General features: G+C 53.9%; 52 protein-coding genes, 1 pseudogene and 1 other annotated feature (1 of these 54 running past the window's edge). Of the genes and pseudogenes, 25 read left to right on the top strand and 28 right to left on the bottom strand.

Annotated elements, in window-relative coordinates:
* The first annotated feature begins 15 nt into the window (after positions 1-15).
* The 6 genes from K7B04_RS15990 to osmB all read left to right on the top strand — a co-directional run bounded on the left by K7B04_RS15990 (position 16) and on the right by osmB (position 6,890).
* Positions 16-1,173: a CMD domain-containing protein gene (locus K7B04_RS15990; RefSeq protein WP_223802477.1), complete on the top strand. Its 1,158-nt coding sequence runs from the start codon at positions 16-18 to the stop codon at positions 1,171-1,173.
* 80 nt (positions 1,174-1,253) lie between these two features.
* Positions 1,254-3,188, top strand: coding sequence for an exoribonuclease II (locus K7B04_RS15985; protein WP_223802476.1), 1,935 nt, complete (start codon positions 1,254-1,256; stop codon positions 3,186-3,188).
* Positions 3,189-3,323: 135 nt separating this feature from the next.
* Positions 3,324-5,309 carry a cyclic di-GMP phosphodiesterase gene (gene pdeR, locus K7B04_RS15980; protein ID WP_223802475.1) on the top strand — a complete coding sequence of 662 codons (1,986 nt, stop codon included), beginning with the start codon at positions 3,324-3,326 and terminating at the stop codon, positions 5,307-5,309.
* Between the two features lie 81 nt (positions 5,310-5,390).
* Complete coding sequence (locus K7B04_RS15975; protein WP_163448928.1) at positions 5,391-5,573, top strand: hypothetical protein; 183 nt, start codon at positions 5,391-5,393, stop codon at positions 5,571-5,573.
* A gap of 72 nt (positions 5,574-5,645) precedes the next feature.
* Entirely contained in the window at positions 5,646-6,395 is a 750-nt protein-coding gene (locus tag K7B04_RS15970) for a DNA-binding transcriptional regulator YciT (protein ID WP_163448927.1), read from the top strand.
* Between the two features lie 276 nt (positions 6,396-6,671).
* Positions 6,672-6,890: an osmotically-inducible lipoprotein OsmB gene (gene osmB / locus K7B04_RS15965; protein ID WP_064545993.1), complete on the top strand. Its 219-nt coding sequence runs from the start codon at positions 6,672-6,674 to the stop codon at positions 6,888-6,890.
* 84 nt (positions 6,891-6,974) lie between these two features.
* On the opposite strand, the gene yciH is transcribed toward osmB, so the two are convergent.
* The 5 genes from yciH to pgpB all read right to left on the bottom strand — a co-directional run bounded on the left by yciH (position 6,975) and on the right by pgpB (position 10,565).
* Entirely contained in the window at positions 6,975-7,301 is a 327-nt protein-coding gene (gene yciH / locus K7B04_RS15960) for a stress response translation initiation inhibitor YciH (protein ID WP_163448926.1), read from the bottom strand.
* Complete coding sequence (pyrF, locus tag K7B04_RS15955) at positions 7,301-8,035, bottom strand: orotidine-5'-phosphate decarboxylase (protein WP_223802474.1); 735 nt, start codon at positions 8,033-8,035, stop codon at positions 7,301-7,303. Before pyrF ends, yciH begins: the two co-directional genes overlap by 1 nt.
* Before the next feature lie 150 nt (positions 8,036-8,185).
* Positions 8,186-9,355, bottom strand: a complete 1,170-nt coding sequence (gene lapB / locus K7B04_RS15950) for a lipopolysaccharide assembly protein LapB (RefSeq protein ID WP_163448924.1) — start codon at positions 9,353-9,355, stop codon at positions 8,186-8,188.
* A 6-nt stretch (positions 9,356-9,361) separates the two neighbouring features.
* On the bottom strand, positions 9,362-9,670 hold the full coding sequence (locus K7B04_RS15945) for a LapA family protein (RefSeq protein WP_163448923.1): 309 nt from the start codon (positions 9,668-9,670) through the stop codon (positions 9,362-9,364).
* Positions 9,671-9,839: 169 nt separating this feature from the next.
* Positions 9,840-10,565, bottom strand: a complete 726-nt coding sequence (pgpB, locus tag K7B04_RS15940) for a phosphatidylglycerophosphatase B (protein WP_167576051.1) — start codon at positions 10,563-10,565, stop codon at positions 9,840-9,842.
* Between the two features lie 167 nt (positions 10,566-10,732).
* Between pgpB and ribA the strand changes: the two genes are divergently transcribed.
* Entirely contained in the window at positions 10,733-11,323 is a 591-nt protein-coding gene (gene ribA / locus K7B04_RS15935) for a GTP cyclohydrolase II (protein WP_035896308.1), read from the top strand.
* Between the two features lie 44 nt (positions 11,324-11,367).
* On the opposite strand, the gene K7B04_RS15930 is transcribed toward ribA, so the two are convergent.
* Genes K7B04_RS15930 through K7B04_RS15920 form a run of 3 tightly spaced genes read right to left on the bottom strand, consistent with a single transcriptional unit; the run spans position 11,368 to position 14,292 of the window.
* Entirely contained in the window at positions 11,368-12,495 is a 1,128-nt protein-coding gene (locus tag K7B04_RS15930; RefSeq protein ID WP_163448921.1) for an ABC transporter ATP-binding protein, read from the bottom strand.
* A gap of 11 nt (positions 12,496-12,506) precedes the next feature.
* On the bottom strand, positions 12,507-13,409 hold the full coding sequence (locus K7B04_RS15925; RefSeq protein WP_163448920.1) for a carbohydrate ABC transporter permease: 903 nt from the start codon (positions 13,407-13,409) through the stop codon (positions 12,507-12,509).
* Positions 13,402-14,292 carry a sugar ABC transporter permease gene (locus K7B04_RS15920; RefSeq protein ID WP_163448919.1) on the bottom strand — a complete coding sequence of 297 codons (891 nt, stop codon included), beginning with the start codon at positions 14,290-14,292 and terminating at the stop codon, positions 13,402-13,404. The genes K7B04_RS15925 and K7B04_RS15920 overlap by 8 nt, the downstream gene beginning before the upstream one ends.
* A gap of 196 nt (positions 14,293-14,488) precedes the next feature.
* On the opposite strand from K7B04_RS15920, the gene K7B04_RS15915 reads away from it, so the two are divergent.
* On the top strand, positions 14,489-15,337 hold the full coding sequence (locus K7B04_RS15915) for a helix-turn-helix domain-containing protein (protein WP_167576052.1): 849 nt from the start codon (positions 14,489-14,491) through the stop codon (positions 15,335-15,337).
* A 20-nt stretch (positions 15,338-15,357) separates the two neighbouring features.
* Here K7B04_RS15915 and K7B04_RS15910 read toward each other — a convergent pair whose 3' ends face one another.
* From K7B04_RS15910 to K7B04_RS15900, 3 genes are read right to left on the bottom strand one after another with little or no spacing between them, the layout of a single operon-like run.
* The gene (locus K7B04_RS15910) at positions 15,358-16,467 is read right to left on the bottom strand and encodes a glycoside hydrolase family 88 protein (protein ID WP_223802473.1); all 1,110 of its coding nucleotides are present in this window, start codon (positions 16,465-16,467) and stop codon (positions 15,358-15,360) included.
* Between the two features lie 9 nt (positions 16,468-16,476).
* Positions 16,477-17,769: an ABC transporter substrate-binding protein gene (locus K7B04_RS15905; protein WP_223804179.1), complete on the bottom strand. Its 1,293-nt coding sequence runs from the start codon at positions 17,767-17,769 to the stop codon at positions 16,477-16,479.
* Positions 17,769-18,938 carry an oligogalacturonate lyase family protein gene (locus K7B04_RS15900; protein WP_223802472.1) on the bottom strand — a complete coding sequence of 390 codons (1,170 nt, stop codon included), beginning with the start codon at positions 18,936-18,938 and terminating at the stop codon, positions 17,769-17,771. The genes K7B04_RS15905 and K7B04_RS15900 overlap by 1 nt, the downstream gene beginning before the upstream one ends.
* Before the next feature lie 332 nt (positions 18,939-19,270).
* Between K7B04_RS15900 and K7B04_RS15895 the strand changes: the two genes are divergently transcribed.
* Both K7B04_RS15895 and K7B04_RS15890 read left to right on the top strand, forming a co-directional pair.
* Entirely contained in the window at positions 19,271-20,983 is a 1,713-nt protein-coding gene (locus tag K7B04_RS15895) for a polysaccharide lyase family protein (RefSeq protein ID WP_223802471.1), read from the top strand.
* A 10-nt stretch (positions 20,984-20,993) separates the two neighbouring features.
* Positions 20,994-21,749 carry an oligogalacturonate-specific porin KdgM family protein gene (locus tag K7B04_RS15890; RefSeq protein WP_223802470.1) on the top strand — a complete coding sequence of 252 codons (756 nt, stop codon included), beginning with the start codon at positions 20,994-20,996 and terminating at the stop codon, positions 21,747-21,749.
* A gap of 114 nt (positions 21,750-21,863) precedes the next feature.
* Here K7B04_RS15890 and acnA read toward each other — a convergent pair whose 3' ends face one another.
* From acnA to topA, 5 genes are all read right to left on the bottom strand, one after another.
* Positions 21,864-24,539, bottom strand: a complete 2,676-nt coding sequence (gene acnA / locus K7B04_RS15885) for an aconitate hydratase AcnA (RefSeq protein ID WP_163448914.1) — start codon at positions 24,537-24,539, stop codon at positions 21,864-21,866.
* Between the two features lie 202 nt (positions 24,540-24,741).
* Positions 24,742-24,906, bottom strand: a complete 165-nt coding sequence (locus K7B04_RS15880; RefSeq protein WP_163448896.1) for a hypothetical protein — start codon at positions 24,904-24,906, stop codon at positions 24,742-24,744.
* A 2-nt stretch (positions 24,907-24,908) separates the two neighbouring features.
* Positions 24,909-25,025 (bottom strand): YmiA family putative membrane protein, encoded by a 117-nt coding sequence (locus K7B04_RS15875; protein WP_163448913.1) that lies wholly within the window; start codon positions 25,023-25,025, stop codon positions 24,909-24,911.
* Between the two features lie 338 nt (positions 25,026-25,363).
* Complete coding sequence (cysB, locus tag K7B04_RS15870) at positions 25,364-26,338, bottom strand: HTH-type transcriptional regulator CysB (RefSeq protein ID WP_035892921.1); 975 nt, start codon at positions 26,336-26,338, stop codon at positions 25,364-25,366.
* Between the two features lie 180 nt (positions 26,339-26,518).
* A complete protein-coding gene (gene topA, locus K7B04_RS15865) occupies positions 26,519-29,116 on the bottom strand; it encodes a type I DNA topoisomerase (protein ID WP_163448912.1) in 2,598 nt (865 codons plus the stop codon).
* 395 nt (positions 29,117-29,511) lie between these two features.
* Between topA and K7B04_RS15860 the strand changes: the two genes are divergently transcribed.
* Positions 29,512-29,763 (top strand): YciN family protein, encoded by a 252-nt coding sequence (locus tag K7B04_RS15860; protein ID WP_064546024.1) that lies wholly within the window; start codon positions 29,512-29,514, stop codon positions 29,761-29,763.
* 80 nt (positions 29,764-29,843) lie between these two features.
* On the opposite strand, the gene sohB is transcribed toward K7B04_RS15860, so the two are convergent.
* Complete coding sequence (gene sohB, locus K7B04_RS15855) at positions 29,844-30,890, bottom strand: protease SohB (RefSeq protein ID WP_223802469.1); 1,047 nt, start codon at positions 30,888-30,890, stop codon at positions 29,844-29,846.
* Positions 30,891-31,143: 253 nt separating this feature from the next.
* On the opposite strand from sohB, the gene K7B04_RS15850 reads away from it, so the two are divergent.
* Positions 31,144-31,902: a YciK family oxidoreductase gene (locus K7B04_RS15850; protein ID WP_163448910.1), complete on the top strand. Its 759-nt coding sequence runs from the start codon at positions 31,144-31,146 to the stop codon at positions 31,900-31,902.
* Positions 31,899-32,489 carry a cob(I)yrinic acid a,c-diamide adenosyltransferase gene (gene cobO / locus K7B04_RS15845; protein WP_065357586.1) on the top strand — a complete coding sequence of 197 codons (591 nt, stop codon included), beginning with the start codon at positions 31,899-31,901 and terminating at the stop codon, positions 32,487-32,489. The genes K7B04_RS15850 and cobO overlap by 4 nt, the downstream gene beginning before the upstream one ends.
* On the opposite strand, the gene K7B04_RS15840 is transcribed toward cobO, so the two are convergent.
* The 6 genes from K7B04_RS15840 to rnm form a co-directional block, all read right to left on the bottom strand.
* Complete coding sequence (locus K7B04_RS15840; protein ID WP_163448909.1) at positions 32,461-33,435, bottom strand: AraC family transcriptional regulator; 975 nt, start codon at positions 33,433-33,435, stop codon at positions 32,461-32,463. The two genes, cobO and K7B04_RS15840, sit on opposite strands and share 29 nt — an antisense overlap.
* 23 nt (positions 33,436-33,458) lie before the next feature.
* Positions 33,459-35,810 (bottom strand): glycoside hydrolase family 3 C-terminal domain-containing protein, encoded by a 2,352-nt coding sequence (locus tag K7B04_RS15835; RefSeq protein WP_223802468.1) that lies wholly within the window; start codon positions 35,808-35,810, stop codon positions 33,459-33,461.
* 17 nt (positions 35,811-35,827) lie between these two features.
* Positions 35,828-37,189, bottom strand: coding sequence for an MFS transporter (locus K7B04_RS15830; protein WP_223802467.1), 1,362 nt, complete (start codon positions 37,187-37,189; stop codon positions 35,828-35,830).
* A gap of 181 nt (positions 37,190-37,370) precedes the next feature.
* A complete protein-coding gene (gene rluB, locus K7B04_RS15825) occupies positions 37,371-38,273 on the bottom strand; it encodes a 23S rRNA pseudouridine(2605) synthase RluB (protein ID WP_065357590.1) in 903 nt (300 codons plus the stop codon).
* A 251-nt stretch (positions 38,274-38,524) separates the two neighbouring features.
* Positions 38,525-39,145 (bottom strand): L-threonylcarbamoyladenylate synthase, encoded by a 621-nt coding sequence (locus K7B04_RS15820; protein ID WP_163448906.1) that lies wholly within the window; start codon positions 39,143-39,145, stop codon positions 38,525-38,527.
* Positions 39,142-40,023, bottom strand: a complete 882-nt coding sequence (gene rnm, locus K7B04_RS15815; RefSeq protein WP_223802466.1) for an RNase AM — start codon at positions 40,021-40,023, stop codon at positions 39,142-39,144. The genes K7B04_RS15820 and rnm overlap by 4 nt, the downstream gene beginning before the upstream one ends.
* Before the next feature lie 165 nt (positions 40,024-40,188).
* Positions 40,189-40,281 (top strand) — a sequence feature (Trp leader region).
* Between the two features lie 34 nt (positions 40,282-40,315).
* On the opposite strand from rnm, the gene K7B04_RS15810 reads away from it, so the two are divergent.
* The 6 genes from K7B04_RS15810 to K7B04_RS15785 all read left to right on the top strand — a co-directional run bounded on the left by K7B04_RS15810 (position 40,316) and on the right by K7B04_RS15785 (position 47,834).
* Positions 40,316-41,878, top strand: a complete 1,563-nt coding sequence (locus K7B04_RS15810; protein ID WP_223802465.1) for an anthranilate synthase component 1 — start codon at positions 40,316-40,318, stop codon at positions 41,876-41,878.
* Entirely contained in the window at positions 41,878-43,473 is a 1,596-nt protein-coding gene (gene trpD / locus K7B04_RS15805) for a bifunctional anthranilate synthase glutamate amidotransferase component TrpG/anthranilate phosphoribosyltransferase TrpD (protein WP_163448903.1), read from the top strand. Before K7B04_RS15810 ends, trpD begins: the two co-directional genes overlap by 1 nt.
* 3 nt (positions 43,474-43,476) lie before the next feature.
* A complete protein-coding gene (gene trpCF, locus K7B04_RS15800) occupies positions 43,477-44,835 on the top strand; it encodes a bifunctional indole-3-glycerol-phosphate synthase TrpC/phosphoribosylanthranilate isomerase TrpF (protein ID WP_223802464.1) in 1,359 nt (452 codons plus the stop codon).
* 9 nt (positions 44,836-44,844) lie between these two features.
* Complete coding sequence (gene trpB / locus K7B04_RS15795; RefSeq protein WP_163448901.1) at positions 44,845-46,038, top strand: tryptophan synthase subunit beta; 1,194 nt, start codon at positions 44,845-44,847, stop codon at positions 46,036-46,038.
* Positions 46,038-46,847 carry a tryptophan synthase subunit alpha gene (gene trpA / locus K7B04_RS15790; protein ID WP_163448900.1) on the top strand — a complete coding sequence of 270 codons (810 nt, stop codon included), beginning with the start codon at positions 46,038-46,040 and terminating at the stop codon, positions 46,845-46,847. Before trpB ends, trpA begins: the two co-directional genes overlap by 1 nt.
* Before the next feature lie 351 nt (positions 46,848-47,198).
* The gene (locus K7B04_RS15785) at positions 47,199-47,834 is read left to right on the top strand and encodes a LysE family translocator (protein WP_163448899.1); all 636 of its coding nucleotides are present in this window, start codon (positions 47,199-47,201) and stop codon (positions 47,832-47,834) included.
* Positions 47,835-47,851: 17 nt separating this feature from the next.
* On the opposite strand, the gene K7B04_RS15780 is transcribed toward K7B04_RS15785, so the two are convergent.
* On the bottom strand, positions 47,852-48,751 hold the full coding sequence (locus K7B04_RS15780) for a LysR substrate-binding domain-containing protein (protein WP_223802463.1): 900 nt from the start codon (positions 48,749-48,751) through the stop codon (positions 47,852-47,854).
* 113 nt (positions 48,752-48,864) lie between these two features.
* Here K7B04_RS15780 and K7B04_RS15775 point away from each other — a divergent pair, with 113 nt between their 5' ends.
* Together K7B04_RS15775 and K7B04_RS15770 are read left to right on the top strand one after the other, a co-directional pair.
* A complete protein-coding gene (locus tag K7B04_RS15775) occupies positions 48,865-50,346 on the top strand; it encodes a UbiD family decarboxylase (RefSeq protein ID WP_223802462.1) in 1,482 nt (493 codons plus the stop codon).
* Between the two features lie 975 nt (positions 50,347-51,321).
* Positions 51,322-52,440: a phosphoethanolamine transferase gene (locus K7B04_RS15770; RefSeq protein ID WP_163445632.1), complete on the top strand. Its 1,119-nt coding sequence runs from the start codon at positions 51,322-51,324 to the stop codon at positions 52,438-52,440.
* 398 nt (positions 52,441-52,838) lie between these two features.
* On the opposite strand, the pseudogene K7B04_RS15760 reads toward K7B04_RS15770, so the two are convergent.
* From K7B04_RS15760 to K7B04_RS15750, 3 genes and pseudogenes are all read right to left on the bottom strand, one after another.
* Positions 52,839-53,048 (bottom strand): annotated as a pseudogene (locus K7B04_RS15760) (phage terminase large subunit family protein); the annotation flags it as partial.
* A gap of 239 nt (positions 53,049-53,287) precedes the next feature.
* Positions 53,288-53,467 carry a hypothetical protein gene (locus K7B04_RS15755; protein WP_163445631.1) on the bottom strand — a complete coding sequence of 60 codons (180 nt, stop codon included), beginning with the start codon at positions 53,465-53,467 and terminating at the stop codon, positions 53,288-53,290.
* 176 nt (positions 53,468-53,643) lie between these two features.
* A complete protein-coding gene (locus tag K7B04_RS15750; protein WP_223802461.1) occupies positions 53,644-54,363 on the bottom strand; it encodes a hypothetical protein in 720 nt (239 codons plus the stop codon).
* Between the two features lie 210 nt (positions 54,364-54,573).
* On the opposite strand from K7B04_RS15750, the gene K7B04_RS15745 reads away from it, so the two are divergent.
* Both K7B04_RS15745 and K7B04_RS15740 read left to right on the top strand, forming a co-directional pair.
* The gene (locus tag K7B04_RS15745; protein WP_163445636.1) at positions 54,574-55,296 is read left to right on the top strand and encodes a helix-turn-helix domain-containing protein; all 723 of its coding nucleotides are present in this window, start codon (positions 54,574-54,576) and stop codon (positions 55,294-55,296) included.
* Complete coding sequence (locus K7B04_RS15740; RefSeq protein WP_163445638.1) at positions 55,296-55,772, top strand: hypothetical protein; 477 nt, start codon at positions 55,296-55,298, stop codon at positions 55,770-55,772. The genes K7B04_RS15745 and K7B04_RS15740 overlap by 1 nt, the downstream gene beginning before the upstream one ends.
* Before the next feature lie 214 nt (positions 55,773-55,986).
* On the opposite strand, the gene ompW is transcribed toward K7B04_RS15740, so the two are convergent.
* The gene (ompW, locus tag K7B04_RS15735; protein ID WP_163445640.1) at positions 55,987-56,622 is read right to left on the bottom strand and encodes an outer membrane protein OmpW; all 636 of its coding nucleotides are present in this window, start codon (positions 56,620-56,622) and stop codon (positions 55,987-55,989) included.
* Between the two features lie 268 nt (positions 56,623-56,890).
* Between ompW and K7B04_RS15730 the strand changes: the two genes are divergently transcribed.
* Positions 56,891-57,304 carry a YkgJ family cysteine cluster protein gene (locus K7B04_RS15730; protein WP_163445642.1) on the top strand — a complete coding sequence of 138 codons (414 nt, stop codon included), beginning with the start codon at positions 56,891-56,893 and terminating at the stop codon, positions 57,302-57,304.
* A 25-nt stretch (positions 57,305-57,329) separates the two neighbouring features.
* Positions 57,330-57,671, top strand: partial view of a YciC family protein gene (locus K7B04_RS15725; protein WP_163445644.1) — the 5' portion only. It continues 402 nt past the right edge of the window; only the first 342 of its 744 coding nucleotides appear in the window; it begins with the start codon at positions 57,330-57,332; its stop codon lies off the right edge, out of view.

Raw genomic sequence — 57,671 nt, 5'->3', positions numbered from 1 at the left:
GATCAAGGAACTCCCATGGAGCCACGCCGCGTTTCCGGCAAAAACCACTGGTATCACGAAACCCAGTCGAGAACCCAACACAGCGACGTGATGCCGCTGGTTCCTGAAGCTGCGCACGTTGACGACCGTTTTTTACTCGACCTCGTCCTGCCTGATGCGCTACTTAATGCCAATCAGCGCTGGCTGAACGCTGGCCGTAAGCTGGCTAATTTACTGTTCCCGGATACCGTTCCGGTGAATCGTCTGCGCACGTTCAGCGATTACGACCGCCTGAGTACCGCCCTGACCGTGGCGCAGGTTTCCGGCGTTCAGCGGCTGTGTAACCACTATGCCGCGCGTCTCGCCCCTCTACAGGGGCCTGACTCATCGCGAGAAAGTAACCGTAGGCTGGCGCAAATGACCGAATACGCACGTCAGCTTGCCAGCTCGCCGTCCATCATCACTCCGCGTGCGCGCCAGCAACTGGACGGCGTAGGGCTCACGCTGCACGACATCATTCTGATTAATCAGATTGTGGGCTTTGTCGGCTTCCAGGCCCGCGTCGTCGCCCTCTTCCAGGCGCATCTGGGCTTTCCGGTGCGCTGGATCCCCGGCATGCCGGTGCAGGAGGATTCAGACGCCGATCGCTTTAATAATGAAAGCGCGCAGTGGCACACCGATCTGGAGGTTATCGAAGCCCACCAGGCCAACACCCCGCAGGGTGAAGCGCTCTCCCGCTGGCAAAATCTGCCAGAACTGCACGCGCTAGCGCCGGTGCTGGCGCACGAGGAGACGCTGTTGGCCGGGTTCGGCGAACTCCTGGATGCCCTGACGTTTACGCATCCGCTGCTGCCGCTGTCGGCGCTCATTCCCGCGCGCATCAACGGCAGCGTGAGCTGTTTCAACTACAACAGCGGATTATGGCAGGGCGCCAGCGGCCTACCCGAGGCGGTACGCAACGGTGAACGGGCGATTCTGGCGTGGAGCCACCATTTCCCCTGCGAACGCGCGCTCGCTCAGGCCACACAGTTACTGACCCGCGCGCCGGACCGCTTTAGCGCCGCGCAACTGAACCCGCTTATCGAGCACGGGCTATCGACGCCTGACGCTATCACCCTGCTCACCTGGAGCGCATTGAACGGTTGGTTAAATCGCCTGCACATCGCGCTCGGAGCCGCACAACAAGTTACGTAAAAGGTGAAACAGCGCTTGCTGCGTCCTATGGATTCGCGTAAAAATGACAGCCGCTCTTTTGGCCACGAAAATAGATCAATATGCTTCAGGACAACCCGCTGCTTGCGCAGCTAAAACAGCAACTCCATTCCCAAACGCCCCGCGCGGAAGGGGTCGTCAAAGCCACGGAAAAAGGTTTCGGTTTCCTCGAAGTCGACGCACAGAAAAGCTACTTTATTCCGCCGCCGCAGATGAAAAAAGTGATGCACGGCGACCGTATTATTGCGGTGATCCACTCTGAACGCGAAAAAGAGAGTGCAGAGCCGGAAGAACTGGTCGAGCCGTTCCTGACCCGCTTTGTGGGCAAGGTACATCGTAAGGACGATCGTCTGTCTATCGTGCCTGACCATCCGCTGTTGAAAGACGCCATTCCTTGCCGCGCCGAACGCGGCGTAACGCATGATTTTAAAGAGGGTGACTGGGCCGTTGCTGAAATGCGCCGTCATCCGCTGAAAGGCGATCGCAGCTTCTACGCCGAGCTGACCCAATTCATCACCTTTGGTGACGACCACTTTGTGCCATGGTGGGTTACCCTCGCCCGTCACAACCTGGAAAAAGAAGCGCCGAACGGCGTCGCCACCGAGATGCAGGACGAAGGCCTTGAGCGCCGCGATCTCACCGCGCTGGATTTTGTCACCATCGACAGCGCCAGCACCGAAGATATGGACGATGCGCTGTACGTGGAAGAAGCCGCCGATGGCAAGCTGCTGCTGACCGTCGCCATCGCCGATCCTACCGCCTGGATCGTGGAAGGCAGCAAGCTGGACAACGCCGCGAAAATTCGCGCGTTTACCAACTATTTGCCGGGCTTCAACATTCCGATGCTGCCGCGCGAGCTGTCTGACGACCTCTGTTCGCTGCGCGCTAACGTGGTGCGCCCGGTGCTTGCCTGCCGCATGACGCTGGCCGCCGATGGCACCATCGAAGACAACATTGAGTTCTTTGCCGCCAGTATCGAGTCGAAAGCCAAACTGGTGTACGACGACGTCTCCAACTGGCTGGAGAACACCGGTAGCTGGCAGCCGCAGAGCGAAGCAATCGCACGCCAGATTACCCTGCTGCAGCGCGTATGCCAGGCACGTAGCGAATGGCGTCAAACCCACGCGCTGGTGTTTAAAGACCGCCCGGATTACCGTTTCGTACTGGGGGAGAAAGGCGAAGTGCTGGATATCGTCGCCGAGCCGCGCCGCATTGCTAACCGCATCGTTGAAGAGTCAATGATTGCTGCGAACATCTGCGCTGCTCGCGTGCTGCGCGATAAACTCGGTTTCGGCGTTTATAACGTCCACACCGGGTTCGCGCCGGATAACACTGAAGCGTTGGCGGCCCTGCTGAAAACGCATGATGTGCACGTCGATCCGCAAGAGGTGCTGACGCTGGCCGGTTTCTGCAAGCTACGCCGCGAGCTGGACGCACAGCCATCTGGCTTCCTCGACAGCCGTATCCGTCGCTTCCAGTCATTCGCTGAAATCAGCACCGAGCCGGGGCCGCACTTTGGTTTAGGTCTTGAGGCCTACGCCACCTGGACCTCACCGATTCGTAAGTATGGCGATATGATTAACCATCGTCTGCTGAAGGCGGTGATTAAAGGTGAAAGCGCCTCACGTCCGCAGGATGACATAACCGTGCAGATGGCCGAACGCCGTCGCCTGAACCGCATGGCAGAACGCGACGTCGCTGACTGGCTGTATGCGCGCTACCTGAGCCCAATGGCAGGTACAGAGACGCGCTTTGCCGCTGAGATTATCGATATCAGCCGTGGCGGTATGCGCGTGCGCCTGGTCGATAACGGCGCGGTCGCCTTTATTCCGGCGCCGTTCCTGCACGCCGTGCGTGACGAGCTGGTCTGCAGCCAGGAGAGCGGCACCGTGCAGATCAAAGGCGAAGTGGTCTATAAGGTCACCGACGTCATTGATGTCACCATCGCGGAAGTCCGCATGGAGACGCGCAGCGTGATTGCCCGCCCAGCCGCGTAATCTTCGCCAAACGGCCCCTTTCGGGGCCGTTTTTTTATCTACTGCTCACCGACTCTCTTTTTTCTCAGCGAAAAAGCCGAAAAACGTTCACACTGAATACCATGGCATCCGCACGCAGATGGACGAGAGGAAGGTATGGTCAAGTCTCTGGCACAAAATCTGCTCGACCCAAACTCCAGCGAAACCAGCCTCTACTGGCGTTTGTCGCGTGCCGAACCGACGCTGCTTTTAGGGACGGATCCCGATGCGAATGCCGACTTTGCCGTTCCGTTAAGTGACGAAAACGCCAGCCGTATTCGCGCCATGAGCGTCACCACGTCCAGCATCGCCCTGAATATTCAGCTTAACGGCTACGACGTCCCTCTGCATTTAATTGGCCGCAAGGTCAGTGGTACCGAATGGGCCGGTACCGCCTCTTCCTGGTTTGATACCTCTTCCGTCGCCCGCGATCTGTTACAAGGCCTGCTGTTTGCCGAACAGGTGGTTTCGGAAGCCAACGCCGTGATCGTCATTCTCGACAGAGAAGGCAAAATTCAGCGCTTCAACCGCTTATGCGAAGAGTATACCGGCCTCAAAGAACAGGACGTCATCGGCAAAACGGCGTTCGAATTGTTTATGTCGGCCCCGGAAGCCGCAGCGGCGCGGGAAAACGTCAGCCGTTTTTTTACCAACGGCGGGCCGTATGAAGTTGAGCGCTGGATCAAAACGCGTAAAGGCTCACGCCTGTTTTTATTTCGCAACCGCTTTGTGCACAGCGGCAGCGGCAAAAACGAGATCTTTCTCATCTGTTCCGGAACCGATATTACCGAGGAACGCAAAGCCCAGGAACGCCTGCGGGTGCTGGCCAATACTGACACCATTACTGGCCTGCCCAATCGGCACGCGATCAATGAACTGATTGGCCGCGCGATGGATAACCGTCAGGGCGACCATCAGGTGGGTCTTGTCTATTTCGACCTCGACAACTTCAAGAAGGTGAATGATGCCTACGGCCACGTCTTTGGCGACCAGCTGTTGCAGTCTGTCGCGCTGTCGATTTTAAGCTGTCTGGAAGACGGCCAGACGCTGGCGCGGCTCGGTGGCGACGAGTTTATCGTCCTGGCGGTGAATACCTCGCAATGCGCGCTGGAGGCGATGGCGTCACGGGTGCTGACCCGCCTACGCGATCCTTTTCGTATCGGCCTGATTGAGGTCTACAGCGGCTGTTCACTCGGCATTTCGCTCGCACCGCAGCACGGGGAAGACCGTGAGAGCCTGATTCGCAATGCCGACACCGCGATGTACACCGCGAAAGAAAAAGGCCGCGGACGCTTCAGCGTCTTTTCCCCCGAAATGAATCAACGAGTGTTCGAATATCTGTGGCTGGATACTAACCTGCGCAAAGCGCTGCAAAGCGATCAACTGGTCATCCATTATCAGCCCAAAGTGGCGCTAAACGGCGAAATCCAGAGTCTGGAAGCGCTGGTACGCTGGAATTCGCCGGAGCGCGGGCTAATTCCGCCGCTCGACTTTATCTCTTACGCCGAAGAATCCGGGCTGATTGTGCCGCTGGGGCGCTGGGTCATGCTTGAAGCCATTCGTCAGTTGGCTTACTGGCGAGACCGCGGTATTCATCTGCGCGTGGCCGTCAACGTTTCGGCGCGCCAGTTGGTCGATCAATCCATTTTTAGCGACCTTAAACAGGCGCTTAAGGCTCAACACTTTTCTGAATGCCCGATAGATATTGAGCTGACCGAAAGCTGCCTGATAGATAATGCTGACCAGGCTCTGGAGGTCATTCAACAGTTTCGCTCGCTCGGCGCGCAGATTCACCTCGACGATTTCGGTACCGGCTATTCGTCGCTGTCGCAGTTGGCGCGTTTCCCCATAGATACTATCAAGCTGGACCATAGTTTTGTGCATCATGTGCATAAACAGTCGGTTTCCCAGTCGCTGGCGCTGGCGATTATTGCCGTCGCCCGTGCGCTTAATTTGCGCATTATTGCCGAAGGGGTGGAGGATGCTGACGACGACGCATTCCTGGTGCAAAATGGCGTTGACGAGCGGCAAGGCTACTATTTTGCCCGCCCTATGCCCGCTGCCGAACTGGAACGCTGGCTGGAGGCGCGTCAGGGGTTATAAGGTAAGCCTTTTTTTCACTTCTCTTTTGTCTGTAAATTTTGCATCATTGATTTCAATCGAATTTATCAACAGGATCCCACCATGTCCGAGCTCGATGCGCGTCAGGTAGCCCAACGTATTGATACCGTATTGGATATTCTGGTCGGCGGTGACACCCACTCCGCCATCAACAATCTGGAAATATTAAAAGCAGAACTGCTGGCTCACGCCGCGGACGAACGCGACAACAGAACAGGTCAGCCTAAATCCCCGTGGGAAATCTGACGTCCTTTGCCCAGCGAACAGCGGTGCTCAGCCTGACAGCCGCCTTCGCGTAGAGAAATTGATCGATTTATTATGAATGCCCGACAGCAAACAATTTTACAACTGGTCATCGATAAAGGCCGCATGAGCGTTGCCGACCTGGCAAAAATGACCGGCGTTTCGGAAGTGACAATTCGTCAGGATCTGAATCTGCTGGAGAAACAGAGCTATTTGCGACGTACTCATGGTTACGCGGTCCCGCTGGATAGCGAAGACGTTGAAACGCGCATGATGAACAACTTCGCTCTCAAGCGCGAGCTGGCCGAGTTTGCCGCTTCGTTGGTGCAGCCCGGCGAAACGGTGTTTATCGAAAACGGCAGTAGCAATGCCCTGCTGGCGCGTGCGCTGGCGACGCAACCAGACATCACCATTATCACCGTCAGCAGCTATATCGCCCATCTGCTGAAAGAGACGCCGGGAGAAGTGATTCTGCTGGGCGGCATTTATCAGAAGAAAAGTGAAAGCATGGTTGGCCCGCTGACGCGTCAGTACATTCAGCAGGTACACTTCAGCAAAGCATTTATCGGTATCGACGGCTGGCAGCCGGAAACCGGGTTTACCGGCCGCGACATGATGCGCGCAGATATCGTCAACGCGGTCCTGGAGAAAGGTAGCGAAGCGATTGTCCTGAGTGACAGCTCGAAATTCGGCGCCATTCATCCGTATGCACTGGGGCCGATGAACCAGTTCAGCCGGGTGATTACTGACGATAATCTGGCAACGGAAAAGCAGCTACAGCTTGAGCAGTCCGGTTTGACTGTGAATATTGTGCCACGTCCCTGATTGACCCAACCCGGTGTGTCGCCGCATCGGGTTTCTTGTTTCCCCTTCCCGCCTCGCTATGAGAGTTTTCCGACCCCGGAATTAAGACTTTTTACCTGTCAGCGACATCACAAAATCGTAAAATTAATGTTAGCGATATAACAGGAAGTAACTATCACTTACGTGACTTTTAGCAATAAAATTTACAACCTGCGCAACAAGCTTCACAGGAGAAACCTCTGGCAATGGCTATACTTAAGGTGCTCTTCCGTGAATAGAATATTCAGGAGAAATAAAATGACTTCAATGAGCAAGAAAATGGCTGCCGCGATGGTAGCAGTAACGCTGGTCATGTCGCTGAGCGCATGTTCTAACTGGTCCAAACGCGATCGTAATACCGCGCTGGGCGCCGGTGCAGGTGCCATCGGTGGCGCTGTGTTAACCGACGGTAGCGCGCTGGGTACTCTGGGCGGTGCGGCGGTCGGTGGGATCATCGGCCACCAGGTTGGTAAATAAGCTAATTCAGAAAGATTATCAGGGCCCCGACAATGTTCGGGGCCCTTTTCATTGGTCGTTTGGCAATCTGACCTGGAGGACGCCTTAACCGCCTGCCAGCTTCACCTTCATACCTTTTGCTTCCAGCAGCGTTTTCAGCAGGTCGCGTTTGTCGCCCTGAATTTCAATCACGCCATCTTTCAGCGCGCCGCCGCAGCCGCATTTTTTCTTCAGCTCAGCCGCCAGTTTCGCCAGCGCGTCGTCATCCAGGTCAATCCCGGTAATCAGGCATACGCCCTTTCCTTTACGCCCGCTGGTTTGACGTTGAATGCGTACGATGCCATCCCCCCTGGGGCGCTCCGCAACGGCTTTAGGTTCGTCAATACGCCCAGTTTCCGTGGAATAAACCAGACGGCTGTTAGAATCGCTCATTACGCCCCCAGATTTAATGATGCATTAATGTCGCGCAGCGTCTGCGCCGGATCGGCAGACTGAGTCACCGGACGGCCAATAACCATATAGTCAACGCCCGCCGCCAGCGCCTGCTCCGGCGTCATGATACGGCGCTGATCGCCCGCCGCGCTGCCCGCCGGACGAATCCCCGGCGTCACCAGTTTGAACGCCTGCCCCAGCTCCTGCTTGAAGCAAACCGCTTCCTGTGCCGAGCAAACGACGCCATCCAGGCCGCAGTTTTTGGTCAATGCCGCCAGCTTCGCCGCGTAATCCGCCGGCGCCAGGGTAATGCCCAGATCCTGCAAATCGCTGGATTCCATGCTGGTCAGCACGGTGACCGCAATCAGCAGCGGCGCGTCGTTACCAAAGGGCACCAGCGCTTCACGCGCGGCGGTCATCATCCGCGCGCCGCCGGAGGCATGCACGTTTACCATCCACACGCCGAGATCGGCCGCTGCCGCAACCGCGTGCGCCGTTGTGTTTGGAATATCGTGGAATTTCAGGTCCAGGAAGAGATCAAAACCGCGCTGCTGTAAATCACGCACCAGCTGCGGGCCAAACAGCGTAAACATCTCTTTGCCGACTTTCAGGCGGCAATCGCGCGGGTCGATACGGTCAACGAAGGCCAACGCCTTGTCACGATTATCATAGTCGAGGGCGACAACAACGGGAGAAGATGTGGTAATACGAGAAGAAGATGAAGCAACGGACATGACTGGACCTTCTTGTTGATGGGCACGCGCGGTGCAGAAAAGGTAAACGGGCAGCATTCTACCTGCGTGACCCCGCAGGCACAATGGCAGAGGCGGCAACGGTTGGGGAAATTAAAGGATGTTGTAACTAAGTGGATAGTTTTTTATAAATTACTGACCATCAAGTCCGCGAATCGGTTTAATGGTCGACCACGCGCGGCACGACGGGCAGTGCCAGTACAGCGTATAGGCCGTAAAACCACATTTCTGACAGCGGTAGCGCGGTTTGCTGCGCACCTGTTCGCCGACCATATCGCGCAGCACCATCAGGCTCTCTTTCGCGCGCCCTTCTTCCGCTTCGTTGAGATGGTAGTCCATCAGTTTGTGGAACACGCGCATCGTGGGATGACGCTGGAGCTGGCGCGTGACGTAGGTTTGCGCCGCGTCGCCACCTTTGCTCTGCTCAACCACCTGCGCCAGCATCAATTCTGCCGTCGCACCGGTGTTTTCTTCCACACAGCGCTGAAGAAAATGTTCCCACTCCTTCTCTTTACCCAACTGTTGATAGCAGGTTTGCAGCATTTCCAGCGTTTCGCTGACCAGCTCTTTATCCTGGTCAATCACCCGTAGCAGGCTGTCCATCGCTTTGGCGTAATCACCTTTCGCCATCCACGCTCGCCCCATCATAATAGAGACGCGAGCGCTGGAAGGGTCCGCCGCCGCACCGCGTTTGAGCAGCGACATGGCTTTATCCAGCTCGTCGTTACCCATCTGCTGAAGCGCCAGTTCGCACCAGAAATGCGCGATTTCGCCACGATGCTTATCTTTACCCAGCTTCACCAGGCGTTCGGCGGTATCAATCGCCTTCTGCCAGTCGCTGGTCGCCTGATAGATTTGCAGAAGCTGCTGAAGCGCGCTGATACGAAAATCGGTTTCGTCGACCAGCTGGTTGAACATGTCTTCCGCCCGATCGTACAGCCCGGCGGCCATATAGTCGCGGCCAAGCTGTTGTACCGCCAACAGGCGCTGGTCGTAAGTGAGAGAGGCGCTTTCCATCAGCGTCTGGTGAATGCGGATAGCCCGGTCAACCTCGCCGCGCGAGCGGAACAAATTGCCCAGGGTCAGGTGCGCTTCCACGGTACCGGTGTCCTCTTTGAGCATATCGAGGAACAGGTCAACCGCTTTATCCTGCTGGTTGCTTAAAAGAAAGTTCACCCCTGCCACGTAATCACGTGACAAGCGGTTCGCTTCGTCCTGTTTGGACTGTTGCGCACTTCTGCGGCCCATATACCAACCGTAGGCGGCGGCGACGGGTAAAAGCAGAAACAACAACTCCAGCATAGATGATTATTCCTTCGCCGCCGGAACTTCCGGCGCTACCGTAGTGGCCGTCTCAGGGGCAAGTTGATGTTCCAGACGTTTGATTTTACGTTCGGCACGCAGCAGCGAAACGCGCACGCGCAGCCAGAACAGGCCGCAGACCAGCCAGCCAATGGCGAAGCCCACGGCAAACAGCACCGCCAGCAGCGTTGAAATTCGGAATTCACCCTGTGCCAACAGATAATTGAAGGTCACAAGCTGATCGTTTTGCGCACCCAGCGTCACTGAGATGACGAAAATCGCTAACACCAATAAAAAAATGAGTAGGTATTTCACATTACTTCCCGTTATGCGGCTTCTGCAGTGTCGACACAGCACCTAGCCTTATAAAATAACATCTTCACCGCGACGACGAAATGGAAAAGCGTTCCGCAAGCCTTAGATCTGTGGGTTAGCGTGCGGGAAATCAACCCTTTTCCCCTTTTCATCGTATCGCGCCCTGTTTTTATGTCTCTTTTTTCCACGGTCCACAGTACCGCACCGCCAGCCAGCTGGCGAGCGTCGCCAGCAGCCACGACATGACCGTTGCCATCATCAGGTCCAGCGGCCAGTGCATTCCCAACAGCAGGCGACTGCCCATCACCGTGACCGCCCAGGCCATCAGGAATGCCACCGCCAACGCCCGACGACGCGACCACAGCAACCCAACCGCCAGCAGTGCCCAGGTTGCGGCAAACATGGTGTGCCCGGACGGAAAGGCAAAACCGGTCTCTTTTTGCCAGTGATGACGCAAAAAACCCGGTATATCATGCTGTTGTGCCAGCTGTTCTTTCACCAGTGCCGAACGTTCGCCCCGCTTTAAAGTGTAGAACTGCTCGACCGGAATTTGCTGTGTTTTTTCCAGCCAGATAACAAACGGTCGCGGCTCTTGTACCACCCCTTTAACCAGCGATTTTGCGCCCTGCCCCAGAAGCACCGCCGCGCTGAGAATGATCGCCAGGATGATTGCCCCACGAAGGCGTGGCCTCAGCGCCCAGAGAAACAGCGCACACAGCAGTAGATGAGTGATAATTCCCCACGGCTGGGTGACCGTTTCCGTCACCGCATACAGCGCCTGCAGCCACCAGCCGCTCGGCCCCGGCAGCCACTGCCAGCCGGAGAGCCAGACCGTCAATGGCATCAGTAAAAGCAGGATGGCGCCAATAAGCGTTCGTCGGGCGATGGTCGACATTTTTCTTCCTTTTTTCAACGAGGTTACCGCGCGAAAACCTCATAAATGTTCAATTTTGTGCGCTTTACCGGCGGTCACCCGCGCACGATTAGGTGAAGTAAAGCACGTTGTGGCAAAATAAGGAAAACAGAAGGCGTCGCTGACGCTAACATAATCTGGAGAATCACATGCAGCTTAAACGTGTGGCAGAAGCCAAACTGCCAACCCCCTGGGGCGATTTCCTGATGGTGGGCTTTGAAGAACTGGCAACCGGGCACGATCACGTCGCACTGGTTTTTGGTGATATTACCGGGCAAACGCCGGTGCTGTCGCGGGTACACTCGGAATGTTTAACCGGCGACGCGCTGTTTAGCCTGCGCTGTGATTGTGGTTTCCAGCTTGAGGCAGCGCTGTCGCACATTGCGGAAGAAGGCCGTGGGATTCTGCTTTATCATCGTCAGGAAGGCCGTAACATTGGCTTGCTGAATAAAATTCGCGCCTACGCACTGCAGGATCAGGGCTACGATACCGTGGAGGCCAACCACCAGCTCGGTTTTGCCGCCGACGAACGTGACTTCACCCTGTGTGCCGATATGTTCAAACTGCTGGGCGTCGACGCGGTGCGTCTGCTGACCAACAACCCGAAAAAAGTCGAGATTCTGACCGAAGCGGGCATCAATATTGTGGAACGTGTGCCGCTGATTGTTGGGCGTAACCCGAAAAATGCCCACTATCTCGACACCAAAGCGGCGAAAATGGGGCATTTGCTGAGTAAGTAATGCCGTGGTTGCCGTTTGCTTTAAAACGGCAACCTTTTCCTGCCTTACAGCGAGATATTCTGCTCGCTCTGCGCATCAAAGATGTGACACTTCTCCATCTCAAAACGGAACCATACCTGGCTATGCAGTCCAGCGTCGAGAATGCCTTTAGCCTCGTCCGAGGGCATGCGCGCCGTCATCTCAAATTCGCCTACCTGTAGATAGAGGAAGAATTCGTGCCCCATATTTTCCGCGCGAATCAGCGTCCCGCGTCCACAGCCCTGAGCAAACGGCTGAGTGGAGACGGTAACATATTCCGGGCGAATGCCGAAAAAGACGTCTTTATCAACGTAGTTTGCCACTTTACTCTGCTGCTGGGCGCTCAGAGGCAGTGTGTCATGACCCACAGTAATGTGCAGACCGTCGTCTTTTATGACGATTTTCGCCGGTTTGATGTTCATTTCCGGCGCGCCGATAAAGCCAGCCACAAACATATTTTGCGGATAATGGTATAGGTTGTCCGGGGTATCTACCTGCATGATGTGGCCAAGCTTCATCACGCAGATACGGTCGCCCATGGTCATCGCTTCGGTCTGATCGTGGGTAACGTAAACGGTGGTTGCCGGCTTGCCGGATTTCTTCAGCTGCTTGTGCAGGTCGGAAATACGGATACGCATGGAGGCACGCAGCTTGGCGTCCAGGTTAGATAGCGGTTCATCGAACAGGAACACGTCCGGCTTTTTCACAATCGCGCGGCCTACGGCCACACGCTGTGCCTGACCACCGGAGAGCTGACGCGGCAGACGGTCCAGCAGTTCTTCCAGCTCGAGGATTTTCGCCGCTTCGTTCACCTGGGCGTCGATCTGATCTTTCGGCATTTTGCTCAGCTTCAGGCCAAACGCCAGGTTCTCACGCACGGTCATGTGCGGGTACAGCGCGTAGTTCTGGAACACCATCGCAATCCCACGCTCTTTCGGCGCGAGGTTGTTGACGATCTTCTCACCGATGCGCACTTCGCCGCCGCTGATGGTTTCCAGGCCAGCCAGCATACGCAGAGTGGTGGATTTGGCGCAGCCGGACGGACCGACGATAACCATAAACTCCCCTTCTGCGATTGAAAGGTCGATACCATGTACCGCTTTGAAGCCGTTGGAGTACACTTTTTCCAGTTTGTTAAAAATCACTTCAGCCATGATATTTCCTCTTAGCCTTTAATTCCGCTGCTGGACACACCCTGGACGAAGTAGCGCTGCGCCAGGAAGAACACAATGATGGAGGGCAGAATGGAGATGCTCGCCATTGCCAGAATTTCGTTCCACGGCGCCCCTTCGGTGACGTCGATGGACATTTTCAGTGCCAGTGCAATTGGGTACTTATCAACGCTATAGACGTAGATCAGCGGGCCGATAAAGTCGTTCATCGACCACATGAACTGGAACAGGGCGACGGAGATAATCGCCGGTTTCAGAATTGGCACCACCACGTACCACAGCACCTGCCACGAGTTGCAGCCGTCGATCTGCGCCGCCTCTTCCATATCGCGCGGTACGCCGCGCAGGAACTGAATCAGCATAAAGACGAAGAACCCTTGCGTGGCGAAAGCGGTTGGCAGGTACAGCGGCAGATAGCTGTTCAGCATGCCCATTTCGCGGAACATCAGATATTGCGGGATCAGCAGTACGGTGCTTGGTAGCAGCATGGTGGCAATCAACGTAGCAAACCAGAACTTCTTCCACGGGATCTCGAAGCGGGCAAAACCATAGGCGACGACGGTGGAGGAAATGATGGTCAGAATGACTTTCGGGATCACATACTTAAAGGTATTGATCATGTAGTGACCGAAATTGTACTCGGTACCGGTTTTCCAGCCGTTAATAAAGCCGTCCCAGGTGGCGTGCGACGGCCAAAGATTCAGCGTGGTGAAGATTTCGTGGTTCGGTTTGAACGATGCCGAGAACATCCACGCCAGCGGGTAAAGCATCATCAGCCCCACGACCAGCAAAATAACGTAACGCACGGTCCGGCTGATTTTTTCACGGCGCAGCGTACGGGCTACTTCGCGCGCAGCTTCCTCTTTGGTAGATAAAACGGATTGCAACTCAGCCATTTTTGCCTCCCTTATCGGCAGAGTAGAACACCCAGTATTTCGAAGACTTAAAGGCAATCGCCGCAAAGACGGCTACCACCAGGAACAGCACCCACGCCAGCGCTGCGCCGTAGCCCATATCAAAGTATTTGAAAGCGGTATCGTAGATGTAGAGCGAGAACAAGTAGGTGTAGTAGGTTGGGCCGCCGCCGGTGATCACATACGGGCCAGTGAACTCCTGGAAGGTCCCGCTGGTCTGCATGATAAAGTTGAAGAAAATGACGGGCGTAATTAACGGCACGGTCACCTTGAGGAACATTTGCCACTTCGTCGCGCCGTCGATCATCGCCGCTTCGTACTGCGATTGCGGTACGTTTTGCAGCGCCGCGAGGAAGATAACCATCGCCGAGCCAAACTGCCACACGCGCAGCAGCGTGACCGAAATCAGCGCCAGCGACGGTTCGCCCAGCCAGTTGATCGGATCGACTCCAATCACGCCCAGCATGCTGTTAAACAGGCCGTCGATGGCGAACAGCGCGCGCCACAGCACCGCGATAGCCACCGAACTGCCGAGAATCGACGGGATGTAGTACGCGGTGCGGAAAAAACCGATGCCCCGCAGTTTAAAATTGAGCACAAAGGCAATACCCAGCGCAAACGCTAGCTTCACCGGAATGGTCAAAAAAACGTAGACAAAGGTCACCGCCATCGATTTCCAGAACAGTGAGTCTTCCGTCAGCATATACCGATAGTTTTCGATGCCGGTAAATTGCGGAGGACTCATCAAATCATACTGGGTAAAACTTAATAAAAATGACGATATAAACGGGAAGGCGGTAAACACCAGCAACCCGATTATGTAGGGTGATATCCATGCCAGACCTAATAACTTATTCTCGTTCATAGATTCCTCTAATATAATAAAGACGTACTGTATCGCGCATCGTCGCGATGGACGAGGCAGTGATCTTTATCACATTCAATATTAGCTAATAAAAATTAGCTGTGAACTCTCGCAAATTAATGAAAAAACATTTCATTTCTTTGTAATAAAATCCTATAGTCGAGAAATAATCTCAACTTCCATGAAGGCTATTGCCATGGCACTACGTCGGCACGCAACCTATTCACCGGATAACGCGTCATTGATGATCAAGCACATCGCTGACCAGGACATCTGCCCGCTGCACGCCCATGACTTTTACGAAATGGTCTGCGTCTCCTCAGGAAGCGGCATGCACGTCATTGACGGTATCTCCTGGCCCATCAGTCGTGGTTCGGTGTTCGTGGTGGCGCCTCATGAAGAGCACTATTTTGAGAAAGTGGAAAAACTTTCCCTGCTCAATATTTTGATCCGCCCCGCCTTTCTCACTGACACGCTGCTGACGCTGCTTGCTGACTTTGCGCCTGAAAAACAGTTTATGGCCACCCACCAGACCATTGTGCACAGTACATTTTACACCAACCTATTAAATGAAGAATTAAGCCATAATTTGGCGCATCAACCACTCATGCTGGAAACATTGTTTACTCAGCTGGCGATATTTTTGCAGCGCGGCCATATTAGCCAGGCGGCTGATAATTGCGTAAAAGAAGATTCAATCATATATTTATTGAATTACTTACATCACAATTATGCAAATGACAAATTAAGCATCGATTATCTGGCACAAAAATTTAATATTCAGAAACGCATGCTGGAACGTAAAGTCCAATCGATTACCGCCCTGACGCCAAATGACTACATTACTCACGTGCGTTTGTGTCATGCGATGAATTTGTTGGTTACCTCCGAGCAATCTATTACCGATATCGCCTATCTGTGCGGTTTTAACGACAGTAACTACTTTTCCCATCGTTTTAAGCTTTTCTTCGGCATACCGCCGCGCACGGTGCGCAAATATGGTCTCTTCCCGCTGATCAGCCACCGCAGCGCGCTCCAGTCATAGACCGGAGCGCCGTTCATGGTTCAGATAAACAGGTTCTGATACTCGATCAACGCCAGCATCGCCATCGCCTGCCCATAAGGCATGGTGGTACGTTCAATATTGCGATAGTAGTCAAGATCCTTACCCATCCCTGTACCGAAAGAAACATTTGCCAGTTCACCCTGCGGGTTAATCTGCCGCATCACGCCTTCCGCTGCGGCAATCCCCGTCGCGAGAAAACGTTTATCGATATAGCGCAGACGTACCGCTTTCAGAATGCCATACGCAAAACCCGCCGAAGCCGACGACTCCAGATAAGAGTTCGGGTCATCCAGCAGCGTGTGCCATAACCCACTGTCTCTATCCTGCCGCTGCGCCAGAGCCGCTACCTGACGCGTTAGCTGGCCCAGCAAGAACTCGCGCACCGGGTCGCCTTCCGGCAGGTCGAGCATCTCGATAAAGTCCGGGATGGACACCGTCACCCAGCTGTTGCCGCGCCCCCAGAGCGCCTTAGCATAGTGATGGCGCCCCTCAAAGTTCCAGCCGTGATACCACAGCCCGGTCGGCGCATCACACAGGTACTGCGAATGCAGCAGGAACTGACGCTTAGCCTCGTCCACCCACTGTGGACGATTGAGCACCAGCCCGGCCTTCGCCAACGGCATCACGCTCATCATCAGCGTATCGTCCCATAGTTGCTGGTGATGCGCGAAATTGAAGGTCATATGCTGCAGGCCACCCAGCTCGGTACGCGGCATGTCATGCATCACCCAGTTGGCCCAGATGTCGATGTAACGCCGCCATGGCGAGTGGCCCGTCTCTTCATACAACGCGGCGAGCGTCAGCATTGGCGCCATAGTATTGACGTTTTTCGTCGGCGTGCCTTCGCGAAAACGGTCGGTAAACCACTGTTCGATGATTGCCATCCAGCGCGGGTTACGCGTCTGCAGCCAGTATTGCCACAGGCCATACAGACCGATGCCGTGAGTCCATTCCCAGCCGCCCCACCCTTTGGTATCGACCACCCGTCCATCCGCCAGCGTCATGAGAAATGCGCCGTTCTCATCACGAATATTCACCAGCGCGTCAATCAGCTTTTCCGTCATCTGCACCGTCTGTTCCGCGCTAAACTGCAGTTGCTCTCTGTCCATGAAAACCTCTTATTTCATCGGTGTATGTTTGCGCAGCGCGCGTTTGGCGGTGCGTTCGAACTCTTTGGCGGCGTCTTCAGCGCTGATTTTGCCGTAGTCAATCCGCTGGGTCAGATCCAGCCAGTACTGTTCGATCTCCGGGTTTTTAAAGTACGGCGAGACGTAGACGTTATCCGACGGCATGCTCTCCACCAGCTTAAGGCCGGTAATCACCGGATCGTTCGGCTGCGCCATATTGTTTTTCATCACGTAGTCCGCCGCCGCTTTACTCACCGGGAAGCCTCTTTCCAGCCCCATCAGCGCGACGCCTTCCGGCTGATTAAACATGTAATCCATCAGCATCGCCGCCTCTTTGGGATGCTTCGTGTTGCGGCTAATGGCGAATATCATCGACGGTTTGATAAATAACCCTGCATCCTTCGCCCCCGGCAGCAGCGGATAGGGACCCACTTCCAGTTTTGCCGGTGGCGCCAGGGTATCTTCATACTTTGCGACTGCCGAACTCATCAGGTTAGAGCCGCCGAATTCACCGTTGATCCACGGCTTCATTTCAAACGGCTGCGCTTTACCAAACGACTGAATATACTTCTGACTTGGCAGGACGTGTTCGTTCACCAGCTTCTGATAGACGTTGACAAATTCCAGCCACTGCGCCTCGTTGTAGGTAAACTCCCCTTTTTCGTTGAGCATCGGCTGGTTGTATTTCTGCACCATCCACGAATTAATGAGTTCCATTGAAGTGGTGACTATAGCCGGATAGTAATTGTCGCCAAGCTTCTCTTTAAAGATCTTTCCGGCGGCGTACAGCTCATCCCAGGTTTTCGGGTAGGCAAGCCCGACCTTTTTCCAGGTTTCGGTGTTGTAGTAGAGAATGGGCGCCACCAGCGAAACGGGCAGCCCCTGCACTTTGCCGTTCACCGTCACGGTCCCCAGCTTGCCCGCGTAGTTTTCCAGCCCGACCTCTTTGCTGAGCTGATTGAGATCGTAAAAGCCATCACCGGATCGTGAGAACACCTGTATCCAGCTCCAGTCAAGCTGCATGACATCCGGTTCATTTTTCCCTGCTATCTGGGTGGAGAGGCGTGAAACGAAACCGTCCCAGCCGGTATATTCAGCCTTCACCTTAATGTTGGGATGCGCCTGCTCAAAGGCGCGAATGGTTTTCAGGGTATTCTGGTGACGCGAGTTCGCCCCCCACCAGGAGACGCGCAGGGTTACGCTGTCGCTATCTTCCGCCATTGCCGGCGCAATGCAAAATATGCCGCCGCAGGCCAGCAGCAACGAGAGTGCTATTTTTTTCATCATAAATGTCCTGTCAGCAGTGCGGAGACATCCGCCAGGTAAACGGCAGGTAATCCCTCGCGATCGGAGGTATAAAGTACGTGGCGCAGATCCGGGCTAAACGACGGGTGTGGATGACTTGCCTGACACTGGCCGTCAATCACTCGCCATGAGGTATCGTGGCGAACAATCCGCCGCGTTTGCTTCTCGCCCGGCGCAAACAGATAGAGCCAGGGGTCTGTCAACGCCGCATAACCGCCCTCGTCGGTGAGATCCACCGGCGTTCCGCAGCCGTCGCCCACCAGCAGCGAGCCATCAAAATTGCTCATCAGATGTGAACAAGCGGGCATCGGCATTACTTTTTCGCGCTGCGTGCTGCCCGCCAACGTCTGGCAGATATGGCGCTGATGCGTCTCTTTATGCAGGGAGACGAAAATAATGCGCGAACCGTCCGGCACCCAGAACTCATGGGTAAAGGTTTCCTCTTCGTCCTGGCTCACCGGCGCGGAAAGCCCCGTCTGGCGCTGATGCAACCAGATACGGTTGCGAATCAGATCGTGCGGTCCTTCATGACAGTACATGATGGTATCGATATCGCCGGGGCGAAAGCCGGGGTGTCCTAACCAGCGCGGCTCTTCAAACAGTTGTTCGCTGCGACCGGAAGCAAGGTCGATCACTTCACAGCGGGTGGTCGGGTTCATATGATACTGTCGCTGGAAATCGCTCCAGTCGTGCAACGGCAGGTAACTTTCTGCCGACAGCGACATGCCGATCATTTTGCGGCCACTGCTGTCGGGCGCCCAGGCACTGGTGCTTACCCACTGGGCAGGCAGTCGGTACAGTACCTGTTCCTGCAAGGTATCCAGCTCTACACGCACGATTTGCCGGTTGTGGCGCATAAAGATCAGCGCGCTATCGTCATCAGTGATAAACCCGTCAAAGCTATTATCGCCAGCCCCATCGGTGAGCTGGCGCAGCGTGCTCTGCTCAAGATCGAGCAGCCAGTAGTTCCAGTTGCCCTGTTCAACGCCGCCAATCAGCAGCTGTGTTCCTCCCTGTAAAAAGCACTTTTGATAGAAATAGTTGCGATGAAAAATGCGCCCCAGTGGCGTTAAGCGCATAACGCGAACGCCGGTCACCGGATCGATTTCGGTGGTAAAAGTAAGCGGAGTGATATCACCCTTGGCCATAGTTTCCTCAATATCAGGCGTGGACGATGGGCTGACAGCTCAGAATGTCAGCGCGTCTGTGAAGCAGTCCTCCCAGACGCAGGCATCAGCATGCCAACGGCGTCAGGAAATAACCTTTGAAATAAGGACAAAATACGGCGACGAGTGACGCATTAATCAAGGTTGCAGCGTTATCATTAATAATCACAGGAATGCTCACATTCTTAACCGATTAAATCCCATTCTTTGTATTTCCGACAAAAACAGGGTTGTGGCTGGTTATTTTATAAAGGTTTTAATGACGTCATAGATGATTAACTGTTCCGACACAGCTATCCACAAGAGTGAATAATATGAGGCTAACGTCTACTGCATCTATTCTGGCGATATTGCTCTCCACGGCAATATCACCGGCATGGGCCGTTAAGTTTGAACAACAGCAAGATAAATATCTTATTGATAATGGCAAATTAAAAATCACCCTTGCAGCATCGGGAAATATCACCCGCCTGGAGATGGGCAGTAATAACCTGCTGGCACATTTATCCGGCACCCAGCGCGACCCTGACAAAATTCGCAGCGGTTACCTTGATTATCACTCAGGGCGCGTTACGCCATTTATTGCCGACAAATTCACGCTCATTGAAAATACTCCGCAGCGGCTGCACATCATGTTTCAGGGAGAAAACCCAGAAAAGCTAGCGCTGGAATACCACTATATTATTCCGCAAGGCAGTAACGGATTTTATAGCTACGTCGTGGCGGAAAATAAAACACCCAAACCGGTATTAATCAGTGAGCTTAGGGTGGTATATCGCTTTGACCCTCTGCGCCTGAATCATCTGTTTAACGGCCAGCGCGATGGTATTCCTTTGCTGTATAGCGCATTAGAAAAGTTACCCAAAATCCAGGATGAAACCTGGCGTTTACCCTCTGGTGATGTCTATAGCAAGTATGATTTCGCCGGCTATCAGCGACAGCTGCCTTTCTGGGGAGTCTATGGCGATGGGCTCGGCGCATGGCTGATTCCCGCCTCACCGGAGTACTTTTCCGGCGACAGCAACAAGCAAGAGTTGCTGGTTCATCAGGATGCCATCGTCCTCAACTACCTGACCGGCGCGCACCTTGGCTCTCCCGATATGATTGCGCCGCCGGGCTGGCAGAAGCTATACGGTCCGTGGTTTATGTACTTCAATCAGGGCGATGCCGAAACGCTGAAACAGGACGTCCAGCGTCAGGCGCTAGCCGAACAGCGCGCCTGGCCCTACACGTGGGTGAAAGACGACCGCTATAGCACCCAACGCGCTGAAGTGCTTGGCCGAGTGCTCTCACCGACAAAGGTCAATGTCACCCTCAGTTCCTCGCTCACCGAGCCGACCGATGTCCAGACCCTGGGATATGCCTGGAGCAGCACCAGCGACGCGCAGGGCCGAATCGCCTTCAACAACGTGGTAAAAGGCCAGTATCGGCTTGATGTTTATGCCAGCGAAGGCCAGCGCCCCGGGCTGCTGTACAGCACTACGGTCAACATTCAGGATGATGTCACGGTGCTGGCTGACATTACGCTGCCGCCCTTCGTCGCGCCGCTGTGGTCTATCGGCCAGTCCGACCGTTCAGCCAGCGAGTTCCGCTTCGGCAATGCTCCGCGAGGCTGGCAGTGGCAGCATCGCGTCCCCGCCAGTCTGACGTTCGATATCGGACGCAGCGACCCGCATCAGGACTGGTATTACGCGCAGACCCAGCCCGGCGATTGGTCGATTCGCTTTAGCGATACCGCCGATCGTCAGCCCCGTTATTTAAACGTCGCGTTCGCCGCCGTCAGTAACTTCGGTATGGACCACCCAACCAAACCCGTCATGCAGGTGTTGTTAAATAATAAAGTCATTAAAACGCTGGCATACGAAAACGATAAGGCTATTTACCGTGGCGCAACCCGTAGCGGTAAATACCATAACGAAAAAATAGAACTGCCTGCGGACAAGATAGTTAATGGCAATAATACCGTCACCTTCCGACTCCAGGGCGGAGCATTTATGTACGACTTTATCTCGTGGTCTAAAAAATAAGAGGAAAAATATGTTATCTCGTAAATACCTTATGGCAGGATGCGTCTTATTAGTTAGCCAGGTTGCACTGGCAGCGGAAGGTTCATCACCGATTAAAGCACTAAGCCTGGATTATCGACACGAATATCGAACGCGCGACCGGACGCATTATGATAAGTTGAACATGTCAGCGGCCCTGCCGAATAACTTTAACTTCTCAATAGAAACAAAATATAAAACAGGTGGCAAAGACACCAAAGACAAGATGTTTTCTGATCCGGTGATCAACGCGGTTGAGCTTACTCTTTCCCGCGCTTTTATATTTGACAACTTCAAGATATCACCGTTAATTCAACCAGAATTCAATAACGAACGTACCGAATGGAAATTTGGTTTCGTGCCCTGGTATACCTTTAATGAAAACTGGGCCATCGGCGGGATGTACCGTTTTGAAATGACCGATTACGCCAACGATCCCGACTGCGGCTATAACGGTGATAAATCCTGTAGCACCAACAAACACCGTACGGTCAACCGTGGCGATATCTATTTGCGCTACACCTGGGACCGATTCTCCACCACTTATAAATTTATCTATAAGCACGGCGATGAAATATTATGGGGCAATCAGCACTATGACTATGAGCAGGAGTGGCAATTCGACTACTTGCTGGGTGATAAAAAAGAGTGGAAACCGTACGTCACTTTCGGCGATATAGGGCGCTCGTCGAAGTCCACCGAACGCCAGTTCCGTCTGCGTATGGGGGTGGTCTACACCTTTAAATAATCCGTTTTCGCGATAGCGCCAGGCGGCGCTATCGCACTGCTTCCGTTCTACATGCCACGTTAGCGTTTACTTTTGCAATCGTCTGTTTTGGGGCCAACCATCGGCCCCGTTTTTTTAACTCAGCATATTACGAATTACGTAATGCAAAATACCGTCGTTCTGGTAGTAAGTGAGCTCGGTCGCCGTATCGATACGGCAGCGGCACAGCACGGTTTGCTGCTGACCATCTGCACGAGTTAGCACGACAGGGATCGTTGCCCCCGGCTTCAGCTGCTGTAGCCCGGCGATATCGATCCGTTCCTCGCCGGTGAGCTGCAGCGTTTTGCGGCTTTGGCCCTGTGGGAATTCCAGCGGCAGAATGCCCATACCGATGAGGTTGGAACGGTGGATACGTTCAAACGACTCGGCAATCACCACCCGTACGCCGAGCAGACGCGGGCCTTTCGCCGCCCAGTCGCGACTGGAACCCGAGCCATACTCTTTACCCGCAATCACCGCCAGCGGCGTTCCCTGCGCCTGATAGTGCATCGCCGCATCGTAGATGGACATCACCTCATCTCCAGGCAGCAGGCGGGTCATGCCCCCTTCCACGCCGGGCACCATCTCGTTACGGATACGAATATTGGCGAAGGTGCCGCGCATCATCACCAGATGGTTGCCGCGACGGGAACCGTAGGAGTTAAAGTCGCGGGTGGCGACGCCATTTTCCTGTAAATAGCGCCCTGCCGGGCTGTCCGCCTTGATGCTCCCTGCCGGGGAAATATGGTCGGTGGTGACTGAATCGCCAAGCATCGCCAGCACGCGCGCACCCTGGATATCTTTCACCGGTTCCGGCACAACGCCCATCTGGTCAAAAAACGGTGACTGACGAATGTAGGTGGAATCATTCTGCCAGCTGTAGGTGTCCGAGGCTGGCACGCTAATCGCCTGCCACTCAGGTGTGCCGGCAAACACTGCCGCGTACTCTTTGTGGAACATATCGGTCGATACCTGCTGCACCGCGCGCGCAATTTCATCGCTGCCCGGCCAAATATCCTTCAGGTACACCGGTCTCCCCTGACTATCTTCTCCCAGGGGATCCTGCGTCAGATCGACCGTCATATTACCCGCCAGCGCGTAGGCAACCACCAACGGCGGCGAAGCCAGCCAGTTCGTTTTAACCAGCGGATGAATACGCCCTTCAAAGTTACGGTTACCGGACAGCACCGCGCCAACGGTCAGATCGCCTTGTTTAATCGCGCTTTCAATCGGATCAGGCAGGGGTCCCGAGTTACCAATACAGGTGGTACAGCCATAACCAACCAGGTTAAAGCCCAACTGGTCAAGGTACGGCGTTAGCCCGGCATAGGCCAGGTATTCCGACACCACCTTCGACCCCGGCGCCAGCGACGCTTTCACCCATGGCTTCGGCTTCAACCCACGCGCAACGGCATTTTTTGCCAGCAGCCCGGCGGCCATCAGCACACTCGGGTTTGACGTGTTGGTACACGAGGTAATCGCAGCAATCACCACCGCCCCTTCCGGTAACGCATACTGCTCGCCGTTGAGGCTAAAGGCGACGGCCGGCTTTGCTTTACCCGCGCCATTCACTTCCAGTTCAGTGGTGGCGTTAAACGCTTTCGGCACGTTGCCCAGCGCGACGCGGTCCTGCGGGCGTTTCGGCCCGGCGAGGCTCGCCTCTACATCGCCCATGTCCAACGCCAGCGTTTGGCTGAATACCGGCTCATCGCCAGTGTGCCGCCACATGCCCTGCGCTTTGGCGTAGGCCTCCACCAGCGCGACCTGTTCATCGCTGCGTCCGCTCAGGCGCATGTAAGAGAGCGTGACGTCATCAATAGGGAAGAAACCGCAGGTTGCCCCGTATTCCGGAGCCATATTGGCGATAGTGGCGCGGTCAGCCAACGGCAGCGAATCCAGACCGTCGCCGTAGAATTCAACAAATTTCCCCACCACGCCAAGCTGGCGCAACATTTGGGTGACGGTGAGCACGAGGTCGGTGGCGGTAATCCCTTCACGCAGCTTGCCGGTCAGCTTGAAGCCAACGACATCGGGAATCAGCATGGAGACCGGCTGTCCGAGCATTGCCGCTTCCGCTTCGATACCGCCAACGCCCCACCCCAGTACGCCCAGACCGTTAATCATAGTGGTATGGGAATCGGTACCGACCAGGGTGTCCGGATAGGCCACCCATTCATTGCCCTGCAATTCGCTCCACACCGCTTGCCCCAGGTACTCAAGGTTGACCTGATGGCAAATACCGGTGCCTGGTGGTACCACCCGGAAGCGGCTGAACGCCTGCTGCCCCCAGCGTAAGAAGGTGTAACGTTCGTGGTTGCGCGACATTTCAAGGCGCACATTTTCCTCGAAGGCATCATCATCGCCAAAGCGATCTACGGTGACCGAGTGGTCAATCACCAAATCCACCGGCGACAAGGGGTTCACCTTATGGGTATCGCCGCCGAGGCGCTTCACCGCCTCGCGCATGGCAGCCAGGTCCACCACTGCCGGTACACCGGTAAAATCCTGCATCAGCACACGAGCGGGACGATAGGCTATCTCCCGGTCGGCATGGGCATTTTTCAGCCAACCGGCCAGCGCCTGGATGTCGTCGGCAGTCACCGAGTCGCCATCCTGCCAGCGCAGAAGATTTTCCAGTAAAACTTTGAGTGATTTCGGCAGGCGGTCAATATCGCCAAGGGTCTTTGCGGCCAGCGCTAAGCTGTAGTAGCGGTAGGTTTTATTGTCGACCTGTAGCGTTTCCTTGCAGGCCTCTCGTAGGGTTGACGACATAGCTCCTCCTTAAATGACGGGAATTGCAGCACTCTGACACTCCTCAGAGCCTCTATTAAAGATAACACAACGACCCGAACACGCCGGAAAAGGGCTCAGATTGATAAATGCATCAACGCTTTATTAAAAGGGAAATAAATAGCAGGAGAAGGATTTTCGGGATATATCGGTAGGGGAAGAAAGATGGACAATAACCCTGGAGTTACTGTTTCTTATTCTCATCCTGATTGAACAGTTCGATAAACTCTTTTTGCTCAGGCGTCAATTTCCACTCGTCCGGGACATTGACCTTATTATTATTCTCAACGGGTTTCTTTACCGCCGGCGCGCGGGGCTTCGCCGGTTTAACACGTTCAGACGTCAGCATGTTTAGCCCCAGAACTTCCAGATCAGCAGTGCGACAGCAATCCAGAACAGCGCGGAACCCAGGAATACGCTCAGCCATGCTTTGCGTTTCACGCCCGGTTCTTTATTTTCTGACGCCATTACATGCCTCTCGCAATCGATATTACTTATCATTTCCACACCAATTAATTGTTACAACTAATCATCATTGAGATAAATCCTAAGTAAATTTTAAGCAAAAATCCAGCGATTTTACGAATGCTGAGGGGAGATTTATTTATTCTTTTGACGGTGAAGGAATATTTGAGTAGAGAAGTTTGCTTAACGTTAAATTTATTTCTACTTTTGCTGCAATGTTGCCAATAGAAACAATTCTTAATCACGGCAATGAGCGGATGAGGGGATAAAAATCAGGGGATTGGGGTGAGTAATATAAGCCTTTTCGCCCCCGATGCCCGGGGGCGGATAATCATGGAAGATTACTTTTCCGGCAGCTTAATATCTTTGAACATGGCTTCAATGTCTTCATTAGAGCGTAGCGCTACCGCGGTGTCGACCACGTCGCGGGTCAAATGTGGGGCGAAGCGCTGAATGAAATCGTACATGTAGCTACGTAAGAAGGTGCTGCGGCGGAAGCCAATCTTCGTCGTGCTGTGGCTGAAAATACCGTCTGCGTCGAGCTTAACCAGATCCGGATCGGAGATAGGATCGACGGCCATGCTGGCAATCACCCCTACCCCAAGCCCCAGCCGCACGTAAGTTTTAATGACATCGGCATCGGTGGCGGTAAAAACAATACGCGGCGTCAGGCCTGCGCGATTAAACGCGGTGTCCAGTTCGGAGCGCCCGGTAAAGCCAAAGGTGTAGGTTACCAGCGGATACTGCGCCAACTCTTCAATCGTTACCGACGTTTTGGATGCCAGCGGATGCTCCGGCGTCACCACAATCGAGCGGTTCCAGTGGTAGCAAGGCAGCATCACCAGATCGTCATACAGGTGCAGCGCTTCAGTGGCAATGGCGAAGTCGGCGTTGCCTTTGGAGACCGCCTCGGCAATCTGGGTTGGCGAGCCCTGATGCATATGCAGCGACACCCGCGGATAACGTTCAATAAAGCCTTTAATCACGCCCGGTAAGGCGTAACGCGCCTGCGTGTGAGTCGTGGCGACGTATAGCGAGCCTTTATCCGGCCAGGTATGTTCGCCCGCCACAGATTTGATGGCGTCGACTTTCGACAGAACTTCCCGCGCAATACGGATAATTTCCTGACCTGCCGGAGTGACCTGCGTCAGATGCTTGCCGCTGCGGGCGAAAATCTGAATACCCAGCTCATCCTCCAGCATTCTGACCTGCTTACTGATGCCCGGCTGCGAGGTGTAAAGTCCTTCAGCGGTAGAGGAGACATTAAGGTTGTGATTGACCACCTCAACGATATAGCGGAGCTGCTGTAATTTCATGCGGTTGTATCCAGTCTGTACTCAGAAAGCGCTCATAAAGACGATTTAATCATAAGAAATGCATCTGCTATAACCACTATATCATTTATAGCAAGTGTGTATAGATGGAAACAAAAAATAATAACGAGGTTATAAAAAAGGGCCGCTATGCGGCCCTTTGTGAAGTTTTTGCGTGGAACGTTACTTTTTCGCTTCGACCCATTTACCGTCAACGAAGAACGCTGACCAGCCTGTCGCTTTACCGTCTTTTTCAGAGGCGACGTACTGCTGTTTGGTCTTACGGCTGAAACGTACCATCGTTTTATTACCGGCAGGATCCTGCTGCGGCGCATCGGCCAGATAACGCAGTTTCTCCGGCAGACGGTCGCGGAAGCGGTACAGCTCTTCCACCAGCGGCGCACGCGTTTCACGCGATTTCGGGAAAGTGTTAGCGGCCAGGAATACCCCGGCAGCGCCGTCACGCAGCACGAAATAAGCGTCAGACTTCTCGCACGGCAGCTCCGGCAGCGGCACCGGATCTTCCTTCGGCGGCGCGACTTCACCGTTACGCAGAATTTTACGCGTGTTCTTACACTCGTCGTTGGTGCAGGCCATATACTTGCCGAAACGTCCCATTTTCAGGTGCATTTCGGAGCCACATTTCTCACACTCAACGATCGGGCCGTCATAGCCTTTGATGCGGAACTCGCCCTCTTCAATCTCGTAGCCGTCGCAGGTCGGGTTGTTACCACAGACGTGCAGTTTGCGCTTCGGATCGATCAGGTAGCTGTCCATCGCCGTGCCGCATTTCTGGCAACGACGTTTGGCGCGCAGCGCGTTGGTTTCGGCGTCGTCGCCTTCCAGCACGTTCAGCACTTCGTTTTCCGGCACCAGGTTAATGGTGGTTTTGCAGCGTTCTTTCGGCGACAGCGCGTAGCCGGAGCAGCCAAGGAACACGCCGGTGCTGGCGGTACGGATACCCATTTTGCGTCCGCAGGTCGGGCAATCAATGCTGGTCAGCACCATCTGGTTCGGCTGCATGCCGCCCTCTTCCGGCGCTTTCTCAGCGGTTTCCAGCTGCTTGGTGAAATCACCAAAGAACAAGTCCAGAACCTGCTTCCACTCGGCTTCGTGATTCGCCACGCGGTCGAGGTGGTCTTCCATCTGCGCGGTGAAATCGTAATTCATCAGATCGCGGAAGTTCTCCTCCAGACGGTCGGTGACGATTTCGCCCATTTTTTCGGCATAGAAACGACGGTTTTCAGTGCGTACGTAGCCGCGATCCTGAATGGTCGAAATAATCGACGCATAGGTCGACGGACGGCCAATACCGCGTTTTTCCAGCTCTTTCACCAGAGACGCTTCGCTAAAGCGCGCAGGCGGCTTGGTGAAGTGCTGGGCTGGAGTCAGTTCAACCAGGCTGAGCTTGTCGCCCTGGTTGACCATCGGCAGCGTGCGGTCTTCATCGCCTTTGCGCAGCGCTGGCATCACTTTAGTCCAGCCGTCAAAGCGCAGGGTACGACCGCGCGCTTTGAGCTTGAAGTCGCCCGCTTTCACGGTCAACGTGGTGGAGTCGTACTGCGCCGGCGTCATCTGACAGGCTACGAACTGGCGCCAGATCAGCTGGTACAGCTTCTGTGCGTCCGCTTCCATATCTTTTAACGCTTCCGCCTGCACGGCAACGTCGGAAGGACGAATCGCTTCGTGCGCTTCCTGCGAGTTCTCTTTGCTGGCGTACTGATTCGGATTTTCCGGCAGGTATTTCTTGCCAAAATTATCGCTAATATAGCCGCGAACCATGTTCACCGCGTCCTGACTCAGGTTGGTGGAGTCGGTACGCATATAGGTGATGTAGCCCGCCTCATACAGACGCTGCGCCATCATCATGGTTTTCTTCACACCGAAGCCCAGACGCGTGCTGGCAGCCTGCTGCAACGTTGAAGTAATGAACGGCGCGCCCGGCTTGCTGCTGGTCGGCTTATCTTCACGCTCCAGCACGCTGTAGCTGGCTTTTTCCAACAGGCTGACCGCCGCCATGGTTTCGTCGCGGTTAACCGGACGGAACGGCTTGTCGCCCTGATGGGTGACTTCCAGCGCCAGAGCATCGCCGCCAGGCGTAGTGGTATTCGCGTCAACTTCCCAGAATTCTTCTGGAACGAAGGCTTTGATTTCACGCTCACGCTCAACCACCAGACGCACGGCAACGGACTGCACGCGACCTGCAGACAAACCGCGAGCGATTTTTTTCCACAGCAGCGGCGAAACCATGTACCCCACGACGCGGTCCATAAAGCGACGCGCCTGCTGAGCGTTAACACGATCAATATTCAGTTCGCCCGGCTTTTCAAACGCCTGGCGAATCGCATTCTTGGTAATTTCGTTAAACACCACGCGGCTATAGCGCGTTTCATCACCGCCGATCACTTCCCGCAGGTGCCATGCAATGGCCTCCCCTTCGCGGTCAAGGTCGGTTGCGAGATAGATGTGGTCGGCTTTTTCCGCCAGTTGTTTGAGTTCCGAAACTACCTTTTCTTTGCCTGGCAGCACTTCATAGTGTGCCGCCCAGTCATGCCATGGGTCGACGCCCATGCGGTTAACCAGCGCGCCTCGTTCATCCTTTTTAGGCTTTTTGGCCGTTTTGGTGGAGGTAGAGTCAGCGCTCTTTTTGGCGGCTGAGCCACTTGTCGGCAAATCGCGGATGTGACCCACGCTGGACTTAACCACGTAGTCATTACCCAGATACTTATTGATCGTTTTGGCTTTTGCCGGGGACTCAACGATAACGAGAGCTTTACCCATATTCACCTTTACCTAATTTGATTCTTCCAGGAATACATCGCACATGTTCCACGTTCCACTGGCGACAAGCCTTGTATGTTGCGGCAACGCCAATGGATATCAACCCTTTACTGACCGGCTTTTGATGTAAGCACGCAGATGGCTGAGTTCACAGACTTTTTTTCGTCAGGAGCTATAGCACGAAGAATATTCGGTCGAATGTCAAGCAAATCTGTTGCCAGATTGCCGAAAGCGTCACACTGTACCTGATAAAATTCGTTACGCAACTTTATTAGCATGCAAACACCAATCATGCCAACTCTGCGGTAAAATCGTTACCCCTGGTAAACGTCGGGAATATTTGCCCACGACGGGCGCCCGGCGTAAACTAGCGCGAGAATTTTGAGGAGTTGAATATGTCAAATAATAGCCAACCTATCGATCGCCAGACGCTGCTGATTGAAGCCAACCGCCTTATTCGCGAACACGAAGATACTTTAGCCGGCATTGAAGCTACCGGCGTTGAGCAACGCAACGGCGTGCTGGTCTTCAGCGGCGAGTACTTCCTGGATGAACAGGGCCTGCCTACGCCGAAAAGCACGGCGGTGTTTAATATGTTCAAGTATCTCGCCCACGAGCTGTCTGAAAAATATCACCTGGTTGACTGAGCTTAAGGCTGTCGCCTGAGCAAAAGAAAACGCCCGGTAAACAACGTTTACCGGGCGTGATTATTTTGAGGCCTGATGGCTTAAAGCATCGGTTTTTGCCCGCGCTGCCACCAGCGCATCATCAGACGATCCGCGCTTTCCGCGGCGCTGCCGGTAAAGCGGTCCATCATTTTCTTACGTTGCGTGTAGCGAACGTTGACCACTTCGTGATCGGCCATCAGCCCCAGCAGCAGTTCATCGCTGGTACCCACTTCATCAACCAGCCCTTTTTCCTGCGCTTGCGAGCCATACCAGTGCTCACCAGTCGCGACCTGTTCGATATCCAGCGTCGGACGCATGGTCTTCACAAAATCTTTAAACAGATGATGGGTTTCGTTCAGCTCTTCGCGGAACTTCTGTCGCCCTTCGTCGGTGTTTTCGCCCAGCAGCGTCAACGTACGCTTGTACTGACCCGCAGTGTGCAGCTCAACGTCGATATCTTTATTTTTCAGGAAACGGTTGAGGTTTGGGATCTGCGCGACCACGCCAATCGAACCGAGAATAGCGAACGGCGCCGCGACGATTTTATTCGCCACGCAGGCCATCATGTAGCCGCCGCTGGCCGCGACTTTATCGACTGCGACCGTCAGCGGGATCTGCTTATCGCGAATACGCTGGAGCTGGGAGGCCGCCAGCCCGTAACCGTGCACCACGCCGCCAGGGCTCTCAAGACGCAGCACCACCTGATCCTGCGGTGTGGCGACCGTGAGCACGGCGGTAATCTCTTCACGCAACGAGGCAACTTCGTGGGCATCCATGCTGCCTTTAAAATCCAGCACCCACGCGCGCGGTTTGCCGGAGACGGCGCTTTCGCCCTGCTTCGCTTTGGCCTTTGCCGCCTTTGCTTCTTGCTTCAGTTTTTTCTTTTGCGCTTTATGCCACAGCTTCTGCTGCGGCCCGTCGAGCAGCGCCACGGCTAAATCTTCCTGCATGTCCTTGTGCTGCTCGCTTAAGTTGGTGATCCGCAGTTCACCGCGCTGCCGCTTGCGCGACGGCAGATTGACAATCAGCACGGCAATGACGGCAATAGCGACGACAACCGTCACGATCTTCGCGAGAAATAGACCATATTGAAAAAGTAATTCCACACATCCACCTTGTACAAAAATCACATAATCTGTCGCTCAGTGTACAACACCGCGTCCGGTACGTCTCGACTGGAGTATCAGCCCTCGAGGCCGCTTCCAGATGATTTTTTTGCAAATGAAATCATTGCAAATTGTTAATTAGACGTTGTCTCTCCGGTGCGCCGATTGAAATAGCGAAGAGATTCAGGCATAAAGCCCAAAAGCGATGAAAAGTACATAAAATATGGCCGCTAAAGGCCATAGAGGAGCTACCGTGCACTATCAACCCCAGCTCGACTTGTTGCAGAATCGTATCATCCTGGTCACCGGAGCCAGCGACGGTATCGGGCGAGAAGCCGCTATCACCTACGCGCGCTATGGCGCCAGCGTCATTTTATTAGGTCGTAGTGACGAAAAATTACGTTCAGTTGCGCAAGAAATCAGCAATATCAGTGAATTACCGGTCCGTTGGTATACGCTGGATCTGTTAACCTGTACCCCACAAGCCTGCCAGCAGGTCGCACAGCAAATCAGCCTACACTACCCGCGTCTTGATGGCGTGTTGCATAACGCCGGACTGTTGGGGGACGTGGTCCCCATGAGCGAGCAGGATCCGCAGGTCTGGCAGCAGGTGATGCAGGTTAACGTCAACGGCACCTTTATGTTGACCCAGGCGCTGCTGCCATTGCTGCTGCAATCGGATGCCGGTTCGCTGGTTTTCACCTCCTCCAGCGTGGGCCGTCAGGGGCGTGCAAACTGGGGGGCCTATGCGGTGTCGAAATTTGCCACCGAAGGCATGATGCAGGTGCTGGCCGAAGAGTATCAGGGGCAGTTGCGCGTCAATTGTATTAACCCCGGCGGCACGCGAACCAAAATGCGCGCCAGCGCCTTCCCGACGGAAGATGCGCTGAAGCTCAAAACCCCTGCCGATATCATGCCGCTTTATCTGTGGCTGATGGGCGATGATAGCCGCCGGAAAACCGGTATGACTTTTGATGCCCAACCCGGGCGTAAACCAGGAATTGCCCAATGAGTGATGAACGTTACCGCGAACGCCAGCAACGCGTGAAAGAGCGCGTCGCCGCCCGTGTCGCTGCCGCCCAGGACACACGAGGGATCGTGATTGTGTTTACCGGCAACGGGAAAGGCAAAACGACCGCCGCCTTTGGTACCGCCACCCGTGCGGTCGGCCACGGCCATAACGTCGGGGTGATTCAGTTTATTAAAGGCACCTGGCCAAACGGTGAACGTAACCTGCTCGAACCGCTGGGCGTTGAGTTTCAGGTGATGGCCACCGGGTTTACCTGGGACACTCAGAACCGCGAAAGCGACACAGAAGCCTGCCTCGCCGTATGGCAGCACGCCAAACGGATGCTGGCCGACGAGACGCTGGATATGGTCGTACTCGACGAGTTGACCTACATGGTGGCCTATGACTATCTGCCGCTGGAAGAGGTATTAACGGCGCTGAAAGCGCGACCGCAGCATCAAACGGTGATCATCACTGGCCGCGGTTGCCACCGCGATATCCTCGACTACGCCGATACCGTCAGCGAACTGCGGCCCGTCAAGCATGCGTTTGAAGCCGGGATTAAGGCGCAGATTGGGATTGATTACTAAGCTGCGTTAGCCTGTCGAGCAGCGCGGCGTTGAGCGGCAGGCACAGGCAATCTTCGCCCTGTGCCAGCGTACTTTCCGCTAAATTCTGTCGCGAAATAAAGCGTTTACGGTACTCGGTTGGCGTCAGCCCACAGTACTTATTAAAGGCGGCAATCAGCGCCTTATGTTCCTGAAAACCACAGCTGTGGCTGATGTCGGTGATCGGCGTGCGGGTGTCACGTAGCAGGGTGCGGGCTTTGTTCAGCCGCACCAGCGTCAGATATTCTTTGAAATTGTGTCGACTGACCTTTTTAAACAGCCGGGAAAAGTACGAGTAACTCATGCCGCTATGCTCGGCAACATCGCTCAAGGTCAGCGGCTGGTCGAAGTGCTGATTAATGTAATCAATCCCCTCTTTAATCATCGCGTCTTCCCGCAGCGTACTTTCAGCCCGCTGAGTCGGTTGCCCGGCTGCCACCAGCGCGTCCAGCAGCAGATAGATAGCCGCAAAGCGCTGAAACGGCGCATCATTGTCGATAATCCGCGCCAGCAGCGACTGCAGCCGGGGGAAAACGGCGCTGTCGGCTGGCGTCATGGCGTGGCGATGCGTTCGCCAGTTCAGCAATGGCGCCGGGTGCAGTTCATCAAACAGTCCCGGTGAAAACTGCACGGTCACCAGTTGGCTGCCGTCTTCTTCCGCGCTGAGCGCGTGTACCTCTTCGGCATTGATATACAGCATCTCCCCCGCATGAAGCGCTACGCTTTGCTGCCCCACCGCCAGCGAAAACCGCCCGTGCAGCACGGTGATAAGCTCCGGTGCCGGGTGCCAGTGCGGCTCGCAGTAGCGAACCTCCGCCGCAAAAACGTTGAGTTTCTCCGCGTCAAAGGCTATCAGCTCGTAGCCGCTGGCCGTCTGCCGCCCGGTATGGGCGGCCGGGCGAGGATGCGTTACTGAAAAAGGAAACACGCGCCTTCTCCTGTTATTAGCGGTTAGTCTGTTCCGGCCAACACCGCGTTCAGTTCATCACGCTCGATGTCCAGCGCCAGAAACTCGGTCAGCGCAATCAGCAGACCGCAGAACAGATCGGGCGCCAGGCGAATCAGCTTTTCTCGTACCTGTTCCGCAGGCATCTGGCTTTTCCCGGCAATCAACTGCACGACCCGGGCAAAGGCTTCCGGCTGCTGAATCAGCTGTTGCAACGAGTTATCATCGCGGAGCGGCACGTAGCGCGGCGGGCAATCAACCTCAAACGTCGCGCTCAACGGCAGATCGCGGGAGGACGCCCCCACATGAAGCTGCCATTCCCCTGGCGTAATAACCCAATCGGCCAGACCCGGATGATAGCAGGCAAGCTCGGCGATCGGCAGTTGCAGGCTGACACGGCGGGTTTCCCCAGCGGCCAATGCGACTTTAGTAAAGCCCTTTAAGGCACGCACTTCACGAATCAGCTCGCCTTTTGGTGCGGAAACATACAGCTGAACGACCTCTTTACCGTCATACGCCCCTACGTTGCGTAAATCAAAGGTGACGGTAAGCGTATCATCTGCCCCGGCATGCGCCGTCGAAAGCGACAGGTTATCATAGGCGAATTGCGTATAGCTTAAGCCAAAACCGAACGGGAACAGCGGGTTCAGGCGACGTTTATCGTAGTAACGATAGCCGACAAACAATCCCTCACCATAATGGTGACGCAGGTTTTCCCCCGGATATTGTAACCAGGCCGGGGTCTCTTCCAGCGTATTGGGTACCGTCACCGTCAGCTTGCCGCTGGGGTTGCGCAGCCCGAACAAGATTTCCGCCACCGCGCGTCCCATGCCCTGCCCGGCAAAGAAGGTCTCCAGCAGCGCTTTACAGCCACCCAGCCACGGCATCACGACCGCATCGCTGTTAGCCAGTACCACCACGACATTTGGCTGCACTGAGGCCACCTCGCGAATCAGACGCTCATGGACGGCCAGAATATTGAGATCCTGACGGTCACCGTTTTCGCCATCCTCGCCCACCGCGGTACTGACGAAGATCACCGCCACGTCGGCCTCCTGCGCCACCGCTTTCGCCTGCGTCAGCGCCGCCTCGTCATCGCGCAGGTCGTCAGGCGCGCCAATCGACCAGCGCACGCTGAAATCATCGCCGGCAAGATCGAAAATTTCGTCCAACGGACGGTCAAGCAGATACGGTACCGTGGTTGCACAGCCGGAGCCCTGAATCACCGGCTCCTGCGCCGGTTTACCCAACACCGCAATACGCGGCGTTTTCTCCGGACGCAGCGGCAGTAACCCGTCGTCATTTTTCAATAATACAATGGATTCCGCCGCCAACTGCTGCGAAAGCGCATGATGCGCCGGGAAATCGGCCTGTGCATTCGGGCGGCGGTGGCGCTGCACTTTATCCAGCAGTTCCAGCATTCGCTGGCAGGCACGATCCACCACCGGCATTGGCACTTCGCTGGATTCAATCGCCGCCAGCAGCGTCTGTTTATCGCGTCGGGTTTCCGGCATCGCCAGATCGTTACCCGCCAGCAGCGATGCGGGACGATCCTTCACCCCGTACCAGTCGGACATCACCAGCCCCTGGTAGCCCCACTCGTCGCGCAGCACCTGGGTCAACAGGAACGGGTCCTGCGACGTTTGCACCCCATTCAGGCGGTTGTAGGAGGACATTACCGTCCACGGCTGCGACTTCGCGATCGCCCGCTGGAACCCTGCAAGATAGATTTCGCGCAGCGCGCGCTCTTCGATAATGGAGTCCATTTCCGTACGACGGTACTCCGAGTTGTTGGCGGCGAAGTGCTTCAGGCTGGCACCGACGCCTTCATTCTGCAGGCCGTTAATTAACGCCGCCGCGATATCGCCGCTGACGACCGGATCTTCGGCGTAGTATTCATAACCACGCCCGGCCAGCGGCGTGCGGCGAATGTTGATACCCGGCCCCAACAATATCCCAACGCCCATATGCTGGCACTCGCGCCCTAGCGCCTGACCCATTTGATAAACCAGATCGATATCCCAGCTACAGGCGAGACTCGAGCCGTTCGGGAAACAGGTGGCTGGCAGCGAGGTGCTGAACAAAGCTTCACTGCCCCCTTTCGCCGCCGACTCTTCAGCGTTAGCCTGGTCCGCGGTTTGGGTGATCACAGAGATAAAATCGTCCATGCTCCATTTTTCGCCACCGTCTATCTGCGCGCTGCTGTAACGCACGCCGTAGGTACCGTCGGTCATGACGATATCGTCAATACCGTGCTGCGGCAGGCTGGCGGTGCGCCATAGGCCACTACCGGTAAGCAGCGCCACTTTTTCTGCGGCGCTCATCGCGGCGATAAGGGTTTTAAAATCACGATTCATGTCTCGACTCCCTGAGGTTAAAGCGCGTTCTGCTTGCGCAGACTGATTTTCTGAACGATATCGCGGTAGGTTTTTTCATCGAGCGAGTAGCTGGCGACAAAAATAGCGCTTATCGCGAACATGGCGCCGGGGAACAGCGTCATCAGGATATTGATACCACTTAGCGCGCTGGCGCTAATGCTGGCGGCATCATAGTGGTAATAATCCAGCATCCACCCGGCACAACCGCCGCCAATCGCCATTGCAATTTTGGTGATAAAGTTGAAGAAGCCGTATATCGCGCCTTCGGTACGCACACCATGATGCCATTCCGCATATTCCACGGTATCCGCAATCATTGACCACATGGCGACGAATCCCATACCTAAGGTAATACTGAACAGGCACACCCCGGTCATAATTAACCAGATATTATCCCCGGCTACGAAATACTGCATCAGGACGCCCAGCACGCCAATCAATAGCGCCAGCAGGGTCATTTTCTTTTTCCCCATCATGGCGATGATTTTCTCAGAAACGACCGTCCCTAAAATATAAGCGGCCGACTGAATCATAAAGAACGAAGAGGTAAATCCTTCATTGCCAATAATATATTTAATAAAGTAAATGGCGATCGCCATCCACACGGTATAGGCAATATAAAAGAAGACGGTAAACAACGACAGGTTAATCAAAGGGCCATTGCCCATCACGGCGCGGAACATTTCTTTTAGGGTCGGCGCAGGCGAATCTTCCTCTTCTCCCACGCGCTCTTTGGTCATGCCAAAACAGGCGAGGAACAAGAAGGTCGCCAGCAACGCAAAACAGGAGACGGCAAAAACATAGCCCATCTGTTTGTCATCGAACGGTGAAATCAGGATATCCGCGGTGGTCGAAACAATCAGATAGCCGACGATAGCCAGCACAAAGCGATACACCGACAGCGACGAACGCGAAGCCTCATGCTGGGTTAAGCGGTTGGTCATCGCCGAATACGGGGTGTTTACCGCCGTGTAGGCCAGACAATAAATAGTATAAGAACACAGCGCAAACCAGAATTTCGCTTCGCCGCCCAACGGCAGGAAGCACAGTACCGTCAGCAGCCCAAGCGGAATCGAGCCGTATAATAACCACGGACGGAGTTTACCGTAACGACTGTGGGTTTTATCAATAGCAAAGCCAATCAGAATATTAAAGATGGCATCCACCACTCGAGCAATAACAAAGATCAAGCTTGCCTGGACCGCGCTAATGCCGAAGATATTGGTATAAAAAAATAATAAAAAAAGCGAAACGAAACCGAAGGATAAATTAGAGGCAAAATCGCCAAAGCCATAGCCTATCTTTTCTTTAACGCCGATAACCACATAGCTTGCCGAGAGTTTTTTCGTTGTTTCCATTTCGGGCTACCTGTTTGAGTAATCTGTGGCGTCAGTATATGGCGGGCGCTATTTTATCACTTTGCGTTCTTTGTCTGGGGAATTCCTGTTTTTTGTCTTTATACAGAAGTGTGAATAGAATCACAGGAGAAGAGAAATGCGGGAATAAAGTTCCGGCGGTGGCCCGCCGGAACACAGGTGCTTACCCTTTCGGGTTATTACGCGTGCTGGAACGGCGGTTGCCGTTATTCGCATTATTGCCGGTGGTCGTGTGACGCTTCACGGCACGACGAATCTGATTCGCCTTCATGCGACGTCTGTCTTTTTCCACCGCCACTTTTGACGAGGTCTCCGGCGGCAGCTCAACCAGCTCACGCAGGTAGTTGGTTTGCGCCAGGTCCAGCTCGGTCCAGCCGCCGCGCGGCAGGCCTTTCGGCAGCGGAATATCGCCATAGCGAACGCGGATCAGGCGGCTGACCTGCACACCCACCGCTTCCCACAGACGACGGACTTCGCGGTTACGGCCTTCAGTCAGGGTCACGTTGTACCACTGGTTGATGCCTTCGCCACCGCTGAATTTAATGGTTTTGAACGCTGCCGGGCCATCTTCCAACTGCACGCCACGAGAAAGCTGACGCACTTTGTTGTCGTCCACTTCGCCAAAGACACGCACCGCGTACTCACGCTCAACTTCACGACTTGGGTGCATCAGGCGGTTCGCCAGTTCACCGTCGGTGGTAAACAGCAGCAGACCGCAGGTATTCACGTCCAGACGGCCTACGGCAATCCAGCGCGCGCCGCGCAGTTTCGGCAGACGATCAAACACGGTCGGACGCCCTTCCGGGTCGTTGCGAGTACAGAGTTCGCCTTCCGGTTTGTAATAGGCCAGAACACGGCAAATCTGTTCGACAGATTCTTTCACGGAGATCAGATGGCCGTCGATACGAATTTTGAGGCCCGGGATCACTTCAACGCGATCGCCCAGCTTGGCAATTTTGCCATCGACGCTCACGCGGCCCGCTTCAATAATCGTTTCAATTTCACGACGGGAGCCATGGCCAGCACGAGCCAGCACTTTTTGCAGTTTTTCGCTTTTATCGCTCATAGAGCTTCCTTCAGGTGTCGCCTTCACAGGCGTCTTGAGACTTCATTAGCAACGCGGGAGTATGCACCGGGCCGCATAAGCAGGCAGGCAGCGGCGCTTTAATGGCAACGAGGCTACCCACCCAAAATGGTGACCGCACATACTACACGAATTTTAGAAGAAATGGGCAGCTTGTTCCTGGCCTTTTATTGAGGAAGGGGCAAATCGGCGCATGACATGGGAATAACCCGGCAACTGCCGGGTTCAGGACATCACAGGAACGGCTTCACGTCACCGACGCCTTCACGCAGCACAACCGGCGAGTCTTCGGTCAGGTCAATCACCGTGGTCGGTTGCTGGCCCAGATAACCACCGTGGATGATCAAATCCACCTGCTTTTCCAGACGGTCTTTAATCTCTTCCGGATCAGACTCGGTAAATTCACTGCCCGGCAGCATCAATGAGGTGGAGAGCATCGGCTCGCCTAAGGTCTCGAGCAGCGCCTGGGCTATCGGGTTAGACGGCACGCGCATGCCAATCGTTTTACGTTTCTCTTGCAGCAGGCGACGCGGCACTTCTTTGGTCCCTTTCAGGATAAAGGTGTAGTTGCCCGGCGTGTTGTTTTTCATCAGACGAAACGCCACGTTGTCGACGTAGGAGTAAGTCGACAACTCGGACAAATCGCGGCACATCAGCGTGAAGTTGTGGCCGTCCGGCAGATGACGGATGCGGCAAATCCGCTCCATCGCGCCTTTGTCTTCAATTTTGCAGCCCAGCGCGTAGCCGGAATCGGTTGGGTAGACGATGACGCCCCCCTTACGCACAATATCAACCGCCTGATTAATCAGACGCGGCTGCGGGTTATCCGGATGGATATAAAAAAACTGACTCATGCTTCCCTCTCAGTTGTATTCTGCGGCTGCTCCCAGCGCTGCCAGACTCCCTCGACGCCTGCGGGTAACCACAGTTTGCGGCCCAGCTCAATCCACGGGCAGGGTTGATGGAAATCCGACCCTTGTGACGCCAGTAAACTGTATTCGCGGGCATAGGTGGCAAGCTGAGCGCGCTCGTGCGGCGCCTGCTGGCACTGGGCAACTTCCATCGCGTCGCCGCCGTGTTCACTAAAGTGTGCCAGCAATCTTTTCAGCCACTTGGCGGACAGATTGTACCGCCCCGGGTGAGCAATAACCGCTACCCCACCCGAATGATGAATGACATCAATAGCTTCCTTTATTGTACACCACTGCGGCGGAACGTAACCGGTTTTCCCACGCGCGAGATATTTTTTGAAAACATCGCCGATATTGCTGGCTTTACCCTGCTCGACCAGGAAACGGGCAAAGTGGCCGCGGGTCACCGCGCCGCCTTCAGCCATTTTCAGCGCGGCTTCCCAGGCGCCGGGAATATGCGCTTTCTCCAGGCGCTCGGCGATCATTTGTCCGCGCTGCTGGCGGCGATCGATCTGTGCGTTTAAAAAGGCGGTGAGCGTCGGGTTGGCAATATCGATATTCAGCCCAACGATATGAATTTCATGATTTTCCCACAGCGTAGAAATTTCCACGCCGGTAATCAGCGTGAGCGGCAGCCCGGCGCGGGCAATTTCCGCCTGCGCGCGAGGGATGCCATCCACGGTGTCGTGATCGGTGATAGCGAGCGTCCCCACCCGCATCTCCCCGGCACGGTGCACCAGTTCTTCCGGTGTCAGGCGGCCATCCGAGGCGATGGTGTGGCTGTGCAGATCGTAAATCACTGCGTAATTGGTATCGCTCAAAACGGCTTCCTTAATACGACTCAGCGTTGTTAGCGGCCTATCATAGCGGGATTACGGGAAATTCTGAAATCAGGGGTTGACTTTGCCCCTTCGAACTAGTTAACTAGTACGCAAGTTCACTTAGTAAGGTATCTGCAAATGACACGTAAAATGATTGCTCTGCACGGCGGTTGGTGGCGTACTTCCCGATAGGGCGGAGTCATCACGTCTGCGTTAAGCATACAGATACCCAGCCCGCCAATGAGCGGGCTTTTTATTAAGCAAAAAAAAGACAGAACAGGCGAGAACAACGATGCAAACACAAAAACCTATGCTCGAGCTTCTGACCAGCGACGCGATTTACCGTGAAAACCCCACCGCACTGTTCCACCAGCTGTGCGGCGCGCGTCCGGCGACGCTGCTGCTTGAATCAGCCGATATTGACAGTAAAAACGACTTAAAAAGCCTGCTGCTGGTCGATAGCGCGCTGCGCATCACCGCACTGGGCGATACCGTCACGATGCAGGCGCTTTCCGATAACGGCGCCTCCCTGCTGCCGCTGCTCGATGCCGTGCTGCCTGCAGGCGTCGAGAACATTCGCCAGCCGAACAGCCGCGTGCTGCGTTTCCCGTCGGTCAGCACGCTACTGGATGAAGATGCCCGCCTGTGCTCGCTGTCGGTGTTTGACGCCTTCCGCCTGCTGCAAGAGCTGGTCGACGTTCCGCAGGACGAGCGTGAAGCGATGTTCTTCGGCGGCCTGTTCGCTTACGACCTGGTCGCCGGTTTTGAGGATTTACCGCAGCTTGAAAGCGACACGGCCTGCCCGGACTACTGCTTCTATCTGGCCGAAACGCTGCTGGTAATCGACCATCAGACTAAAAACACGCGTATTCAGGCGAGTCTGTTTACCCCGTCTGAGTCGGAAAAAGATCGTTTGCTTCAGCGTATCGCGCAGGTACGCCAGCAACTGAATGAACCGCCGACAGCTCTGCCGGTACACACCATTAAAGAGATGCGCTGCGAAACCAATCAAAGCGACGAAGAGTACGGCGACGTGGTGCGCAAAATGCAGAAAGCCATTCGCGCCGGAGAAATTTTCCAGGTGGTGCCGTCTCGCCGCTTCTCGCTGCCGTGCCCTTCCCCGCTGGCAGCCTATGATGTGCTGAAAAAGAGCAACCCAAGCCCGTACATGTTCTTTATGCAGGATAACGACTTCACCCTGTTCGGCGCGTCGCCGGAAAGTTCGCTGAAGTACGATGCCACCAACCGTCAGATTGAAATCTACCCGATTGCCGGTACCCGACCGCGCGGCCGCCGCGCCGACGGCTCGCTGGATCGCGACCTCGACAGCCGCATTGAGCTGGAGATGCGGACCGACCACAAAGAGCTGTCCGAGCATCTGATGCTGGTTGACCTCGCGCGTAACGATCTGGCCCGCATCTGTACGCCGGGCAGCCGCTACGTGGCCGATCTGACAAAAGTAGACCGTTACTCTTTCGTGATGCACCTCGTCTCGCGCGTAGTTGGCGAGCTGCGTCAGGACCTCGATGTACTGCACGCGTATCGCGCCTGCATGAATATGGGCACCCTCAGCGGCGCACCGAAAGTCCGTGCGATGCAGCTGATTGCCGCCGCCGAAGGTAAACGCCGCGGCAGCTACGGCGGCGCGGTGGGTTACTTTACCGCCCACGGTGACCTCGACACCTGCATCGTTATTCGTTCAGCGTTTGTTGAAAACGGGATCGCCACCGTACAGGCCGGAGCAGGCGTGGTGCTGGATTCTGTCCCACAGTCTGAAGCCGATGAAACCCGTAATAAAGCGCGTGCAGTTCTGCGCGCCATCGCCACCGCCCATCATGCACAGGAGATTTTCTGATGGCTGACATTCTGCTGCTCGATAATATCGACTCCTTTACGTACAACCTGGCAGATCAGCTGCGCGCAAATGGGCACAACGTGGTGATTTACCGTAACCACGTTCCGGCACAAACCTTAATCGACCGCCTCGGCACCATGGACAACCCGGTGCTGATGCTCTCTCCCGGCCCGGGAGCCCCCTCTGAAGCGGGCTGCATGCCGGAGCTGCTGACGCGCATGCGCGGCAAGCTGCCCATTATCGGCATCTGTCTTGGCCATCAGGCAATTGTTGAAGCCTACGGCGGCTATGTCGGCCAGGCTGGCGAAATTCTGCATGGTAAAGCCTCCAGCATTGAACACGACGGTCAGGCGATGTTCGACGGCTTAAGCAACCCGCTGCCGGTCGCCCGCTACCACTCGCTGGTAGGCAGCAATATTCCGGCAGGCTTAACCATCAACGCCCACTTTAACGGAATGGTGATGGCGGTCCGGCACGATGCCGATCGCGTTTGCGGTTTCCAGTTCCATCCGGAATCGATCCTCACCACTCAGGGCGCACGGCTGCTGGAACAAACCCTGGCATGGGCGCTGCAGAAGCTGGAGCAGAGCAACACACTCCAGCCAATTCTGGAAAAACTGTATCAGGCACAAACGCTGAGCCAGCAGGAAAGTCACGTGCTGTTCTCCGCCGTAGTGCGCGGTGAAGTGAAGCCAGAGCAGCTGGCCGCCGCGCTGGTGAGCATGAAAATTCGTGGCGAAAGCCCGAATGAAATCGCCGGTGCCGCCACCGCGCTGCTGGAAAACGCCGCGCCGTTCCCGCGTCCGGACTACCCGTTTGCCGATATCGTCGGCACCGGCGGCGACGGCAGCAACAGCATCAATATCTCCACTGCCAGCGCTTTTGTCGCCGCCGCATGTGGGCTAAAAGTCGCCAAGCACGGCAACCGCAGCGTCTCCAGCAAATCGGGCTCTTCCGATCTGCTGGCCGCCTTCGGCATTAATCTGGATATGAACGCCGACAAATCGCGTCAGGCGCTGGATGAACTCGGCGTGTGCTTCCTGTTCGCACCGAAATACCACACCGGTTTCCGCCATGCGATGCCGGTTCGCCAACAGCTGAAAACCCGCACCCTGTTCAACGTGCTGGGCCCGTTGATTAACCCGGCGCACCCGCCGCTGGCGCTGATTGGCGTTTACAGTCCGGAACTGGTACTGCCGATCGCCGAAACCCTGCGTGTACTGGGTTATGAACGTGCGGCAGTAGTCCACAGCGGCGGGATGGATGAAGTCTCGCTCCATGCGCCAACGGTGGTTGCCGAGCTGAATAACGGGGAAATTAAGAGCTACCAGCTTACTGCGGATGACTTCGGCCTCAAGCCTTACCATCAGGCCGAACTGGCAGGCGGCACCCCGGAAGAAAACCGTGACATTCTGACGCGCTTACTACAAGGTAAAGGTGAAGCTGCGCATGAATCTGCTGTGGCGGTAAACGTCGCCATGTTGATGCGTCTTTACGGTCATGAAGACCTGAAGGCCAACGTCAAGCAAGTGCTGGATGTGCTACACAGCGGCGCAGCCTACGACCGCGTCACCGCATTAGCGGCAAGAGGATAAAAAATGCAGACCGTATTAGCAAAAATCGTGGCCGATAAAGCGATTTGGGTAGCAGCCCGCAAACAACAACAACCGTTAGCCTCGTTCCAGAACGACGTGCAGCCAAGCCAGCGTAGTTTCTATGACGCGCTGCGCGGCACCCGCACCGCATTTATTCTGGAATGTAAAAAAGCCTCGCCGTCGAAAGGGGTGATCCGTGATGATTTCGACCCGGCGCGTATTGCCAACGTGTACAAACACTACGCTTCGGCGATTTCGGTTTTAACTGACGAGAAGTATTTCCAGGGCAGCTTCGATTTCCTGCCAATCGTCAGCCAAATCGCGCCGCAGCCGATTCTGTGCAAAGACTTTATCATCGACGCTTACCAGATCTACCTGGCGCGCTTCCATCAGGCGGATGCCTGCCTGCTGATGCTCTCGGTGCTGGACGACGAGCAGTATCGCCAGCTTGCCGCCGTAGCGCACAGTCTGAATATGGGCGTGCTGACTGAAGTGAGCAACGAGGAAGAGCTGGAACGCGCCATTGCGCTGAAGGCCAAAGTCGTCGGCATTAATAACCGCGATCTGCGTGACCTCTCTATCGACCTCAACCGTACCCGCCAGCTGGCGCCGCGTCTGGGGCACGATGTGACGGTTATCAGCGAGTCCGGGATTAACACCAACGCGCAGGTTCGCGAGCTGGCGCACTTCGCCAACGGCTTTCTGATTGGTTCGGCGATGATGTCTCATGATGACCTCAATGCCGCCGTCCGCCGCGTGCTGCTGGGGGAAAATAAAGTCTGTGGGCTGACCCGCGCTCAGGATGCCCAGGCGGCCTATGAGGCCGGCGCGATTTACGGCGGGCTGATTTTCGTTCCCGCGTCACCGCGTGCGGTCAGCGTGGAGCAGGCCCGTGAGGTGATGGCCGCCGCGCCGCTGAGCTACGTCGGCGTGTTTCGCAATACGCCGCAAGCCGAGGTGATCGCGCTTGCCACCACGCTATCGCTGAGCGCGGTGCAACTGCACGGTGATGAAGACCAGACCTATATTGACGCTCTGCGTGCGGAATTGCCGGATAGCGTGCAAATCTGGAAAGCGCTGAGCGTGGCCGACACACTGCCGCCGCGCAATCTGAATCATGTCGACAAATATCTCTTCGACAATGGTCAGGGCGGCACCGGTCAGCGTTTTGATTGGTCTCTGTTACAAGGTCAGGATCTCAGCAACGTGATGCTGGCCGGTGGGTTAAGCGCAGACAACTGCGTAGACGCAGCCAAAAGCGGCTGTGCCGGGCTGGATTTCAATTCAGGTGTCGAGTCAAAACCGGGTATTAAAGACGCCAGCAAACTGGCCTCGGTATTTCAGACGCTGCGCGCATATTAAGGAGCAATAATGAGTACTTTACTGAACCCCTATTTCGGCGAATTTGGCGGTATGTACGTTCCGCAGATTCTGATGCCGGCCCTGCGCCAGCTGGAAGAAGCGTTTGTTAGCGCGCAGAAAGATCCTGACTTCCAGGCCGAATTTACCGACCTGCTGAAAAACTATGCTGGCCGCCCAACGGCGCTCACTAAGTGCCGCAACCTGACGGCGGGCACCAAAACCACGCTGTACCTCAAGCGTGAAGACCTGCTCCACGGCGGCGCGCACAAAACCAACCAGGTGCTGGGTCAGGCGCTGCTGGCAAAACGAATGGGCAAAACCGAAATCATCGCCGAAACCGGCGCCGGTCAGCACGGCGTGGCTTCTGCGCTTGCCTGTGCCCTGCTCGGCCTGAAGTGCCGTATCTATATGGGCGCTAAAGATATCGAGCGTCAGTCACCGAACGTGTTCCGTATGCGCCTGATGGGCGCGGAGGTTATCGCGGTACACAGTGGCTCCGCGACCCTGAAAGATGCCTGTAACGAAGCGCTGCGCGACTGGTCTGGCAGCTACGAAACCGCGCACTATATGCTCGGTACCGCCGCGGGCCCACACCCATTCCCAACCATCGTGCGTGAGTTCCAGCGCATGATCGGTGAAGAGACCAAAGTGCAGGTGCGTGAAAAAGAAGGTCGTCTGCCGGATGCGGTGATTGCCTGCGTCGGCGGCGGCTCCAACGCCATCGGTATGTTCGCCGACTTTATTGACGAGACCAGCGTCGGCCTGATTGGCGTAGAACCGGCCGGTCACGGTATCGAAACCGGCGAGCACGGCGCACCGCTGAAGCATGGCCGCGTGGGCATCTACTTCGGCATGAAATCACCGATGATGCAGACTGACGAAGGCCAGATTGAAGAATCTTACTCGATCTCTGCCGGTCTCGACTTCCCGTCCGTCGGCCCGCAGCACGCCTTCCTCAACAGCATTGGTCGCGCCGAGTACGTGTCGATTACCGATAATGAAGCGCTCGATGCCTTCAAAGAGCTTAGCCGTCACGAAGGGATTATCCCGGCGCTGGAGTCATCCCACGCCCTGGCCCACGCGCTGAAAATGATGCGCGAAAACCCGGAAAAAGAGCAGCTGCTGGTAGTGAACCTGTCCGGCCGCGGCGACAAAGACATCTTTACCGTACACGATATTCTGAAAGCGCGAGGGGAAATCTGATGGAACGCTACGACAACCTGTTTGCCCAACTGAAGGCCCGCAAGGAAGGCGCCTTTGTCCCCTTCGTGACCTTAGGTGACCCGAACCCGGAGCAGTCGCTAAAAATCATTGATGCGCTGATCGAAGGCGGTGCCGACGCCCTGGAGCTGGGCATTCCGTTCTCCGATCCGCTGGCTGACGGTCCAACCATCCAGAACGCGACCCTGCGCGCATTTGCTTCGGGGGTAACCCCAACCCAGTGTTTCGAAATGCTGGCGGCGATTCGCCAGAAATACCCAGCCATCCCAATCGGCTTGCTGATGTATGCAAACCTGGTATTCAACCGTGGTATCGATGAGTTCTACGCGGAATGCGCTCGCGTCGGCGTGGATTCAGTACTGGTTGCTGATGTGCCGGTGGAAGAATCCGCACCGTTCCGTCAGGCGGCCCTGCGTCACAACGTCGCGCCAATTTTCATCTGCCCGCCAAATGCCGATGATGATTTACTGCGCCAGATTGCCGAACATGGACGTGGTTACACTTATCTGCTTTCCCGCGCAGGCGTAACGGGCACCGAAACCCGCGCCGCCCTGCCGCTGCACCATCTGGTCGCGAAGCTGGCAGAGTACAACGCCGCACCGCCGCTGCAGGGCTTTGGGATTTCTGCGCCGGATCAGGTTGCGGCATCAATTGATGCCGGAGCCGCCGGGGCCATTTCCGGTTCGGCAATTGTGAAGATAATCGAACGCAACGTCGAGAATCCGCAGGCGATGCTCAATGAACTGAAAAGCTTTGTCCAAAGCATGAAAGCAGCGACAAAAGCAGCGTAACCTCTCAGGCCGCCCGGCATCCTCTGGGCGGCCTTCCAGCTTCCCCCTTTCCATGCTGGCCGACGCCATTCTGTCTACACACAAAAAACAGGGTTGATATATTAAATGAGAAGCATTATCTTTCTCATTACCGAATAGTTGAGTTAAACACTCAGATATTCGGTACGACATTGCTCACATTGCTTCCAGTATTTTTGCCCGCATCCAATGCGGGCTTTTTTTTAGTCCGACCGCCGTGCCATACAGATATAAACGTACCTGCGACCTGAATGAATCCCCTACTAACAATTGCCTCGCGGAAAAAAACAGAATCGCATAGGATAAAAAAACATCGCCTCGCAGGAGTCCGTCATGTCAGAGTCCCATAACATTCTCGCTTTCGCGCTCGTCTCGCTTGGTATGGCGCTCACGCCAGGGCCCAATATGATCTATCTCATCTCTCGTTCCATCTCTCAGGGGCGAGCGGCCGGGCTGGTCTCTCTTGGTGGCGTGGCGCTTGGCTTTATCTTCTATATGGTCTGTGCCGCTTTCGGCCTGACCGCGCTGATGATGGCCGTTCCCTATGCCTACGACGCGCTGCGCATTGCTGGCGTGCTTTATCTGCTGTGGATGGCATGGCAGTCCGTGCGCCCCGGCGGGCGCTCGCCGTTTCAATTGAAGGAATTACCCCGACACAGCCCTCGCAAGCTGTTCCTGATGGGGTTTCTGACCAACCTGCTCAATCCTAAAATTGCCATCGTCTATCTGTCGCTGCTACCCCAGTTTATCAACCCGGCGCACGGCAGCGTACTGGGGCAATCGTTGTTGCTCGGCATGACGCAGATTGTGATCAGCGTTTCGATAAACGCCATGGTGGCAATCTCGGCAGGGACCATCGCGTTATTTCTGGTGCGCCGTCCGTCGTTTGGCATCATCCAGCGCTGGCTAATGGGGGGCGTTTTGACCGGGCTCGCGGTAAAGATTGCCTCCGAGCGCGGGCCATCATAACGCCCGGTGGAGCAGCATCACTCCACGCCCTTGCAGGGACGTTCAAGCGTTCGTAGAAATTTATTCAGGACCTCTGAGCGAATGATTCGATGACACACCAGGGTGAGTTCGCTCTCCTCCAGCCTGTCGATGATATCGACATAGACGACATTCTCCAGGCTGACCGCCCTCGCGGAAACGGGCAGCAACGCGATGCCGAAGCCGGCGGAAACCAGGCTAAGCACAGTGAGTACGTCGCTCGCATTCTGGATAACATGCGGCTGAAAACCCGCACTATGACAGGCATCATAGAGATATTGCTCCAGGCCTACCCCTTCGGGATCCCGCAAGGAAATCCACTTATCGTCTTTAACGGAAGCCAGCGTCAGCGCCGATGAGCCCGCCAGAGGATGCTGCTTGCCGATCGCCAACACCGTTTTTTCTGTCGTAAAAGCGCGGCTTTGCAGGTCTTCCGGCAGAACCGGAATCGGTGCGCGGATGATGGCCACATCCAGCTGGTTGCTCTGCACGGCGGTGTAGAGATTTTGCACATTGCCCGTCATCATTGAAATGGAGATGGCTGGCCACTGCGCGTGCAGTTGGCGCAAACAGGCTGGCAGCTTGCTATCGAGCATCACACTCGACACGCAGCCCAGATTCAGTACCCCCTGCTCGCCTCTGGCCGTCTGTCTGGCATCAACAGCGGCCTGCTCGGCCATGGCGATGGCAATTCTGGCTTTCTTGAGAAATGCGGTGCCGGCAGGCGTCAACGTCAAACGGCGGTTTGCGCGACTAAACAGCGTGACCCCTAAACGCTCCTCCAGGGTTTTAATCTGCTGACTCAGTGCCGGTTGCGCCATATTTAGCCGCTCTGCGGCTCGATGCATGTGGAGTTCTTCAGCCACCACAATGAAATTGCGCATCAGTCGAAATTGCATCACTCACACCCAAAAATTGATAATAAAATTAATATCAAAATAGCATAAATGATGCAATTGATGATCTGTCTCGTTCGAATAAAAATAGGGGTATTGATTAGCAGGAGCAAAACATGAAAAACCAGATTAACGATCTCAGAAGCGCTATCGCATTACTCCAGCGCCACGAGGGCCAGTATATTGAAACCGATCATCCCGTTGATCCCAATGCAGAACTGGCAGGTGTTTACCGTCATATCGGTGCAGGCGGTACGGTAAAACGACCGACCCGCATTGGCCCTGCCATGATGTTCAATAACATTAAAGGCTACCCAAGCTCCCGAATTCTTGTCGGTATGCATGCCAGCCGGGAAAGAGCCGCGCTACTGTTAGGCTGTGAACCCGCAAAGCTCGCGCAGCACGTCGGCCAGGCGGTCAAAGCGCCGATTGCCCCCATCGTCGTTCCGGCCTCGCAGGCACCCTGCCAGGAACAGGTGTTTTACGCAGACGATCCTGACTTCGATCTGCGTAAACTTCTCCCGGCCCCGACCAACACCCCCATTGATGCAGGCCCGTTCTTCTGTCTTGGGCTGGTGCTGGCAAGCGATCCTGAAGATGCTTCACTGACCGACGTGACCATCCATCGTCTCTGCGTACAGGAACGCGACGAGCTATCGATGTTTCTTGCTGCCGGTCGCCATATTGAAGTGTTCCGTCAAAAAGCAGAAGCAGCAGGCAAGCCGCTGCCAGTGACCATCAATATGGGTCTGGATCCGGCTATCTATATTGGCGCCTGTTTTGAAGCCCCTACCACGCCCTTTGGTTACAACGAGCTGGGCGTCGCTGGCGCATTACGCCAGCAGCCGGTGGAGCTGGTACAAGGCCTGGCGGTCCAGGAAAAGGCGATTGCCCGCGCGGAGATCATTATTGAAGGCGAGCTGCTGCCCGGCGTTCGCGTCAGAGAAGATCAGCATACCGATAGCGGACACGCTATGCCGGAGTTCCCCGGCTACTGTGGCGAAGCCAACCCCTCGTTACCCGTTATTAAAGTGAAAGCGGTCACCATGCGTCACCAGGCGATTTTACAAACGCTAGTGGGGCCGGGTGAAGAGCACACCACGCTTGCCGGGCTGCCAACGGAAGCCAGCATTCGCAACGCCGTTGAAGAGGCAATTCCCGGCTTTCTGCAAAACGTGTACGCGCATACCGCCGGTGGCGGTAAATTCCTCGGTATTTTGCAGGTGAAAAAGCGTCAACCGTCAGATGAAGGACGTCAGGGCCAGGCGGCACTCATTGCGTTAGCCACCTATTCCGAGCTTAAGAACATTATTCTCGTCGATGAAGACGTCGATATTTTCGACAGTGATGACATTCTCTGGGCCATGACTACCCGAATGCAGGGTGACGTCAGCATCACCAATCTGCCGGGACTTCGCGGTCATCAGTTGGATCCGTCTCAAGCGCCGGATTACAGTCACTCCATCCGCGCCAACGGCATCACCTGTAAGACCATATTTGACTGCACCGTTCCATGGGCGCTGAAGTCCCGGTTTGAACGCGCACCGTTTATGGATGTTGATCCCACACCCTGGGCACCTGATCTGTTCAATAAATAGCGGTGACTGCCGCGATGAAGTTTTAGCGTGAAAAAAACTGGCCATATACTGGCCAGTTTTACCAAAGAGCACACCAAGGATACTTACTGTATAACGTCGCCTGTTGATGCATCTACACATGCGTGCATCATCCTGAATAATGACCAACACAAGATACCAGGACATTTTATACAGCCTACGACCACAGCGTTTGGCAGGCAGTACCGATATCTTCTTCATACCCAGTTATTTCACTAACGTAAGCGTCCTCTCCATTCAACTTCCCCAACGCTTATGCTATTGAGCTATTTTCCCCAACCGCCCGAAACACGTAGCCCGGGTGTCTGAGTGTAAGTGTACTACTGCGAACAGTTAATGATGCCCAAATAACGGGCGACTCGTGCACTATTTTCCTTTTCCTGACTCACTCTATCGTAGAAATGTTCGATATAGTTTTATTTCCGATATGATAGCAAGCTAAGTAAAAATATCAGACCTGTAAAAACAAGGTGATTATTCGTCATACTCTATGTAAAATAATCAAAAACCATACATCCAGCATTGAAATAACCAGAGATCATGATAAAACAATTCAAGCAGTGCATATTGATAACATGCTTTCTTTTTTCTCTTTTTTTATTGTCAAAATTTACCTTAAGGGCGACGGGTGATTCTCACCCGGAAGTCTTCAACGTCATTGTTCTTCTGTTGTTAACAAGTTTTACTTTGGGATCAAAAAAATCATATTACCTCATTACCCTCCCGGCATCGATAATTGTTGCTCTGTATGCCCCTATAGGATTTACTTACGGATATCCATCATATCAGTACGTATCCTCTTTATTTGCTACTGACGGTCAGGAAAGTTTTGAGTTTCTTACATTGATACCTTACAAATCATATATATATGCAATTTCGATCCCTATTCTTTTTTATGCATTACACTTGCTATCATATAAATTTAAAATACGACCTATTAAAAACAGAACTTACGTTATGCTAGTCGCAATTATCCTGACAATCTCGTCCGGCGCACTTATTTTCATAAAAAAAGCTGAAAATTCTATTAAGAACTTTAATGCTGATCAGGCTGAACTATCTAAATATGTATACAAAAATGACTGGAATGATGTTAATCTGACAAATGAATCAAAATATGATGACTATATTCTGATTATTGGGGAAAGTGCCAGGAGAGATTATTTTCATGTATATGGCTATCCTGTAGAAAACACACCATTTCTGGACAGTGTGAATGGTGTCATCGTTAATGGCCTGACATCCGGAGATACCTACACCATAGGTTCTTTACGCATGATGCTGACTCAAGGAGACCCTTACAGCAGGCAACCACACTACAACAAGAATATCATGGGGATGGTAAACCAGGCTGGTATTGAGTCCTACTGGTTATCCAATCAGGGCCAGTTTGGTGAATGGGACTCTCCCGTATCGGCCATTGCCAAAAATGCCGGATACTCCTACTTTACTAAATTTCAGGGATACGACGAATCTAACATCCAGGATTCAGTGCTATTACGAAAGTTAACTAACATCTTATCCCGGAGTACGAATAAAAAAAGATTTATTGTGTTGCATACAATGGGTTCTCATCCTAATGTCTGTGACAGAATCAAAGACATGGATGTTCAGTACAAATCCCGCTCCAGGATAAATAATTATATTGCTTGTTATATTTCTAGCATCAGGCAAACAGACGATTTTTTAAAAGAAACTTATAATATATTGAAGAGTAATAACAAAGGCCGGTCATTTTCTATGATTTATTTTTCAGATCATGGACTGGTCCATCGTGAAATAAATGGTGAGATTAAGCTCAATAATAACTATACCAGTAAATACCATCACGACATCCCCTTGGTTAAAATATCATCTGACGATGATAAGAGAACTGTCGTTACATCGCAGAAATCAGGTCTGATGTTTGTTAATGGTCTGGCTAACTGGATGGGCATCACTGGCGATTCAATTAGCCCCTATAACTTGTTTGATGGTATATCCAGTACACAAGATTATGGTTTAAGTAAACAGGCGTACAAAGTGAATGACCCTGCGATAGACATCACGAACGATTTAAAGTCAGGGCTTAAATAATAAGCATGGTAATTATTTGACTTTCAGCAGTTATTTCACGTTTACCAATGCCTGGTTATGCCGGGCTTTGTTATGCGTAATCGTAGCTCACCGTTTTGTTGTTCTGATCACTGTCGCTGTTTGCTAACTTCCGTACGTTTCTCAATGAAACCGGGACCATCTATACAAGGTTTTGCAGCGTTAAATCGCCCCTGCTGGCCGGGATCACCAAGTGTGCGATGAATTGGTCAGGCTGTTCCGGCGGAACCTCAAGCGAAGAAATGGTGCCCTGATAAACTTCATTAATAAGCGGCATTCTGGCAGGATCCGGAAAGGTCGGCTGATCATTACCAACAACAAAATCCTGAATTATAATCCGTCAACGCGACACATTTGAAATCAGAGGACGGCGCAACCTACGGGCTGGCATGGAAAGTTCTTGCCAGGCGTTTTTTTCTAGTGTTCACGTGCTTTTTCTTCCGTCATCTGCACAATGAGCATACAGACGGATCGCATACGATGTTGTAACCCACCCAGCCATCAATCAGGTCAATTGTCTTACCAGTACGTGCCGGGCCAACAAAAACCACCACGTCGTACTCCCGGGGCGCCAGGCAGTTCATCGGCTTCTTAGGCGATCAGTTCATCCTGGTAGAACCAACCCTTTTTCATTCCTCACCTCGGTAGAAAAAAGACTAAAAGAAATCGCTGACCTGGCTACACATCATAGAGTAAATCGGGGCTTGTATGTTTTGCCCCATGGTGTCTCCGCTGCGCAGCAGGTATAGGTTGTTCAGGTCTATAACTGGAGTTTCACAGAACCCGATGGAATCAGCTGACCAGGTCAGGATTTCGCCATTTAAATCGTTTATGCGAATAACGATGGTGTACCAACAATTTCATCCGGTTGTAATGGCATGAAGGATATCATATCGCCGCTTCGGTATATAATGGCGCTGGCAAATGATGCAAGTCTGGCGACAATAACACTATTATCACACCTAATGATGACATACCCACGATCGGGCATATTATGTTCTTTTTCCACAGCTATCCCCAGCAACAGCCATAATTAGCGTCGAATTAACAAAAGCACTTAACTAAGCTTCCTTACAAAATGCCGTATAAAGACACAAATAATCTACAGGGAAAAATGATCAATTACATAAATGCATTTTTGAAGTAAAAACCCACCGAAGTGGTTTGTATCGATCTGATATTGCTTTACCAGGTACTTAACTGCTTCCTTACGGACACCCTGACCTGATTGTTGATCTTCGCAAGCACAAAACTGGGATGATACTCGTACTTAAAAAACTGAAGTACCTGAAGACGACTGCGCATATTTAGCATCTTAGCCAATCGATCGACTCGTTGATAAAACAACTTGGGACGTACACCAATTTCATTTGCTGCATCAATCATAGAGTCTTTAAGCAACAGTCCGTAAACCGTCGTTTTTTCTCGGTGTGAGAAATGCTCCATATTCCTATGCGCTAACAGAATATCCATAACCGTTTCGTAGTCAACACCAGGACAGTGGCGGATTGCTTCGTAATATCTGGACAATGGCCATTTACTTTCTATTGTGATGAGAGGCAACAATGCCCGAGAATGCACGCCGGCATCGCCAATAAACATAAATCGTGTGCTATAAACATTCCGCCTGACGCAGTGAATAATATCCTTTATAGAATAAAACGAAGTAACATCAATAATGCAGGTTCGATGAGAATATCTGTTTTGCAGATACAAAGATTCCAGGGCGAACCGCATGTAGTTATTGCTGGTCTCAATGCTATAAGTCACTATCATGCCCCACTTAAACAGGAAGATACGACCGCCTCTTCCTGTTTTCCATTCCTGACTAGAACTAACGTGAATACCCGCCACGCCCTGCACCGGCTCTTCCACATAGCTCGGCAACGTAATCCCGGGCAACAAGATACCTCCCCCTTGATGGACTCAGTATTCAGAATACTCTCTAGCCAAACAAAATTATAATCCACTGTCACGCTAATTTATTGGAAGGAATATTGCGTAAAACATGAAATATAGATTTATATACTATACAATTGAATCGGTATGACATACCTGAACAGGAAGAAAAGAAAGATCTATCATGTAAAGATGCTCAATTAAAGGAGACGAGCGATGTTGTATACCTTTGATGAAAGGGTGATCTATGATTCCGTGAACGGCACATTGCGCCATACCAATAGTAAAGCGGACGAGACGACACAACTGACGATTATCGCCAGTAAAATTCTGCACCACCTGGTGCTACACCACGGCGAATTGGTAACCCGAGATACGTTGTTTACGGAAGTGTGGGAAAAAGCAGGGATCGTATCCTCTTCCAATACTTTAAATCAGTACATCAGTCTGCTGCGAAAAACCTTAGCCGGGTATCTCGGTGAAGGGGACATTATTGTCACTGTACCGCGGGCAGGATATTATCTGAGCAAAGACATCGATGTATCGACGCAGATTCGCCATCAGCGAAACCTCCTGCCTCATATGTTAAAATACGTTATGGTTGTGATGACTCTGGTTGTTATTTTCCTGGGTTCGTTTTTATATACAGATCAACCCAAAAAAATCACGCCACGAAAAATTGGTGAGTTGAAGGGATGTCCTGTTTATGATATTTCCGGGGTAAAGAGTGATGTTACAGATGCATCCATTTTTGCTGTTGCGAAAGAAGCGCTGGAAAAAAACAATCAAATTTGCACTGCAACAACTGCTTTCTATATTTACGCCCAGGAAACGCTACACTTACATAAACCAGCAAAGATATTATTCAGTCGGTGTATTGAATGGAGCGACAGCCGAAACACTTGTCAAAATATTTACTATTTTTCCTGGATACGTTAATGAAAAAGTTTACTATTTTATTTATTTCCGTGGGCGCGTTACTGGCGATATTTTTAGTTCTCGGGTATTGGCATTTTCAGCATAACCTCAGTTTTACTTGTTCATCTTCAACTGCGTCTTTTTCAACGCACGAAGGAAATAGCCCCTTTTTAAATTTCACTCAAAATGTAACGTTCACCCTGAAGGGAGAGGCATTAGTCAACATATCGGGTGAAATCCATAACAAAAACAATATATATACGATCAATCGAACCATCATTTATAACTATGTACGCATTGGCAGTGCTGACTATAAGTTACATGCTATAAGTGTTACCCCAACCGGTACCGATGATGTTCCTGCCGAACTCACCCGGAAATATCTGGGTCAAATACAGCCTGGTTCATATCGAGTTGTAAACATTCGGCAGCTCCCCTCAGGGGACATGGTCATTTCCAATACCTCAGGGCCTTACATTGTCTGTGCTGTGCATTAGCACCTTTGGGCTATGCAGGCAGCGGTGGCCTTTGCCAGCGCTTCTGGTTTTCTGGTGCAGAACACGGCGACTATCAGGTAATTCAACTCCGGGGGATCTCAGCGCCTGCACGAACCCGGTTTTCGGGCGCAGCCATGACAGATCGTCACCACGATTCACGCGGGATAGGATGGGAAAAAAACTGGCCATATAATGGCCAGTTTTGCAGAAGAAATCAGAAGCGATAACCAGCCGAGAACATAAACACCCACGGATCCAGTCTGGTACTGACGCTCTGGTTCACGCCGTTAGCTTTAAACTTCACGTTGGTGTCGATATCCATGTACCAGACCGACATGTTAATCAGCCAATCACGGTTAATCAGATAATCCAGCCCCACCTGCCCGGCTGCGCCCCAGGAGTCGTCCAGGCTCAGATCGGAAAGTCCTGCCTCTTTGCCGGTTTTGTTGAAATCATTATCAAAGAAGGTGGTGTAGTTGATGCCCGCGCCAACGTACGGGCGAAACTTACTCTGCGCATCACCGAAATACCACTGGGCCATCAGCGTAGGGGGTAACTGGTGAACGGTCGCGATATTACCGGTTGGGCCGGTGCCGACTTTGTGGCGGAACGGCGTGGCGGCCAGCAGTTCAATACCGATGTTATCCGTCGCCATATAGGTAAAGGTTAAGCCAAGCTGCGTATTGTTGCTGACGTTAAAGCTCCCCAAACTGCCGAGAACATTATCGGAACCCTCGGTAGGCCGCACCGTTGCAGAACCGGCACGAATGAAAAACTCCCCTGCCTCATGCGCCCAGGCACCGCCGGAAACGGTACTCAACATCAATGCAACCACTGCTAACTTTTTCATATCCACTTCCTCATTATGGTTTTTCAAGCGCGGCAAATATACCCACAATGAGTTACTTTTGAACCATCACAGATCACACAAAGTCATTAGATTTAACATTTATTAATCCAGATCAATTTTCACAACCTATGTCAGACAGGAAATTATCACCCACATCAATTTCATTGGTTTTGTCGGAAAAATTTTTTGCCCCCTCTTGTCGGCATCAAAGCGGCTGGATAATTTAGAGCGTGACAATTTTGTTGATGCGTTTTTATCAGGTGTAATCATGAGTGAAATCAACCCGTGCATGACGTGCGGTGCCTGTTGTGCGTATTTTCGAGTCTCTTTTTACTGGGCTGAAGCCGATGATGCCGGTGGCCCTGTTCCCGCGCAGCTCACCGAGCCCGTTACCCCCTTGTTACGCTGTATGACCGGCACCAACCAGCGTCAGCCCCGCTGCGCGGCCCTCTCGGGGGACATCGGCGGTTCGGTCAGTTGCACCATCTATGCCAATCGCCCTTCTCCGTGCCGCGAATTCGCCATGTCCGGTGAAAATGGCGAGCCCAATGAAGCCTGCAATCGCGCCCGCGCGCGATACGGCCTGCCGCCGCTGAATCCTATTTACAAAGATATACTTAGCGGAGCCGGCGCAGAGGCTGCTACGCAGGGGAGATTTGCGGTACAATTGCCGGCTAATTAACACCTGCAATACTCAAGGAGAGTGCATGTCTATCACGGCGCAGTCTGTATACCGTGACACGGGTAATTTTTTCCGTAATCAGTTCGTGACCATTTTGCTGATTGCTTTGCTCTGTTCATTTATCACGGTGGTGCTTGGCCATGCCTTTTCCCCCAGCGATGAACAGCTCGCGACGCTGACTACCGGAGAGCATCTGGCAGGCAGCACAGGGCTGTTTGATTTGGTGCAGAACATGACGCCGGAGCAGCAGCAAATTCTGCTGCAATCCTCTGCGGCTTCCACCTTTGCCGGACTTATCGGTAATGCGATTCTGGCGGGCGGTATTCTGCTGATGATTCAGCTCATCTCCGCCGGTCAGCCGGTCAGT

Origin of the sequence: Kluyvera sp. CRP (assembly GCF_019930565.1) — a bacterium.
Taxonomy (GTDB): Bacteria; Pseudomonadota; Gammaproteobacteria; order Enterobacterales; family Enterobacteriaceae; genus Kluyvera; species Kluyvera georgiana_A.
Note: the sequence above shows the minus strand (reverse complement) of the source record. Positions and strands in the feature narration are given on the sequence as shown.

What these genes read in the sequence shown, in the direction of transcription:
- K7B04_RS15990 (WP_223802477.1), top strand. Translation starts at nt 16, where the DNA reads ATGGAGCCACGCCGCGTTTCCGGCAAAAACCACTGGTATCACGAAACC.
- K7B04_RS15985 (WP_223802476.1), top strand. Translation starts at nt 1,254, where the DNA reads ATGCTTCAGGACAACCCGCTGCTTGCGCAGCTAAAACAGCAACTCCAT.
- pdeR (WP_223802475.1), top strand. Translation starts at nt 3,324, where the DNA reads ATGGTCAAGTCTCTGGCACAAAATCTGCTCGACCCAAACTCCAGCGAA.
- K7B04_RS15975 (WP_163448928.1), top strand. Translation starts at nt 5,391, where the DNA reads ATGTCCGAGCTCGATGCGCGTCAGGTAGCCCAACGTATTGATACCGTA.
- K7B04_RS15970 (WP_163448927.1), top strand. Translation starts at nt 5,646, where the DNA reads ATGAATGCCCGACAGCAAACAATTTTACAACTGGTCATCGATAAAGGC.
- osmB (WP_064545993.1), top strand. Translation starts at nt 6,672, where the DNA reads ATGACTTCAATGAGCAAGAAAATGGCTGCCGCGATGGTAGCAGTAACG.
- yciH (WP_163448926.1), bottom strand. Translation starts at nt 7,301, where the DNA reads ATGAGCGATTCTAACAGCCGTCTGGTTTATTCCACGGAAACTGGGCGT.
- pyrF (WP_223802474.1), bottom strand. Translation starts at nt 8,035, where the DNA reads ATGTCCGTTGCTTCATCTTCTTCTCGTATTACCACATCTTCTCCCGTT.
- lapB (WP_163448924.1), bottom strand. Translation starts at nt 9,355, where the DNA reads ATGCTGGAGTTGTTGTTTCTGCTTTTACCCGTCGCCGCCGCCTACGGT.
- pgpB (WP_167576051.1), bottom strand. Translation starts at nt 10,565, where the DNA reads ATGTCGACCATCGCCCGACGAACGCTTATTGGCGCCATCCTGCTTTTA.
- ribA (WP_035896308.1), top strand. Translation starts at nt 10,733, where the DNA reads ATGCAGCTTAAACGTGTGGCAGAAGCCAAACTGCCAACCCCCTGGGGC.
- K7B04_RS15930 (WP_163448921.1), bottom strand. Translation starts at nt 12,495, where the DNA reads ATGGCTGAAGTGATTTTTAACAAACTGGAAAAAGTGTACTCCAACGGC.
- K7B04_RS15925 (WP_163448920.1), bottom strand. Translation starts at nt 13,409, where the DNA reads ATGGCTGAGTTGCAATCCGTTTTATCTACCAAAGAGGAAGCTGCGCGC.
- K7B04_RS15920 (WP_163448919.1), bottom strand. Translation starts at nt 14,292, where the DNA reads ATGAACGAGAATAAGTTATTAGGTCTGGCATGGATATCACCCTACATA.
- K7B04_RS15915 (WP_167576052.1), top strand. Translation starts at nt 14,489, where the DNA reads ATGGCACTACGTCGGCACGCAACCTATTCACCGGATAACGCGTCATTG.
- K7B04_RS15910 (WP_223802473.1), bottom strand. Translation starts at nt 16,467, where the DNA reads ATGGACAGAGAGCAACTGCAGTTTAGCGCGGAACAGACGGTGCAGATG.
- K7B04_RS15905 (WP_223804179.1), bottom strand. Translation starts at nt 17,769, where the DNA reads ATGAAAAAAATAGCACTCTCGTTGCTGCTGGCCTGCGGCGGCATATTT.
- K7B04_RS15900 (WP_223802472.1), bottom strand. Translation starts at nt 18,938, where the DNA reads ATGGCCAAGGGTGATATCACTCCGCTTACTTTTACCACCGAAATCGAT.
- K7B04_RS15895 (WP_223802471.1), top strand. Translation starts at nt 19,271, where the DNA reads ATGAGGCTAACGTCTACTGCATCTATTCTGGCGATATTGCTCTCCACG.
- K7B04_RS15890 (WP_223802470.1), top strand. Translation starts at nt 20,994, where the DNA reads ATGTTATCTCGTAAATACCTTATGGCAGGATGCGTCTTATTAGTTAGC.
- acnA (WP_163448914.1), bottom strand. Translation starts at nt 24,539, where the DNA reads ATGTCGTCAACCCTACGAGAGGCCTGCAAGGAAACGCTACAGGTCGAC.
- K7B04_RS15880 (WP_163448896.1), bottom strand. Translation starts at nt 24,906, where the DNA reads ATGCTGACGTCTGAACGTGTTAAACCGGCGAAGCCCCGCGCGCCGGCG.
- K7B04_RS15875 (WP_163448913.1), bottom strand. Translation starts at nt 25,025, where the DNA reads ATGGCGTCAGAAAATAAAGAACCGGGCGTGAAACGCAAAGCATGGCTG.
- cysB (WP_035892921.1), bottom strand. Translation starts at nt 26,338, where the DNA reads ATGAAATTACAGCAGCTCCGCTATATCGTTGAGGTGGTCAATCACAAC.
- topA (WP_163448912.1), bottom strand. Translation starts at nt 29,116, where the DNA reads ATGGGTAAAGCTCTCGTTATCGTTGAGTCCCCGGCAAAAGCCAAAACG.
- K7B04_RS15860 (WP_064546024.1), top strand. Translation starts at nt 29,512, where the DNA reads ATGTCAAATAATAGCCAACCTATCGATCGCCAGACGCTGCTGATTGAA.
- cobO (WP_065357586.1), top strand. Translation starts at nt 31,899, where the DNA reads ATGAGTGATGAACGTTACCGCGAACGCCAGCAACGCGTGAAAGAGCGC.
- K7B04_RS15835 (WP_223802468.1), bottom strand. Translation starts at nt 35,810, where the DNA reads ATGAATCGTGATTTTAAAACCCTTATCGCCGCGATGAGCGCCGCAGAA.
- K7B04_RS15830 (WP_223802467.1), bottom strand. Translation starts at nt 37,189, where the DNA reads ATGGAAACAACGAAAAAACTCTCGGCAAGCTATGTGGTTATCGGCGTT.
- rluB (WP_065357590.1), bottom strand. Translation starts at nt 38,273, where the DNA reads ATGAGCGATAAAAGCGAAAAACTGCAAAAAGTGCTGGCTCGTGCTGGC.
- K7B04_RS15820 (WP_163448906.1), bottom strand. Translation starts at nt 39,145, where the DNA reads ATGAGTCAGTTTTTTTATATCCATCCGGATAACCCGCAGCCGCGTCTG.
- K7B04_RS15810 (WP_223802465.1), top strand. Translation starts at nt 40,316, where the DNA reads ATGCAAACACAAAAACCTATGCTCGAGCTTCTGACCAGCGACGCGATT.
- trpD (WP_163448903.1), top strand. Translation starts at nt 41,878, where the DNA reads ATGGCTGACATTCTGCTGCTCGATAATATCGACTCCTTTACGTACAAC.
- trpCF (WP_223802464.1), top strand. Translation starts at nt 43,477, where the DNA reads ATGCAGACCGTATTAGCAAAAATCGTGGCCGATAAAGCGATTTGGGTA.
- trpB (WP_163448901.1), top strand. Translation starts at nt 44,845, where the DNA reads ATGAGTACTTTACTGAACCCCTATTTCGGCGAATTTGGCGGTATGTAC.
- trpA (WP_163448900.1), top strand. Translation starts at nt 46,038, where the DNA reads ATGGAACGCTACGACAACCTGTTTGCCCAACTGAAGGCCCGCAAGGAA.
- K7B04_RS15785 (WP_163448899.1), top strand. Translation starts at nt 47,199, where the DNA reads ATGTCAGAGTCCCATAACATTCTCGCTTTCGCGCTCGTCTCGCTTGGT.
- K7B04_RS15780 (WP_223802463.1), bottom strand. Translation starts at nt 48,751, where the DNA reads ATGCAATTTCGACTGATGCGCAATTTCATTGTGGTGGCTGAAGAACTC.
- K7B04_RS15775 (WP_223802462.1), top strand. Translation starts at nt 48,865, where the DNA reads ATGAAAAACCAGATTAACGATCTCAGAAGCGCTATCGCATTACTCCAG.
- K7B04_RS15770 (WP_163445632.1), top strand. Translation starts at nt 51,322, where the DNA reads ATGCTAGTCGCAATTATCCTGACAATCTCGTCCGGCGCACTTATTTTC.
- K7B04_RS15745 (WP_163445636.1), top strand. Translation starts at nt 54,574, where the DNA reads ATGTTGTATACCTTTGATGAAAGGGTGATCTATGATTCCGTGAACGGC.
- K7B04_RS15740 (WP_163445638.1), top strand. Translation starts at nt 55,296, where the DNA reads ATGAAAAAGTTTACTATTTTATTTATTTCCGTGGGCGCGTTACTGGCG.
- ompW (WP_163445640.1), bottom strand. Translation starts at nt 56,622, where the DNA reads ATGAAAAAGTTAGCAGTGGTTGCATTGATGTTGAGTACCGTTTCCGGC.
- K7B04_RS15730 (WP_163445642.1), top strand. Translation starts at nt 56,891, where the DNA reads ATGAGTGAAATCAACCCGTGCATGACGTGCGGTGCCTGTTGTGCGTAT.